This window comes from Vibrio sp. 10N.286.52.C3, from assembly GCF_041468865.1.
Taxonomy (GTDB): domain Bacteria; phylum Pseudomonadota; class Gammaproteobacteria; order Enterobacterales; family Vibrionaceae; genus Vibrio; species Vibrio crassostreae_C.
On sequence record NZ_JBFRJM010000032.1, the window covers coordinates 1 to 57,671 of the forward strand.

A 57,671-nucleotide genomic window follows, 5' to 3' on the forward strand; every position below is an offset into this window, starting at 1 on the left:
TCCAATTAGGAAACAAAGCCATCTTGCTCTGACTTTATCGTTGAACTGTGATCGTCAAAATATCGATAGCTAAACCTTGATCAATATAGCGAGGAGATGAAAACGATAGAGTAGAGGGGAATAAAAAAGGAGTGTGAAATGGATATCTGGTTGTTGGTTGCGTTGGTACTAATGAGCCTGTTTTTGATTGTGATCGTTATTGCCGCAAACAACAATGGCAGCCATCTAAAAGGCAATGTGGTGATTTCTCTTACTGCAGTGGCTTTGAGCGTGCTGGTCTGGTCTCAACTGAAACAAGAGTTACCTCAACTTCCTTTGGATGATAGCAATAACTACACGGCAACAGATTTCGAAGATGAGCTTCAGCAAAGCCTCAAACAAGACCCGAATCAATCCGACTTGTGGTTTAAGCTTGGTGGTGTGTACATGCAGAAAGGGGAGTTTGATGCAGCGTTCACTTGCTACGATTATGCGATTCGCTTAGATCCTCAAGCGCCTTCTGGCCTCTATGCGGCCAAAGCAACGGCACTTTATTATCTTAGCTCTCAAGCGATGAGTGATGATGTTAATGCGCTGCTGGAGCACTCTATGCAGCTTGATCCCAATGATCGTACGGCATTGATGTTGATTGCGACCGATCACTTCATCAGCATGCGATATCAACAAGCGATTGATGCGTGGACTCAAATTCTCGATTCCAATCAAAAGGGCATTGATCGTGTCTCTATTATTCATTCGATCAATCAAGCTAAGCAAATGATCCGTTAAACGGGCACTATCTGTAATTTCGAGATTATTTGCTTTCTTGCATCTCAATTAAACCGCCAGCGTTGTGGATCTGTGTAAACCCTTGAGCTTTCAAATACTGGTAAGCTTGTCCTGAGCGGTTACCACTGCGGCAATACAAAACGATAGGTTGAGCTTTGTCTATGCTGGCAAAGTGCGTAGCGACTTCAGAAAGAGGGTAGTTAATCGCATTGTCCAGATGACCTTGCTTGAACTCTCCTGGTGTCCTGACATCAACGACCAGCGCACCTTCCTCAATCATTTCCCACCCAGTTTCTGCTCGTTCTGAGGCGTGAAGTCCTGAACTTGTTAATGCGATGCATAATGCCGAAAGCGAAAGTAAGTGCTTCATTCTTTGTTCCTTGAATTAGCTAAAAGGTAATGTGAAATTGGGACGGTTGAGTGCGCCCAAATCTAAAAAACCAGCCACACCTTTACAGTGTGACTGGTTTTATCTTATTGGTCTATTTGAAGGAACTAGTATTCGTAGTTAGCTTCACGCTTTTCAGCTTGCTCTTCCCACTTAGGAACCACGGTGTCTAAGAAGTGTTGCTTCTCAGCATTCATCTTATCCATGTCCATTCCAAGCGCTTTTTGAGCCGCTTCTTTGGTCGAAATATCTGGAATCTCGATTGGATCAGTGATGCCTTTCTTCGCCAGTAGACGAACAATCTTAGTTCGAGCATCGGCTGCGCGGTCAACGGCAGTACCTAGTACTTCTAGAGCGATTTCAGGGGCGTGCATATGAACACCATGAGATGCAATAGCGTAGTCCCAGCGCCATTGAGCATGACGAATATCCAGTAGGATAGGTTCCATCTCTTGCTCGGTCGCACCCGCTTCCCATGCTGCGCCAGCTTCAAAGTGAGCGGCTACGATTTGTTTCTCAGCAGTCAGCTTCATGTTCAGCACTTGCGCTTTACGGCTTGAAACGATGTTACGCATGGTCTCTTTAGATTGAGTGTGACAGTTTGCACAGGTATCTTCGAAGCGGTCGAATGGGTTACCCACTTTATGGTCGGTATAAACGGTGCCATCTTCTTTGGTCACTTTCGGCATATGACAGTCAGCACAAACGACTTTGTTCTTACCGTGGATGCCTTCGCGCCATGTTTCGAAGCCTGGGTGCTGTGCTTTCAGCATTGGCGCTTTAGATACTTTGTGCGTCCAATCTTTAAAGCCGATTCCATCGTAATACTCTTCCATTTGCTCAACACGAGTCCCTTTGTCCCAAGGGAACTTCACGCCTTTAGTTGGCCCTGTGAAGTAGTATTCCACGTGGCACTGAGCACAAACAGAAGCTTGTTGGTCTAAACGGCTTTGCTCATCAAACTTTTTACCAATCGCTTCAAATGCACGTTCAACATAAGGGCGTGTCACCTTCAGTGCTGGCTCACCATTTTTAAAGCCTTCGCTTTGGGTATCGTGACAATCTGCACAGCCAATAGGATTCACAATCTCGTTGCCAAGACGTGCCCATTTACCTTCAAAATAACCGTCTTCACCACGCTCTTCGATAACACGTGCTACGTCTGGGCTTTTACAACTCCAACACGCCATTGGCATAGGGCCTGAGCTTTCGTCGGTCGGACCGCCAGTACGCAAGGTTTGTCTTACATCGTCAATCGCATAGAAGTGGCCGCGCGCTTTGTTGTAGTCTTTTGCGAACCCGTAGCCAGCCCACATGATCACCATATTTGGATCTTCTTTTAGCGCATCTTCAATAGTTTCACTTTCTGACGTTTGTCTCCATGAGTGGTATTGATCAGGGTGGTTTTGCTCGAACTGGTCGTTACGAGGATCACCAATTTCTTTTTGTTCAGACGCAGCAAAACTGGTCGCGCTTGCTAGTGATGCGCTAACCATTAATAATGCTGTGACGGAATTACGTATCCAGTGCTTTTTCACAGTGATATCTCCAATATACTGATTTTTATACCAAGCGTTGTGAGTTTGCTATTCAAATTAAGAACTGGAGAATTGCTGTTTATATTAATTCATAAATAAACACATTTTGTTACGTGTCGGATGTTTGCTTGTTTTAGATCAATTAATGACAGTGACTTCAATCACGTTGAAGTTTATATAGCCCTAAAGGGGTATGTGGACATCAAGTTAGACTGGTCTTATTGAGAATTATTATCATATATAACAAATAATTACCCGACATGCCCTCACTATAAATAGGGTGATTGTGTTCACATATTACCCTTTGTATATTTCGCTTTACCTAATTAGGGGTATATTCTAAATATAGAAAGCGTTGTGGCTTATCCAAAATAAGAATTGATATCATTTAAGCGGTAATAATATCGTTTAAGGGTACTTTTGTTTAACCGGAATATTATTTAGTTGAGAGTTAAATAATGCCGGTATAAGGAAAGGATAAAATGGGCAATATTAAATTGGCCATAGTCATAATGCTTAAATCCCTTCTAGCATTCTGCCTCTATGGTTATTCCATTCATGCTGTTGCAGAGCCTGCTGTTACGCCAGTAGGAGAGTCAACAAGACATGAAGTCGAATTAATACGTGACAAAGATTACAAGTGTGTCCAATGCCATAAAGATTCTAAAGAAACGGTATTTGGTTCACATGGTGAGAGTGCGCACGCTTTGCTTGGCCGTGAAGTGAATTGCACAGATTGTCATAGTTCTATTGGCCCCGATCACCGTGATGGTGCACCTGAGGTGGTGAAGTATCGCGCGGCTCAATCACAACCCGGAACCGAAAAGGTTTTCCTCGATCCTAGCTTAATCCTAGATGCCAACAGCCAATGTATAGATTGTCATAAGCCTGATGATCTGCGCGAAGCGAGTTGGACTCATGACGTACACGCACAAAACTTAACGTGTTCAAACTGTCACGATGTGCATGCGAGTGAAGCGAAGGTGCTTGGCTTAGATAAAAAGCAAACCATCAAGCTGTGTGTGGATTGCCATTCAGACTTCAACCAGAAGAAAGAAGGGGAGTAATCTATGAGCTGCTCAAGAAGAAACTTTTTAGCTGGCGCGGGTGCCGTTATTTTCACAACTGGTGTTGCAGGTACTGCAGCGGTTACAAGCCGCAAAACGCTGGCTAATGTTCAGGAAGATGGCACCAAGCGTTACGGAATGGTTCATGACGAAACCGCTTGTATTGGCTGTACTGCTTGTACTGAGGCGTGTCGTGAAGTAAACAAAGTGCCTGAAGGCGTATCGCGCTTAGAAATCATAAAGAGCGAACCTCAAGGCGAATATCCAAATGTTGATTACCGTTTTACTCGTAACTCTTGCCAACATTGTGATAACGCGCCCTGCGTGATGGTTTGCCCAACAGGGGCGGCCTACAAAGATGAAAAAACCGGCATTGTTGATGTTCATCAAGAGAAGTGTGTCGGTTGCGGTTACTGCTTATTAGCTTGCCCGTATCAAGTGCGCTTTTTCCACCCAGAGAATAAATCCGCTGATAAATGTAACTTCTGCCGTGATACTAACTTGGCTCAAGGGAAGTTACCTGCTTGTGTTGAATCTTGCCCAACTAACGCGCTGATATTTGGCGACCTGAACGACCCTAAGAGCGAGATAAACCAAGTGCTTCAGTCGGAAGTGGTTTACAGAGATAAGGCTTATCTAGGTACTCAGCCAAAACTCTATAAAGTGCCACACCAAAAAGGGGAGATTTGATTATGAGTGCATGGGATACAGCGTTTCAATCAGGTACCGTGGTTTGGGACTGGATCATTGCTATCTATCTGTTTTTGGCGGGTATGTCAGCGGGTGCAGTGATGATCTCGATTTACCTTAAGAGAAAGGTGATTGAGGACGATCCAGCGAATAATGGTGTATTAAAGGCAACGGCTTTTCTAGCACCATTCGGGATCATCTCAGGTTTATTGATCTTGGTTTTCCACCTGACGAAACCACTATCATTTTGGAAGATCATGATCTTTTATAATCCGACGTCAGTGATGTCGATGGGTGTGATCTTATTCCAAGTGTATATGGTGATCCTATTTGTTTGGATCGGCATTATATTCCGAAATCAGATTGCCGTATTCTTGAGTGATCAAGCATGGTTAAAAGGGCGACTCGATTTTGTCAGTAACTGGATTGGCAAATTAGAATCTTTTGAGAATGTTTTTGAAATATTCTTAGCTGTGCTTGCGCTATTACTTGCGGCTTACACTGGCTTCTTACTCTCTGCGCTAAATACCTTCCCAATGCTGAATAACCCAGTGTTGCCGATATTGTTCTTATTCTCGAGTTTATCCTCGGGAGCGGCGGCATGTATTTTATTTGGTGTGTTGGTCTTTAAGGAGTCTCCGCATAGTGCGAGTATTTCTTGGATCCACGGCTTCGAACGTCCTGTTGTTATGTTTGAACTGTTTGTCCTTGTTACTTTCTTCACTGGGTTGATATTTGCTGGTGGTCAAAGTGAGCAGGCAGTATGGAACGCGATTGGCGGTGGTTTCTGGGCAAGTTGGTTCTGGTATGGCGTAATTGGTGTGGGTATGGTTTTACCCTTGTTGCTTAACGCCGTGACACCAGCATCGGTTCGCCATAGTACTGTGTATATTTTCTCTGTTACTTCATTGAGTCTGATGGGCGTATTAATGCTAAGAACGTTTGTCCTTTATGCAGGACAATTAACGATAGCTTAATTTTGCTCAAGTTTATTAGTGAGCAGATGTCGGATACTAGACATCTGCTTATTAATGGACATGCTTTTAGTAAACATGAGATGCGTGTTCAGATCGGCTCTGCTCAAGTGGAGCCTTATTGAGGTGATATGGTCGGTTCTTTGGGGCTGTTTAGTTTAGTGTTGGTTGCTGTACTCAGTAGCATTATTGGTGTGCATTCGTTTTATCAAATGCTAAACAAACGGACGCAAAATATAGGTTTAATCCGCAGTTTCTCTCTTTCAAGTGCGCTGTTTTCTCTCACTTCTGTTGCATTGCTTGGCTACGCCTTTGTCAGTGATGACTTCTCTATCCTCTATGTCGCTGAACATTCAAATACTCAATTACCCTCATTTTTTAAGCTTGCAGCCGTATGGGCTGGCCATGAAGGTTCCTTGCTATTTTGGGTGCTGACGATCAGCGTCTGGTCTGGCGTTATTGCCTTACAAAAACACTATTCGAATGAATACCAAAGCCGTGTGTTGTGGGTAATGAATCTACTGCTCGCGATATTTGCTTGGTTCACGTTATTCGCATCAAATCCGTTTGAAATGAACTCGATCTTGCCGCTAGAAGGGCGTGACCTTAACCCAATGTTGCAAGACGTTGGTTTGATATTCCATCCGCCTCTGTTGTATTTGGGTTATGTTGGTTTCTCTGTGGTCTTGGCATTTGCTGTGGCCGCTTTGCTGGTGGATCCGATTGAGTTCGATTGGGTCGCTCATTGTCGCAGTTGTTGTTTGGTCGCTTGGATCTTTTTAACCGCAGGGATCATTCTTGGTTCTTGGTGGGCATACTACGAGTTAGGGTGGGGTGGTTGGTGGTTCTGGGACCCGGTAGAAAATGCTAGCCTATTACCTTGGCTAACATCAACCGCTCTATTGCACAGTTTGGGTGTTGCTAAAGGCAAGCAACAGTTGCTGAAGTGGTCACTTAGCCTTGCTTTCATTACGTTTTGTTTAAGTATCCTCGGTACTTTTATTGTTCGATCTGGCGTCCTCACTTCCGTTCATGCTTTTGCTGTTGACCCAACCAAAGGTATCGCACTGCTACTTATATTAGTGTTGGTACTGGTGAGCTCATTTTCTCTGCTTATCATCAGAGGAGAGTCTTTTGAATCTAATCCGATTACCAGCTTCGCTAGCAAAAGCTTTTTGAGCTTAGTTGCGGTACTCATCTTTGTACTGGCAACAGCCGTGGTTGTTTTCGGCACTTTTTATCCAATGGTCTTTGAACTGCTTGGGTTGGGGAACATATCGGTAGGTGCGCCTTACTTTAATCTGTTGATTGCTCCTTTGGCTTTGCTTGCGTTAGCCGTCGTCGGTTTAGCCCCTTTACTGAGTATTAAACCTCAAGCGACTAAAGGTGTTATTACGCTGATCGCTCTAGTATCTATTGGTCTAGGGTTCGCCTGTTACGCTTTGCAAGTCGAGCAGACCCAAGTGATGGCACTGCTGACTTGGGGCCTCGCATTCTGGGTGTTACTGACGCATATTTACGGCTTAGTGGTTACCCGAAGTTCTAAGTTCCAACGCAAAGTCTGGGTGATGACCTTTGCTCATGTCGGGGTTGCAGTACTCGCTGTAGGTGCTGCAATGGATAGCTATCACTCATTTGAGCGCAGCTATAAACTAAGCCCAGGCGCACAAGTAGAGTTCATGGATTGGACGCTTTCTCATCGTGATACCGAGCTTTATGTCGCCTCAAATTTTACCGCAGAGAAGGCGATACTAAACTTAGATGCCGGCGATAAAAGCTTTACCATAGCGCCAGAAAGAAGACACTACCAAGTTCGAGTCATGAACATGAGTGAGCCTGCAATGAAGTGGTTCTGGCATGGCGATGTTTATATCACCATGGGCGAGAAAGTAGATTCCACCGCTTATGCGTTTCGAGTGCAATATAAGGCGTATGCGCGCTGGATCTGGTTTGGTGGGTTGTTTTCCATTCTTGGCGCTTTACTCTCATTGACTCATCGTAAAAAGAAAACCGTTAAGGCGTCACAGTATGCATACCAGCGTTCGTAACAAGCTCATCACGTTAATTATCTTGGCATTAATGGTGGTGTTGGGTTTTGCCTTTGCGCTCAATAATAAGCAGCAATCGACGATTGTGTCGGAGCAAAAAAGGGCATTCCCAGAATTCATATCTACTGCGTTAGCGAATAGTGAAGGCATCAGTAGTAAACAGGAAATTACGTTGGCTGATGTCACTCAGCATCCTTATCAACTGGTTAATGTATGGGCTTCGTGGTGCGGTATATGTAAAACTGAGCACGCTTTTTTGCTCAAACTTCATGATAAAGGTATTCCAATTGTTGGGCTAAATTATCGAGATAACTCCGGGGCAGCGATCAATGTGTTATCGAGCGATGGCAATCCGTACTCAACGGTGATCAGTGATCCTCAAGGTAAGCTAGCGTTAGAACTCGGCGTAATCGGTACTCCTGAAACGTATCTGGTCGACGCTGACGGCCAAATCATTAAGAAGTTACTGGGCGTGATCAACGAATCAGTGTGGCAAGAAGAACTTGCGATGTATTTTGATGGTGCGAATGGATGATGAAGCCTTTAATACAAGCACTCGTTGTGCTGTCTACGCTTATGGTTATTAGTTTTCCGACTTTGGCAGAAGATCTGTTTACACCCAGCGATAAGAGCACCAGCATTCAAGTAGAACTTTTTGAATTTGAAAGTCCTGACCAACAACAGCGTGCCATTGCTTTAGCAAAGACACTGCGCTGCCCTCAATGTCAAAACCAAAACCTGATTGAATCAAACTCTCCAATTGCAAAGGACTTACGTCTAGTTGTATTTAATATGGTGAAAGCAGGGAAGAGTAATCATGAAATTACTCAATATATGACGGAGAGGTTTGGAGAATTTGTGCTTTATAAACCGTCATTGAGCACGGCAAACTTATTACTTTGGTTGATACCGAGCCTATTATTTCTGTTATTTATATATTTATCAGTAAAAAGTGTTAGAAAGCGCTCATAAAAATTGTGTATTACTGTTTACCAATTGACCTGTATTTTGTAACATTAACCGATTATAAAGGCTAAGCACTGCTATATAAGGATGTATCTGTGGATAACGTAATCTCAAATTTAAAGAAAGAGTTCCATACTCATGTCCAGTCAGATAAATGGGCAGAGAGATACAGTGCTAAGTCGAGCATTTCTACGCTTACGCAAGAAGAGCTAACCGAATTAGAGAATGCTTGGGTGCAACTTGTCATCTGGAAGCAAACTCAAGTAAGTTGAGCGTTCTGTAAAAAGTGTAGTTTTAGCCGCAACTGTTTAATTTATAACCCCATGTTGGTCATCCCAATGTGGGGTTTTTTCTTACTTGAAAAATAATTGTTATATTATAACAATTTGTACAAGGTCGACCTTGAAAAAAATTGTTAACAGCCTCATAGTGTCTATCATTAGATAGTTAGCTACAAAATATTGCCTAGACATATAATGTAGCGTCGTTAAATACATCGAATTTTCAAGTGAGTATAGCTATGGCGGAAGTGCGTGCCAGAATAGATTTCAAAGTAGGGGTAACAAGCAGTATAGATGCTGAACTTCTGTCTTTTCATGGATTGAAAACAGATAAAGAGCATGTTGCTGTGATATTTAAATCAGCAGACAAGACACAAGACATACCTCTTGTTCGTATGCACTCTGAGTGCCTGACTGGTGATGTTTTCCATTCTTCTCGCTGTGACTGTGGCGAGCAGTTAGACGAAACCATTAGAATTATGGGTGAGACGGGTGGGGTGATTCTTTACTTACGCCAAGAAGGTCGTGGTATTGGCTTGTACAACAAAATCGATGCGTACCGTCTGCAAAGCGAAGGCATGAACACCTATGAAGCCAACAACCACCTAGGTTTTGGCGATGACCTACGCGATTTTACTGAAGCTGCTGAAATGCTACGCGCCTTAGGTACTACAAAAATCCGCTTAGTCACCAACAACCCTAAGAAGATCAATGAGCTAAAATCTTTTGGTATTGAGATTGAAGAAGTGGTGAATACCTCTGCTCATATCAAATCGGGTAATGAAAGCTACCTGAAGGCAAAAGTCTCACACGGTAAGCATAATCTGGATATCTGATTAGCCTCTTTGTTACGCTTAACATAAAAATGTTTAAAGACCTCACATATGTGAGGTTTTTTTGTATTTATCTTGCAATAAAATTGTAAGTTTGTATTATTTCAATCCGTAGTGCAAATGATAATGGTTTGCACTATTACTACGAATAATAATTTAAAGCTCAACAAGGATGCTTCATGACCATTAAATCTTTAGTGACAAAAGCCGTAACTTCGTCACTCATTTTTGCCTCTGCTTCTTCTTTCGCAGCAGTAACTCAAGATCAAGTTGTAGAACATTACGCAGATATTGCGCATGCAGTGTTTGCAGATTCAGTAATTACAGCAAAAGCGTTGAACTCTTCTATTGATACCTTCTTAGCTTCTCCTTCTGCTGGCAACTTCGAACAAGTAAAACAAGCTTGGCTTGAGTCTCGCGTACCATACCAACAGTCAGAAGTTTTCCGCTTCGGCAACGCTGTTGTTGATGATTGGGAAGGCCAACTGAACGCATGGCCACTAGATGAAGGCCTGATTGATTATGTTTCGACTGATTACCAATATGAACTTGGTAACGAAGGCGCTAGCGCAAACATCGTGGCTAACAAGACTTTCCAAATTGGTCAGACTACCGTTGATGCAACCAACATCACCCCTGAGCTAATCGCAGACTTGAACGAGATCGGTGGTTCTGAAGCGAACGTAGCGTCTGGCTACCACGCAATTGAATTCCTACTTTGGGGCCAAGATTTAAACGGTACAAACAGCGGTGCAGGTGAGCGTGCTTACACTGATTTCGTTGTTGGCGCTGAGTGTACTAACGGCAACTGTGACCGTCGTGGCGCATACCTAAAAGCATCTGCTGAGCTACTTATCCAAGACCTAGAATGGATGGAAAAGCAGTGGGCTGAAGGCGAGAAAGGCAACTACCGTCAAGAGCTTCTTTCAGAATCTAGCGAGAATGGTCTTCGTAAAATGCTGTTTGGCATGGGTTCACTGTCTCTAGGTGAGCTAGCGGGTGAGCGTATGAAGGTTGCACTAGAAGCAAACTCTACTGAAGACGAGCACGATTGTTTCTCTGATAACACGCACAACTCTCACTACTACAACGAGCAAGGCATCTACAACGTTTACACGGGTCTATACAAGCGTGAAGACGGTACTCTGCTTTCCGGCCCAAGCTTGTTCGACCTAGTAGAGCAAAAAGATGAGCAAGCTGCGAAAGAGATTCAAAAGCAGTTTGACCTAGCACGTGCACAAGTAGGCGAATTAGTAACGTCTGCAGAGAAAAACAACCAGCACTTCGATCAGCTAATCGCTGCTGACAACGCTGCGGGTAATGCACTAGTAAACAAAACAATTGTTGCGCTAGTGTCTCAAACAGCGGCTATTGAGCGTGCTGCGGGTGTGATTGGCATTGATAGCCTAAACCCAGACACAGCGGATCACGAGTTCTAAGAACCCGAGCCGACACAAATGTAAGGGCTCTGATTGAGCCCTTAATTGTTTGATCCTCAAGAAAGCCACACCCACATAAAAACTAAAATCAAAAACACAGCAAGGCAATGTATGAAGTCGTATCTCTCAGCCTCACTATTAACCGCACTGTTTTTCGTATCTCCATTACACGCTCATGAAACCTACTCTGGCGGCAAAACGACCGTGAAGAAAGAAGGAGCGAACGCTTTTTCCCTTCCCGCAGCCAATCTACCAATGAGTAAGCGCTTGGATTTCAGCGTAGGTAATAGCTTCTTTAGAAACCCTTGGGTTCCTGCACCGTCATCAACCGATGCTCGTGATGGGTTAGGACCACTATTTAATACTAACGGCTGTCAAAACTGCCACATCAAAGATGGTCGTGGTCACGCGCCAGAAGAAGGAGATGAGAACGCAGTATCCATGTTGGTTCGTTTAAGCATTCCGGCTGAAACGCCTGAGCAGCGACAAGCCTTCATTCGAGATGGTGGAATTCCAGAGCCGACGTACGGCGGTCAGCTACAAGATTTTGCGCTTCAAGGTGTAAAACCAGAGGGCAAAGTGAACATTAGCTACACGGATGTTCCTGTTGAATTCAAAGACGGCACCGTCGTTACTCTGCGTAAACCCACTTTAAATATTACTGAACTTGCTTTCGGCGAGATGCATCCTAAGACCGAGTTTTCAGCTCGAGTGGCGCCGCCAATGATTGGTCTTGGTCTGCTTGAAAGTATCCCACAAGAAACGATTCTAGGATTTGCAGAGCAGCAATTTGCTGACAAGCAAGGTGTGTCGGGTAAAGCTAACTATGTTCTTGATGTTCAAACCAATGAAATGGCGCTAGGTCGTTTTGGTTGGAAAGCCGGGCAGCCAAACTTAATGCAGCAAAACGCGGCGGCATTTAACGGTGACTTAGGCCTGACAAGCCGCTTATTTCCGAATGAAAACTGCACATCAGCGCAATCAACCTGTGATGATTTTCCAAATGGTGGCGAGCCAGAAGTCAGTGACAATATCTTAGATTTTGTTGAGTTCTATTCGCAGCATCTCGCAGTACCTATTCGTCGTAATGTCGATAGCCCAGCTGTCGTACAAGGTAAAAAGCTGTTTAAAGACGCTGGTTGTCAAAGTTGTCACCAAGCTGAATTCCGCACGGCTGAGCGTGAAGGCTTGCCTGCATTGTCTAATCAGTTAATTAGCCCATATACCGACATGTTGCTACACGACATGGGTGAAGGTTTAGCAGATCACCGTCCTGAGTATCTTGCGAATGGCCAAGAATGGCGTACAACACCTTTATGGGGATTAGGCTATACCAAAGAAGTGAATGGTCACACCTTCTTACTTCATGATGGTCGTGCGAGAAATGTTATGGAAGCTGTGCTTTGGCATGGTGGTGAAGCAGAAATGGCGAAACAAAACGTTTTAGCTCTTAGTAGCAGCGAGCGTGAAGCGCTATTGGCGTTCTTAAACTCGTTATAGGCTGAGTTGAATTCAGTTTAGTTAACGGCTAGTGACTTAAGAAAGCCGCTATCAAACCACTTAGCACCGCTGAACTTGTAGGAATACGAGGCCAGCGGTCGTTTCGTATTTAATGAACTCATATAATTAAAAGAAAAATTAGGAAGTAAGGTAACAGCATGACACATAAATTTTTGTTAATGCCTTTGTCGGTATTAATCATGGCAGGCTGCCAGTCATCGGGTGAGCAAACGGCTTCATCTGAGGTTAACGGTGTCTCTTATCAAGCAGACACGACTGCTCATATCAGCCGTAGCGTGTATCAACAAGAGTTTGATTCAGCCGTGCTATTCGCTAAGCAAGCCGGTGAGCTGGAAGTCTTGATGCAGGGTTACTGTGAAACCAACAATATTGAGCTGGATGCGTTGGAAAATCAGTGGCAGCTCACCATGAACAGCTGGATGGCACTGCAAGGACAAGAAAGAGGCCCAACAGCGGCATTGGAACAGAGCTGGAATGTTCAGTTTTGGCCAGACAAAAAGAACACCACAGGTCTAAAAATGCGTCAACTGACTCAGCAAGATAAAGCTTGGTCACAAGATGAAATCGCACAGCAGAGTGTGACTGTTCAAGGGCTAGGTGCGTTGGAGTGGTCTCTGTACGACGAGCAATCTCCATTACTGCAAGACAAAGCGTCTGGTTGTCTATCTTCACAAGCGATCGCACAAAACTTGGCAATGAAATCGGCCTCTATTGCTGAGGCATGGCAGGTTAACCCTTGGTTAGCGCTAGACGAGACTCGTTGGGAGTCTGAATACATCGCTTTATTGACCAACCAACTTGATTACAGCATGAAAAAACTGAGTCGTCCGATGGCTAAAATTGGTCATCCACGCCCTTACTTCTCGGAATCATGGCGCGCTCAAACCTCAATGACTCAGCTGAAATCGAACGTAGCGGCGCTAGAGAAATTGTACTTAGCAGATGGTAATGGTCTTGATGGTTTATTGAGAGAAAAGGGCTTAAATGACCTTGCCGATCGTGTAGCTGCCCAGTTCACGCTAACCTTAGATACTTGGCCTACAGACTCTAGCTTGTTTACTCTATTACAGAGCAAAGAGGGCTACCGAGAGGTGCTGACTCAATACAACAAACTAGAACGTTTGAAGTACCTGATTCATGAAGAAGTAGCGATAGAGCTTGGCGTGGTAATAGGATTTAATGCTACCGATGGTGACTGATAATACGCGAAGATCGTTACTCAAGGCTGCACTGGGTTGTGCAGCTGTTCCATTGCTTCCGTTTGGGTGTGCGACTCGAAAGGATGGGGTGAGTGCGTCGAACGATCCCCAACTGATTGGCTGTGCGCTTAATGGTCGTGGTCAATATTCTGCAGTTGTGGCTGACGAATTTGGCATGCCACTGAGCCAGCTACCTATCCCTGAGCGTGGCCATGGCGTCGCAATCTGCCCAACCTCATCACATGCGGTGGTTTTTGCCCGTCGTCCTGGTGACTATTTTATGGTGTTTGACTACAAAAACGGTCAGCAGATCAAAATGGTGGTGAAAGGTAACAACCGCCACTTCTATGGTCATGGCGTTTACTCATTAGACGGCACACTATTGTATGCCACTGAAGGGAAAACCGACACCAGCCAAGGCGTGATTGGCGTTTACGATGTCGCGCAAGGCTATCGTAAGGTCGAAGAGTTCACTGGTTTCGGTATCGGCCCACATGAAGTGATCATCATGCCGGATGGTAATCTCGCGATCGGCGTTGGTGGCGTTCATACTGATGGTAGAACACCGAAAAACCTCGATTCGATGCTGCCGAGCTTGAGTTATGTTTCTCCTGAAGGTGTGTTACTTGATCAGGTTGAATTGTTGGATAAGAAGCTGAGCATTCGACATTTAGCCCATGATGGTGCTGAAACGGTACTTTGTGGCCAGCAATATCGTGGTGAACCAGATGAGTATCCTTCGCTATTGGCGATGCATACTAAAGGCAGCCAGTTTGAATCACTGAACGCAGAGCCTGAGCAATGGGCAAGGTTCAATCACTATATCGCCAGTATTGCGGCGTCAGACGATTGGATTATTGCGACTTCGCCAAGAGGCAATTGCTACGGTATTTGGTCGAAAGAGACCAAAGAATTAGTAGAACTGTCTGCATTATCTGACGCTTCTGGTGCTGTGCTGTTTGATGGTGAGTTTCGATTAAGCTCTGGGGCGGGCAGTGTGGTTAGCCAGCGCAAGCCTTATGAGAAATCAACTCAGCAATCATCGGTCCAGTGGGATAATCACTGGAGTGCAATTTGATTCATAAATCCCTTAAAAAATAACATGCTTACTCCCGTTTCTTTGCCATACTTATGGAATTGTTGGTGACGGAGTTAAGCATGTTAGCAAAATACTTCTGTGGATTATTGGTGTTAGTTTCCGTGCATGCATGGAGCTATGCGAGTTCTGACGAGAGCCGTTTCATTCCGGCGGAATCAGAACTCTCTTTCATGCTTATATATCCAGAGCTCACACAGAGTATCTATCAAGACACTTCTCTGCCTATCCTTTGGGATTCTCCTGAGCTGGTTAAAGCGTTTGAGTTCCAATTGTCGCTTCTTGAACAAGCGCAAATGGCACCACTCTTCGAGCGACAACTCAAGCAAATCCGTCACTATCAATCCCATGCTCAATGGCAAGAGTTGGACATATTACTTACCGATACTTTTATCTACTACCTGAGCTACGTTGAAAATGCGCCGCTTGCCGGTAAAGATTGGTACTTCTCGGGCAAGCTGCATTCCAAATTACCTGCGCCTTCTCCGCATATTCTGATGAGATTAAAAAGCAGCGTTGCCAATGATTACTTATTGGAGATGGTGTTGTCTTACGCGCCGCCTGTTGGGGATTTTGACCAATTCAAAGCAACCTATTCGGTGTTAGAAACCGCCTCTGAACTCAATATTGAACGATATAGACAGAAAGGTTTGAAGCGCTTGGGTGACGAGCTTTCAGACAAAACGGTTCTTGTTGAGCGCATTGCCTTGGTTGGTGTTGATACCTCGATGATCGCGGTCGATTTTCCCGAGTTCGATCGAGATCTGCAAACGGCGATTAAATCTTTTCAGCGCATGCACGGCCTTACAGACGATGGGATCGTCGGGCCAGATACGATCAAATGGATCAATATGGGCTTTGATGATCGACTTACTTCCCTAGCATTGAACGCCGAGCGTGCCCGCTTATGGCCAAGAAATAGAGACTCACTGATTGTGGTGAATGTACCTAGTTTTGATATGAAGTATTGGGAAGATGGGGAAGAGGTTTTTGAATCTAAAGTTGTGGTTGGGAGAAAATCGAGAAAAACACCACTCTTAGAGATAAAGCTTGATTCGGTTATCTTAAATCCGACTTGGAACGTGCCATGGAAAATCATGGTTAAAGATATCTTGCCTAAAGTAAAAGCCGACGAGAGTTATCTTGAAACACACAATTTTCAAGTGATCGATGGTTGGCGTTCGATGGAAACTGTCGATACTACCGAGATAGATTGGCAAACGATTAACTTTAACTCTTTTCCTTATCGAATGCGCCAGCAAGCAGGCTCTAGTAACGCATTGGGTTTGTATAAGTTCAATACGCCCAACAAGCGAGCCATCTATCTCCATGACACCCCAAGTAAAAGCTTGTTTAACGATGACTTCCGCGCCTATAGCTCTGGTTGTATTCGTGTTGAGCATGCCGAGGAACTCGCGGAGTTGTTATTTGCGACTAAGGTAAAGAAAGTGCCGAATCAGGATGATGAACTTGCGCCCAATACTAAGGTTCGTCTCAAGAAGCGAATTCCAGTGCATATCATTTATCAAACCGTGTTGTTTGAAGAAGGAGGCATACAATACCGCGGTGATATCTACCAATATGATAAAGAGGGCGGTTGATTGAAATATGGTCAAGAAAGGTGATCTTGACTGAAAAATGACAACCAAGCTTCTATTGATAAAATTATAATGAGTATCAATAACTAACCGTGCAAAGGTTACAAATACTAACGTTTTGCACGGTTTTTGTACGTTGACGCAGCAAATTCCATTATGTATCGTGCATTTTTCGTTCGATCTAATTGGTTTTTTTGCTGTATGTCTCAAAGTTTATTTTCACGCCGTCAGTTTCTGACTTACGCTGGTGGTACCGCTGTTGTCGCCTCAATTACTCCTTCTATCGCTTTTGCTTCATACCCTGATCAACCAAGAACGATTAGCATGAACAATCTTCACACTGGTGAACGATTAGAGACCTGTTATTTCGATGGCACTAACTATGTTGGTGATGAGATGGCACGCCTCAGCAAACTATGTCGCGATTTCCGCCGTAATGAAATTCACCCAATGGATAAGAACCTGTTTGATCAGATCACTCAGATTCAAAATGTACTGGGTATTCAAAAAGAAGTTCAAATCATCTCTGGCTACCGCTCTCCAGCAACCAACGAAGCGTTGCGCTCTAAGTCGAGTGGTGTCGCTAAAAAGAGCTATCACATGCTTGGTAAAGCGATCGATTTTCGTATCGATGGTGTTGATTTAAAGGAACTGAGAGACGTAGCTAAAAGTCTGCAAGCAGGTGGTGTTGGTTATTACGCTCGTAGTAACTTCATCCACATTGATACTGGTCCAGTTCGCAGCTGGTAGAGCTAAGCTGAGTTATTGAGTGATACGGTAGGCACTTGTCAAAGTAGACATCCAATGTCATAGTTTGCCCAAATTTCAGTTTGTTCTAATAATTCGGTTTATTGCTGCTCAGTTTGTTGCTGTTTAGTTTGTTATTGTTGGGTTTGTTGCCAATAACATAGCGATATTCGAGTTGTTCACCAGATTCGCTCTTTAAGGTTTGTATATGTCTCTTAAGTATCAAGTTGTCCCTGTTACCTCTTTTTCTCAGAACTGCTCGATTGTGTGGTGTGATGAAACCATGGAAGGCATCGTTGTCGATCCGGGCGGTGATGTTCAACAACTCGCGGCTATCATTGAAGAACTCGGTGTTAAGGTTGTGAACTTGGTACTGACGCACGGTCACTTAGATCATGTTGGCGGTACGGTACCACTTGCTGAGATCTTGAAGGTTGAAATTGTGGGCCCGCATAAGGCAGACAACTTCTGGCTACAAGGTCTAGAGAATCAAAGTCAGATGTTTGGTTTCCCACTGTGTAAAGCTTTTGAACCAAACACTTGGTTAGAAGAGGGCGACAAAGTCACTTTTGGTAATCAAGTGATTGATGTGATTCACACGCCGGGCCACACGCCAGGTCACGTTGTATTGTTCAGTGAGCAAGCTCGTTTAGCGTTTGTGGGTGATGTGTTGTTTAACGGCGCAATTGGCCGTACTGACTTCCCACAAGGTGACTTCAATACGCTTATCGCTTCAATCAAGACTAAGCTTTGGCCACTAGGCAGTGACGTAACATTCGTTCCGGGCCATGGTCCTGAATCGACATTCGGTCGCGAGCGTGCATCAAACCCGTTCGTCGCAGATGAAATGCCTCTGTACTAATTAAATCTTTGATTTTCCAACCGATTATTTGTGTCGATTGATTGAAAATGAAGCTTAGCTTTTGTCCTGAAAGCTAAGCTTTTTTATTGTGTGTGAACTTACTGGTAAACCTTAATCAGAAATACGTTCAGCGGCAGCCAAGTAGCGTCGAGCCAGCCCCACAAACTCTTCTCCACTCATATTCAAATCATGGGTTGATATGAAAATGTCATAACCGTGGAAGCCCCTTTGATATTTCATTCTGTTGGCAAGCATCGCCTGCAATCCAGAATAGTTTTTAATCACCGCGTTTGGACTGTTTGTCTCATTCGGTGAATCAAGGTTGTCCTGTGATTGGTTATCGTTGAAATTTACGTTGTCGGTATTCTGCGACTCTTTGTATTGGCTTAGTTCGACACAGCCACTTTCAGTACAACGCGCATGGTAATGCGATGAGTCGAGAACCATATCCTCAAAGTTGGACTCTTTGCCTGCTTGTTTGGCTCCTAAGTACAAAAGTGCTCGTTGGCTGAGCAATAATTCACAAGTTATTTTAGGGCAAATCGAATCGAGGTAGGGCGAGTAATCTTTTACTTTAATTCCGACCCAGGGCAGAGGTTGATGCCAACCATCTTGTTCATAAGTGCAAAGACCAATTTTTTGGATGTTACTCCATTTTAAAACCCAACCCCCTTTGTAAAAGTGCTGCTGAAAATGAGTCGGGGTAAGTGTGAACATCACTCGGCTGCGCAGCATCAAATAGTAGCCAGTTCCCAGAAGCGCAATACTGCAAAAAGCACCCACGATCAGTAACTTTGGATTGTCACTGTAGAGCGAAACGATCAAGCAAATGAAGCCTAAAATAATGGCGAGGATACGGTACGAGCGAGTGAATGAAGGCAAAGAGAAATTACTAAGGTGACGAGTGTCCATAGGTAACACCAAGTTTTCATATTTTTGTCTGGATGGATAACCAGTGTATATGACCCTGAATTGATAAGTCGATGTTTAAATAATAGACGCTAGTAGACAATATCGGTATTTTTCGTCGACTTTCGACGCTTCACTCTACAAATAGCTCCTGTTTTTTGGTATAAATCGCGCTTCAAATTTTCACCACTGCGAAAAGAGCAGTGAACTGGAGAAATATTCAATGAGACTTGCTCATAAGCGTAAGGTGCAGGCTAAACTGCAGAAACGCACTAAAGCGGCTGTAGTTAAAGCAGTGGCAACGCCGAAAAAAGCGAAGCCTGTCGCAGAGAAAGTTGTAGCAGAAAAAACTGTAGCAGCAAAACCAGCGGTAGAGAAAGCAGTAGCAGCAACTAAAGAAGTTGCAGTAGCACTGACTCCTAAGCAACAACAAGTTCTAGACATCGTTGTTAGCAATGCTGAAGGCATTAACCCTAAAGGTATCGGCCTAGAAGCTGGTCAAGAAGACGCGAAAGCAGCTTCATGGGCAACAGGCGCATTGAAAAAACTTCTTGAAGAAAACCTAGTAGCGAAAGAGCAGCTAGCAGGTAACAAGGTTATCTACAAAGCTATCTAATCCTGTGGGATTACATTCGCTTCGTTAAGTTTTTAAGCCTCGATTTTCGAGGCTTTTTTGTATCTGGCACATTATGCCAAGTCCGAGCCCAAATCCAAGCCTAAACCTAGGCTCTATAATCTCAATTCCAATTCGATATACGGCTTAACTGATTAGTGTTGTCTCGTGTCAGAGCTTCGAATCAGCAAGCACTAAATTAGGGCGTTAGCTAGGTAGATCAAGAGAGCAAAGCCTTGATTTTTTCCCCTAAAATACAGCAATGAATAGAGCTTCATCACGAAATGGCAATCAATTGTTAAGAGTATTTAATTATTAATACTTAGGTATTTATCAATACGCATTGCCTTGGTGAATATCCAAACTCCTTTGAAATCGACACTATTCAATCATCTCCTACGTAGTTCTACTTAATCCTTTGGTCTAATACGTAACTTTGTTAACGCCATGCGTGCGTGCTCTCCCTGATATCTTGTTGCCTCATCACGGTGCACTCTTATGTTGAATCATAAAAAATGCTCATAGAAAGAGTGTTAACCCAACAAAGGACGTGAACATGAGTCTCATTTCTAACTCCCTCACACGAGTTTTTAAAAACGTTGCAGTAACTGCTGCGGCTTGTTTAGCTTTGGTCGCTACTGGTGCTACAGCCGCTGATAAGGTTTACCGTTTAAAACTTGCGGAAACTTGGGGACCAAACTTCCCAGTTTTCGGTGATGCAACCAAAAACATGGCGGCGATGGCTGAGAAGATGTCGAATGGTCGACTGCAAATCAGAATCGATTCAGCAAACAAACACAAAGCACCTCTTGGCGTTTTTGACATGGTTAAGTCTGGTCAATACGACATGGGTCACTCAGGCTCTTACTACTGGAAAGGTAAAGTTCCAAACACTCTTTACTTCACTTCTATGCCTTTCGGTATGACGCCAGCAGAACAATACGCGTGGTTCTATCACGGTGGTGGTATGGAGTTAATGGAGCAGGTTTACTCTCCACATAACTTGATGTCTTTCCCTGGTGGTAACACGGATATCCAGATGGGGGGGTGGTTTCAAAAAGAGATCAACAGCGTTGAAGATCTACAAGGTCTGAAAATGCGAATCCCGGGCTTTGCAGGCGAGATTCTTGCTGAGCTAGGTGCTAAACCGACGAACATTGCCCCAGGTGAACTTTACACGTCTCTAGAGCGTCGCACGATTGATGCACTAGAGTGGGTAGGTCCATCGCTGGATTTACGAATGGGCTTCCACAAAATCGCGCCTTACTACTACACAGGTTGGCACGAGCCGGGTTCAGAGCTTCAATTCCTAGTGAACAAGCGTACATGGAACAAGCTGCCTGAAGACCTACAAGAAATCTTACGTGTTGCAATGCGTACTGCGGCTTACGACATGTACACACAAGCAACGCACGAAAGTGGTAAGAACTGGGTTTCAATGAAGACAGAATACCCAGATGTACAAGTGAAAGATTTCCCACCAGAGGTTATGTCTGCTCTGAAAGAAGCGAACGATCGCCTACTGGCTGCACATGCTGAGAAAGATGAGCTAGCAAAAGAGATTCAAGCTTCACAAGCAAGCTACCTAGAGCAAGTACGTTCATGGACGGATATTTCACATAGAGCTTATCTAAATAGCCAAGCGAAATAATCGACAGTTGTTGAACTGAATCTAAATGAACCCGAAGCTTTTCTTATTGAGTATTTAAGAGTGAATAAGCCGAGGGTTCATTTAAAACATAATAACTAAGCAGGATAAATCCTGTATTACGCTCAAGAACCTTTTCTACGTCCTACAGCTCGTTACCTCAGCTGCGCGATGTCTTTTCAAATTCCATGGAGTCGGGAATGCGAAGTCTAATTTATATTGAACGCCTGTTTAATCGTATCGGTGACGCACTGGGATGGCTTTCCAGTATGTTGTTTATTTTACTTATCGCCAACGTCGTGTATGACGTTGTCATGAGATATGCCTTCAACGATGTCTCTATCGCCTTCCAAGAGATGGAGTGGCACCTCTTCTCAGCCGTTTTCCTATTAGGTGTTCCTTATGCCATCAAGGCTGGTGGTCATGTGCGAGTGGATGTGTTCTACGAGCAACTGAGCTTTAAAGCACAAGCGATTATTGACCTGCTTGGCACGCTTATCTTTCTACTTCCGTTTTGCCTGCTGGTGGCTTGGTTTGGTATCGATGTTGCCAAAGAGAGTTATGAACTGGGTGAAACCTCAGGCGATCCCGGTGGCCTGCCGTATCGCTGGATCATCAAAGCTATGATCCCGCTGTCATTCTTTTTGATGGCACTCAGTGGCGTAGGTTTGATCCTGCATTCACTGAATAAGATTTTTAATCCGCATCTTATCCATGCAAACAATATTCATACAAAAAACAAGTAGAGGCTGAACATGATTGGAATAGTAATGTTTTTCGTAGCCTTGTTTGCGCTTTTACTTGGCTTCCCAGTGGCGTTTACCTTTGGTGGTATCGCGTTAATCTTTGGTGTTTGGGCTGAGGGCATTGAAATGTTTGCCTTCATGCCATATCGAATTCAATCCATTATGGAAAACACGGTTCTGATGGCCGTTCCATTGTTTGTTTTTATGGGGCTCGTTCTACAAAAGACCAAGCTTGCTGAGCAGTTGCTTGAGTCTATGGGGCGACTGTTTGGCGGCGTTCGTGGTGGTATCGCGATTTCAACCGTATTAGTAGGTTCACTACTTGCGGCTTCTACTGGCGTGGTTGGTGCTTCTGTTGTTGCTATGGGACTTATCTCCCTACCTGTAATGCTCAAGTACAATTACGACAAAGGCTTAGCCTGCGGCACTATTTGTGCGTCTGGTACGCTAGGGCAGATCATTCCACCCTCCATCGTATTGATTCTATTGGGTGATGTTCTAGGTGTTCCTGTAGGCGACTTGTTCCAAGCGGCGATTTGGCCAGGCGTGATGCTGGTCGGCGCGTACATCGTTTATATCTTGATATACGCAAAGCTACACCCTGAAGCGGCTCAACCTATTGAACGTGATGACTCCATCAGCCGTAAGCAGGAAGTGTTTAATGCACTGAAAGCGATTCTTCCGCCTCTAGCGTTAATCATTGTTGTACTGGGCTCTATCTTCGCAGGTGTTGCTACGCCAACAGAGTCAGCCGCATTAGGTGGCGCGGGTGCGATGATACTTGCACTGCTTTACGGTCAATTTAGTTGGTCGATGGTGTACGAGGCGTCGAAAGAGACGGTGAAAGTAACGGCGATGGTATTTGCTATCTTGTTGGGTGCAACGGCATTCTCAATGGCGTTTACCTACACTGGTGGCGACTATCTGGTTGAAGAGTGGATGCTACAACTGCCAGGTGAAAAATGGGGCTTCCTGATCATTACCATGCTGGTGATTCTGATTCTGGGTTTCTTCATCGACTTCGTAGAGATCTGTTTCATCATCGTGCCGATCATTGCGCCAGTTGCTGAACTGATGGGCATCAACATGACATGGTTCGCTATCCTTATTGCGATGAACCTACAAACTTCCTTCTTAACGCCGCCATTTGGTTTTAGTTTGTTCTATTTAAAAGGCGTAGCACCTAAAGGCGTGACGACTAAGGACATCTACCGAGGTGTGATGCCGTTCATTCTGATTCAAATCCTCGTACTTGGATCACTTCTCGCTTTCCCATCTTTCTATGGAATGTGAGTGAAGCCAAGAATGTGAATGATATGTTTCAACGGCTATCTATAAATTGCTAAAGTAAAACGGCTTATTGATGTTCAGTAAGCCGTTTTTTGTGAGGGAAAGGAATGCCTCTAAAAGCCAAGCTGATTTTGCTGACGTTGCTCCCGTTGCTGCTGGTAACGGCGAGTATTAGTTGGATCTCGCTGCACCAGACTAAGACGTTAGGCGCTAAAGAAGTCGAGATCTTTAGAGACAGCCTAATCAAGTCGCGTGAAAACGCCCTCAAAGACACGGTTGATCTCGCGTTCGACGCCATAGAACACGTCTATAACGATCCAAATATCCAAGAAGCCCAAGCCAAAAAAAAAGTTCGAACCATATTGTCTAAACTTAGATATGGCTCTGATGGGTACTTCTTCACATACGATCGCCACGGGACCAACTTGGTTCATCCAATTCAGCCAGAATTGATAGGCCAAAACCTACTCCAACTGCAAGATGAAGATGGCGATTTTCTGATAGAGGCTCTGTTAAGAGAAGCGCAAACCGGAGGCGGGTTTCACCAGTATTTGTGGCAAAAGCCTTCGACGGGTGAGGTGGTGTCTAAGCTGAGCTACGCCGCTTGGTTAGAGCGTTGGGACTGGATGATTGGCACCGGCTTGTATATTGAAGACGTACACCAAGAAGTGGCTTCGATGCAGGCTGCGATTAACAACAATATTGAAACCACGTTCTTTTCGATTGTGGTGATTCTGAGTGTGACGGTTGCGGTCATTATCGTGCTGACCTTGGCCATTAACATGCATGAACATCGGATTGCGGATAACAACCTAAAGGAACTGGCGCACAAGACGGTGATGTTCCAAGAAGACGAGAAGAAGCATTTAGCGCGTGAGCTACATGATGGTATTAACCAATTATTAGTGTCGAGTCGTTGCCACTTAGAACTGCTCGGTAATAAGCTACAAAATGAAGACCTCAAAGCACATTTGAATAAGTCGCAGCATTCACTGATGCGAGCAATCGAAGAAGTGAGGCACATCTCGCATCAACTTCGTCCAAGTTCGTTGGATGATATTGGTTTAGAGGCGGCATTGTCTTCATTGTTGTTAGATTTTCAGGCGCACTCGGGCATAGAAGTCGAGACCATGTTTGCTACTCAACCTGGTAAGTTAAAATCAGAGGCGGCGACGACCCTATATCGAGTCGTGCAAGAGTCGCTGAATAATATAGAAAAACATGCACAAGCGACCAAAGTAACGGTTATCGCTCAGCAAATTGGTAATGTGTTGCAACTACTGATTCAAGATAACGGTGTCGGTTTCAACACCTATAAAGCGATGGAAAAACGAGGGATCGGGCTGCGTAACATGAGAGAGCGAGTGGAGTTCATCGGTGGTGACTTTGAATTGATGAGTGAGATTGGCCTCGGAACGGAAATTACAGTGTTACTGACACTAGAGGGATTAATGAATGAGTGAAGTTATTCGAGTTGTGATTGCTGATGATCACCAAGTGGTACTGGATGGCTTTATGGCGAGATTGGAACTCGAGCCAGATATTAGCGTGATAGGTACGGCCAGCAATGGACTAGAAGCGGTAGAGGTCGTTAAGTCTCTGCGCCCTGATGTGGTGTTGATGGATATCAGCATGCCTATCATGAATGGCATTGATGCCACCCATCTGATTAAAGAAGAAGACCCAGAAGCCAAGGTCCTGATGCTGACCATGCATAACAACCGTGAATACATCATGAAGGTGATGCAGTCGGGGGCTGTCGGCTACATGTTGAAAGAGATTTCGGCTGAAAAAATGGTGCAGGCAATCAAAACGGTCAATCAAGGCTCGACCTATTTCTGTGAAAAAGTCACGCAGAATTTGTTTACTCAGCCGATTACTCCGACGCCATCGGTCAAGAATCCATTGAGTAGACGTGAAGAGGCTGTGCTGAAATTAGTCGCAAAAGGGGAGAGCAGTAAAGAGGTCGCGAAGGCGCTGAATATCAGCTATCGAACGGTAGAAACCCATAGGCAAAATATTAAGCATAAGCTCGATATTCACTCTACAGCAGAGCTTGCCAAGTACGCTGTCAATTGTGGGCTTGTGGACTGATCTTACGCTAAATAACGTTAAATGTGTAATTTACGCCTCCTTTATGGAGGTTTTTTTAGTATTTTTGCGACAGGTTGATATTCTTCTTTTCGAAATTTAAGCGCCGAATGCAATGTTGCAAACTGTGCGCTGCAAATTAGAGAGGAAGCATGGAGCCTGTAAAAGATAGGTATAGTATTGAAAATACCGATTATACAGTAGGACAAGATAACGTTCAGAAATGGGGTTTTGATGTTCATAACCCAGTATTTGGAATCAGTGCAGGGGCGATCATTATCTTCCTGTTGGCACTTCTAGTCGCAGACCCTGAAACCGCAAAAGTGGCGCTTGATGGAATCAAATGGAAAGTCATTGGTAACTTCGATGGTTTCTTCATGTGGGCAGCAAACATCTTCGTAATTTTCTGTTTTGCCCTCATTGTCTCCCCGTATGGCAAGATACGTATTGGTGGCAATGATGCCAAAGCAGAGCACTCAAACCTATCTTGGATGTCGATGTTATTCGCCGCAGGAATGGGTATTGGCTTAATGTTCTGGGGGGTTGCTGAGCCAGTAGCTTATTTCACTGGCTGGTATGAAACACCACTAGGTGTTGAAGCTTACTCTCCTGAAGCGGCGAAGTTGGCTCTTGGTGCAACCATCTACAACTGGGGTCTGCACGGTTGGGCGATTTACGCGGTTGTTGCTCTAGCGCTTGCCTTCTTCACCTTCAATAAAGGTTTACCTCTATCAATCCGCTCTATTTTCTACCCTATCTTGGGTGATAGAACTTGGGGTTGGTTTGGTCATATTGTTGATATCGTCGCTGTGCTTGCAACGCTATTTGGCCTTGCAACTTCATTGGGCTTAGGTGCTCAACAAGCGACCAGTGGTATTAACCATGTATTTGGTACCGATGGCGGTATTGGCATGCAGCTGATTGTTATCGCAGTGGTTACTTTCTTAGCGACAATGTCCGTGGTTCGTGGCATCAACGGTGGTGTAAAGCTTCTGAGTAATGTGAACATGCTGGTTGCTTTGGGCTTACTTATCTTCGTTACCATCGCTGGTGGCATGGCGGGTATTAAAGCAATCCCAACCGCGCTAATGGGCTACATTGAAAACTTCATTCCCTTAAGCAATCCTCACGGTCGTGATGACGAAACGTGGATGCAAGGTTGGACGGTATTCTACTGGGCGTGGTGGATGTCTTGGTCACCATTCGTAGGCATGTTCATCGCTCGTATCTCTAAAGGTCGAACGATTCGTGAATTCATCGTTGCTGTATTGTTCATCCCAACGACAGTAATCATCATCTGGATGGCTATTTTCGGTGGCATCGCGATTGATCAAGTGGCGAACAAGGTGGGCGAGATTGGTGTGAATGGTCTGCAAGATATTACACTTTCTCTTTTCCATACTTACGATGCTCTGCCAATGAGCTCTGTGCTTTCAGTGGTATCGATTGGTTTGATTATGGTGTTCTTTATCACCTCTTCTGATTCAGGCTCATTGGTTATCGATAGCATTACCTCTGGCGGTAAAGTGGATGCACCGGTTCCACAACGTGTATTTTGGGCGTTGATGGGCGGCGCGATTGCAGCGGTTCTACTATGGGTTGGTGGTACGGAATCTATTCAAGCACTGCAAGCTGGAACGGTATCGATGGCGCTACCATTTGCCTTCATATTATTGCTTATGTGCCTAAGCTTATTGCTAGGTTTACGAACTGAAAATCAATTGGTTAAGCACCAAAATGCTTTGAGTTAAAAGTGTTTTTGATAAAAAGGTCGATAGGGTCGACCTTTTTTTCGTCATAAACTTGAGTAATTACGTGAATATTGTTTGAAATTCCATCGAACCGATTCTAGTTTACTGAAAACAACAAGTTAACCTGCTAAACTTCAGACATCCAAGTATTTGAATTATTGTGACAACAGCTTGTACTACTTGGATCGTAGGTTCGAGTTTGTAATTAAGTCGCAGGTAAGTAAGGAATACGAGGTCAATAGACCCTAATAGAATTCCGTAGAGAGGGATGATGACTAAAGGTATAGATAAATACAGTATCGACAGTACGGATTACACTGTCGGTCAAGATAACGTCCAAAAATGGGGTTTTGATGTTCATAACCCAGTATTTGGTATTAGTGCGGGACTTATCGCTTTGTTCCTGATCGGTGTTCTTATTACAGATACCGCTTCAGCAAAGGCTGCGCTAGATGGCGTTAAAGGCCAGATTATCAATTCGTTTGATTGGCTTTTCATCTGGTCGGGTAATATTTTCGTAATTTTCTGCTTAGGTTTGATTGTTTCTCCGTACGGCAAAATCCGCCTTGGTGGTGTTGATGCGACGGCAGATTACTCATTCTTCTCTTGGCTATCGATGCTGTTTGCTGCAGGTATGGGTATCGGCTTGATGTTCTGGAGTGTGGCAGAGCCAGCGGCTTACTTCACGGGTTGGTTTGAAACTCCGTTAGGTGTTGAACCAAACACACCAGAAGCTGCAAAACTGGCATTGGGCGCAACCATGTATCACTGGGGTCTACACCCTTGGGCGATTTATGGCGTAGTAGCACTGTCACTTGCGTTTTTCTCTTACAACAAGGGATTGCCTCTTTCTATCCGTTCTATCTTTTACCCAATTTTAGGTGATAGAGCTTGGGGCTGGGCAGGTCACATTGTTGATATTCTTGCTGTACTTGCAACGCTATTTGGTCTGGCGACATCGTTAGGTCTTGGTGCACAACAAGCGGCAAGTGGTATTCAGCATGTATTCGGCATTGAAGCGGGCTTAGGTCTGCAAGTTATTGTGATTACAGCGGTGACTTTATTGGCGGTAGTATCAGTACTTCGTGGTATTGATGGTGGCGTTAAAGTTATCAGTAACATCAACATGTTGGTGGCTTTCCTACTGCTTATCTTAGTGGCTCTAATCGGCTACGCGGTGACTTTAGGTTCTATCCCAACGACATTGATGGCATACATTGAAAACATCATTCCGTTGAGTAACCCTCACGGTCGTGAAGATGAAACGTGGATGCACGGTTGGACTGTATTCTACTGGGCTTGGTGGATCTCATGGTCTCCATTCGTAGGTATGTTTATCGCACGTGTTTCTAAAGGTCGTACCGTTCGTGAGTTCATCACAGCAGTACTGATTGTACCGACTACAGTGACTATCATTTGGATGTCAGTATTCGGTGGCATGGCGATTGACCAAATCGTGAATAACGTTGGTATTCTTGGTCAAGACGGCCTAACAGATGTATCACTAGCAATGTTCCAAATGTTTGATGCACTGCCGTTCGGGACTCTGCTTTCAATCATTGCGGTTGTATTGGTTCTAGTATTCTTCATTACATCGTCTGACTCAGGCTCTCTAGTAATCGACAGCATCACCGCGGGTGGTAAAGTTGATACGCCTGTGCCTCAACGTGTGTTCTGGGCGTTCCTTGAAGGTGCGATTGCTGTGGCTCTATTGTGGGTTGGTGGTACTGAAGCAGTACAAGCTCTACAAGCGGGTGCAATCTCGACGGCATTACCATTTACCATCATTCTATTACTGATGTGTGTGAGCTTGCTAATGGGTATGCGTACAGAAAAACGCTAGGCTTTTTAAGCTGAAATCTACTGCAATTTATACGCAGTAGAACGGTAAACAATATGAAGGCAGAAGAGGAAACTCTTCTGCCTTTTTTGTTTCTTCTTTACCGTGTTTTCTTGTCTCTTTTTAACATGTGAAGTGCGATAAAAATACTAATAACCGTAGAGATAATGCCGCCTTAAATTTGGCGACAAGCCAAGGAATTGACATTAGGTAAGCTTATGGTTTGCTTAAAATTATATTCCGATATTAAATTATAAAATTGCTCGAATTTAATACTGATATTGGGTAGTATGCGCGGGATTTCCCACCACTCGTGAAACTTTGACATGAAACTAACACTAAAGCAGAAGTTGATAGGTGCTAGCCTATCTGCTGTTGTCGTTATGGCTACAGCGTTGACTTGGTTATCAGCAAACCAATTATTTGAACAGACTCGTAATGGCGTATACCTACGAGCTGAAAGCGTATCTGAAGCAGCATCTGAAGGTATTAAAAACTGGATTGATATCCGTACTGATATCGCATCAGCATTTAATGACTTTTCACGAGAGGATGATGTTGTTCCTTTCCTTAGACAAGCTCGTGTAGCGGGTGGCTTTGACGATATCTTTTTAGGTACTCCAGAAGGTGGAATGTACCGTTCACATCCTGAACGTAATCGTGCAGATTACGATCCTCGTCAACGTCCTTGGTACCAAGAAGCAAACGCTGCAGGTAAGCAAATCATTACTACGGCTTACCAAGATGCAATCACCAAAGCACTTCTAGTAACGATCGCAGAACCTGTTCGCCACAACGGCCAACTTGTTGGTGTTGTTGGTGCAGACGTACTGATCGACCAGTTGGTTAACGATGTAATCAGCCTTGATGTTGGTGACAACGCTTACGCAATGCTAATTGATGCCTCTGACGGCACATTCCTAGCACACCCAGATTCAGCACTAAGCTTGAAGCCGGTAAGCCAACTTTCAAACGATATCTCTATGCCTATCATCGAAAACGCAGTGCGTACGGGTAGCATCGAGATCATCAAAGAGCGCGGCGCAGACAAGCTGCTTTACTTCACGAAGGTGCCTAACACTAACTGGATCTTCGCGGTTCAGATGGACAAAGCAACAGAAGAAGCGAACCACTCAACGCTACTTACTCAGCTGATCATCACTGCTGTCATTATTACGCTCATCGTAATCGTACTTGTGTCTTGGTTAGTAAGCTTCCTATTCCGCGACCTAAACCGCGTTTCAGCAGCACTTGAAGAAATTGCTTCAGGTGAGGGCGATCTTACTCAACGCCTTGAGCCTAAGAGCGACGACGAAATTGGTCAGCTTGCAGCAAACTTCAACCGTTTTGTGGGCAACATGCACACCATGGTGATCAAGCTAAGCGAAGTATCTGCTGCGCTGGGCAACCAAGCGCGTCAAACGGCTTCTCAAGCTGAAGAACGTAGTGCTCGTATCCAAATGCAACAAGACGAGATCAACATGGTAGCAACAGCCGTTAACGAAATGGCTGCAGCAACACAAGAGATCGCAGGTAACGCAGACCATACTGCACAGAACTCATCTGAAGCGGTTGGCGCGTGTGAGCACGGTACTGGTCAAGTGACACAGACTCAAAGCTCTATCCAAAATCTTGCTCAAGAAGTTCAAATCGCAACTAACGTGATCCTAGAACTTGAAGAGCACGGTAATAGCATCAACGCTATCTTGTCTAACATTCAAGGTATTGCAGAACAAACGAACCTACTTGCACTTAACGCCGCTATTGAAGCAGCACGTGCGGGTGAACAAGGTCGTGGTTTCGCGGTTGTAGCTGATGAAGTTCGAGTTCTGAGCCAACGTACACACGGTTCAACGCAAGAGATTCAGCAAACTATTGAGTTGCTACAAGGTACAACAGGCAAAGCGGTTAGCATCATGAACGATAGCCGTAGTCTTGCTGAAACCAGTGTTGATGACGCGAACTCAGCGGCTGCAAGCCTAACGCAAATCCATGCTGCTGTTGAACGCATCAGCGACATGGCAACACAGATTGCTTCTGCTGCAGAAGAGCAAGCGTCAGTAACGTCTGAGATTACTCGTAACACTGAAGGAATCCGTGACGTATCTAACGAGCTAGCAGACGAAGCGCACCAAGCTGCAGAACAAGCAGCTCAGCTGTCTGAACTGTCTCACGAGCTAGAAAGCGAAATCAGCCGCTTCAAGCTGTAAGCGCTAATAGGTAATTTGAAAGCCGAATGTGATTATCACATTCGGCTTTTTTGTGCGTGCTAGTTAGAGTTATGAACTCAAATTAGTTGTTCGGGTAACCTGGGAACTTAGCTTTAAGCGCAGCACGAGTAGGGAAGTATTTTTCCATAAACTTCACCATCGCAGGGTCGTTAGCTTGTCGTTTTTAAGCTGTTTGGGTACTGGCATCAAGGTCAGTACTTATTGTAAGTGACTGGCCAAGTTTGATTGGAGAAGGGTGTAGTTCAGGAGAATTAAAGACACAAAAAAGCCCGAGTATAAACTCGGGCTTTGAATGGTTTTCTTTATAACTTATGAGGAGCTAGATTGCCTGACGAAGTTGGAAATAACGTCCTGCTTCGTTTAACAGTTTCTCATGAGAGCCGTTTTCAACAATCTCGCCTTGTTCAATCAGAACGATAGAATCCATCGACTCTAGACCAATCAAACGGTGTGTAATGAAGATAACCGTCTTCCCTTCAAAGTGCTTCTCGAACAGTGTCATGATGCTGTGTTCTGTTTGCTTATCTAAGCCTTCTGTTGGCTCATCTAGAAGCAGGATAGGGGCATCATGAAGAATCGCACGTGCGATGCCAATACGGCGCTTCTCACCACCAGACAGTTGACGACCACCATCACCTAACCAGCTATCAAGTGCGTTATTCTCAAGCAGCTTTTCTAGACCAACGTCTTTTAGGATATTCGCTAAGTGATCATCGGTAGCTTCTGGTCTTGCAATCAACAAGTTGTCACGCAAAGTACCATTTAGAATGTCGACACGTTGGCTTACTACACTGATTGATTCACGAAGCTGAGATTCATTCCACTGCGTCAGTTCAATGCCCGCGATTGATATGTAGCCCTTTTTAGGATCCCAGTAGCGAGTCAGAAGTTGGATCAGAGTCGACTTACCAGAACCCGTTTGGCCCACAATCGCAACCTTGTGCGTGGCAGGAATCGTTAGGTCTACAGCGTTCAGAACACTGCGCTCAGAATCAGGGTAGTTGAACGTCACGTTTGAGAACGTAATATCAAGCGGCTTGTTGATGTCGAGTTTCTCTTCAGCAAACTGAACTTCAGGCTCTGACAGAATAACTTCATTCAAGCGACGAGCTGAAGACAGAGTTTGACCTAAATGCTGGAACGCGCCCGCAATAGGCATCAGCAGTTCAAAACTTGCCATAGTTGCGAATGCCATTAGCGCGATGAACGGATCTGGTGCATTGCCACCCACACCGTCAGCCGCAAGCCAAAGCATAAGAACAAGCGTCAGACCGTTGAACAGCATTAGCGCAGCTGAAGCCATACCGGTTAGGTTAGCATTCACAAACTGATTCGCCATCAGCTTTCGTTGCGTTTCTAGAATCGCATTACGGTAACGCTCTTCAGCACCGAACAGAGTCAGTTCGCTGTAGCCTTCAATCCAATCTAGCGTAGTCACACGAAGATCCGCTTTGTTCTGTGTCAGTTCACCACCGTTACGTTTACCCAATTTGTAGAACAAGATTGGCCAAACCAACAGCATGATCAGAAGGATAGAACCTAAGATTAAACCTAGTGAGCTATCGAACCACATTAAGAACAGAGTCAGGAAGAAGATTCCGAACACACCCACCGTCACAGGGCTTACTAAGCGCAGGTACACGTGGTCCATGGCGTCTACATCAGCAACCAAGCGGTTGAGTAGGTCTGCGTCACGAAGGTTTGAGATACGACCTGGGATCAGCGGAGCCAGCTTCTTGAAGAAGAAGATACGTAAATCAGTTAACAGTTTGAATGTTGCATTGTGGCTGACAACACGTTCACCCCAACGACCCGCAGTACGGCTCATTGCCAAACCACGTACACCACCGCCCGGTAGCATGTAGTTGAAGGTTTCACGCGCAATCGTAAGGCCTGCAACCGCAGAAGCTGAAATGAACCAGCCTGATAGCGTTAGCAAGCCGATAGAAGCCGACAGAGTTGCAAAAGCCAATAGCATGCCTAGCGATAGGCCAAACCAATGCTTTTTATAGAGTTTCAGGTAAGGCAGTAAATCACGCATCTAAATTACCCTTATTATCTTGTTGAGCTAAGTTCGCGTTCAGCATCTCTTCAAACAAACCACCCGCAGTTGAAAGCTGAGAGTAATGACCTTGTTCAACCAGACCACCATCGCGCATAACCAGAATATTATCGACTGATTTAAGAGGAGCGAGTTGGTGCGTCACAAGTAGGGCAGTACGGCTTTCAATATTGCTATTGATGCCTTTCATTACTAACTGTTCGCTACGAGTATCTAGGCTGGCTGTTGGTTCATCTAACAACCAGAACTGACCGTCTTGAATCATTGCGCGAGCCAGAGCCAAACGCTGAGATTGACCAACAGACAGGCCACCAGAGCGATCAGAAATCATATAATCCAAGCCGTGCTCGTTTACAAATTCGCTAGCAAATGATTGCTCAAGTGCATTCTCGACAATTTGGTCAGCGATATCGCGCTTACCTAGGGTGACGTTGTCACGAATGCTGCCGTGCAGTAGCAATGGGTTTTGACCAACCCAGCTAATGGTTTTACGCCAAGAGGCTAAGTCTAAGTCACGCAATTCAATATCATTGATTTTCAAGCTTCCTTCATAAGGCATGAAACCAAGGATGGCATTGATCAAACTTGTTTTACCCGCACCACTTGGGCCAACTAACGCAGTCGATTGGCGAGTGTTCAGTGCGAACGAGATAGGACCAACTAATTGAACACCTTCAGGGCTTAACACTTTTAGGTCGGTAGCTTCAATATTGATGCCTTGAGCTGAATCGAGTTGAGTGTTGCCTGATTTAACCTTAGTGATGTCGGTTTCTAGGAACTCGACAATACTTTCGGCTGCGCCAACCGCTTGTTGCTTCGCATGGTAGAAAGTACCTAAGTCACGTAGAGGTTGGTAAAACTCTGGCGCTAAGATAAGGATAAACAAACCAGCGAATAGCGTAATGCCTGCACCGTAGTGGCCGAAGTTCAGCTCACCAATGTAGGTGAAACCAAAGTAAACCGCGGTCATCGCGATAGAGATCGACGTGAAGAACTCAAGAACCGCAGAAGACAAGAAAGCGATTTTCAACACATCCATGGTACGCGTTCTGAACACTTCAGATGCACCTTTAAGTACCTCTGTTTCAGCGTTGGTGCGGTCAAATAGACGGATAGTCGTCATTGACTGCAAACGGTCGTAAAAGTGACCAGAAAGACGTTGCAGTGCTTTGAAGTTTTTACGGTTTGCATCGGCCGCTTTCATGCCCACAAGTGCCATGAACATCGGTACCAGTGGAGCAGTAATCAAGAAGATCAGTCCTGCTGCCCAGTTTACTGGGAACACCACAACTAAAATAATGAATGGAATCATTACCGATAAAGACATCTGAGGTAAGTAACGAGAGAAGAAGTCTTGCATGTCTTCTACTTGTTCTAGCAACAGCGTTGCCCACGTACCGGCAGGTTTACCTTTAATGTAAGCAGGGCCTAACTCACGCAACTTATCAAGGATGAGTTGCCTTATATAGACACGGATCTGTTCACCACAGCGATAACCTGCGATTTCACGTCCCCATGTACAGCCAGCACGGCCAACGACCGATAATGCCAAGCCTGCGAAATGACCAACCAGTTCAGATTTATCGACATTCTCGATGATCAGCTGGTGAAGAATAGAGGCGAGAAGAGCTGCTTGAGCAATTAAGAACACGCTTGAAAGTACGCCAAGGCTAATCGCAATCATAAGCCAGCGTTTCGCTAACTTACTCTGTTGCTTAAGCCACTTGTTCAAGCTGCGTTGTTTTTTCTTATCCATTATGAAGGCTTAATGATAATTATTATTTGTTGAGGGCGGCTAGTATACAAAAGAAAGCCCAGTGGATATACCACTGGGCTCTAGGGATTTACAACAAAATGTGATGACGCCCTGCATCTACTGAGGCGAGAGCACCGATAATCAAATCTGCAATCTCAGATTTACTTATCGTTAAGGCCATCTAGGAAGCGTTCAGCATCCAGTGCAGCCATACAACCTGTACCAGCAGAAGTGATTGCTTGGCGGTAGTTGTGGTCCATTACATCACCAGCAGCGAACACGCCTGGGATGCTGGTTTGCGTTGCGTTACCTTCAAGACCAGACTGAACAATGATGTAGTCATCTTTCATGTCGACTTGGCCTTTGAAGATTTCAGTGTTTGGTTGGTGACCGATAGCAATGAATGCGCCCATTACTTCGATGTCTTCTGTCTTATCAGACTGAGTATCTTTAATACGAACGCCCGTTACACCCATGTCGTCGCCTAGAACTTCGTCTAGCGTGCGATCAGTGTGAAGAACAATGTTGCCGTTCTCTACTTTGTCCATTAAACGCTTCACTAGGATCTTTTCAGCGCGGAACGTGTCACGGCGGTGAACTAGGTGAACTTCAGACGCGATGTTAGATAGGTAAAGTGCTTCTTCAACAGCCGTGTTACCACCACCGACAACCGCTACTTTCTGGTTGCGGTAGAAGAAACCGTCACACGTTGCACAAGCAGAAACGCCGCGGCCTTTGAATGCTTCTTCAGAATCTAAACCTAAGTACTTAGCTGATGCGCCCGTTGAGATGATCAACGCATCACACGTGTACTCGCCTGAATCGCCTTTAAGACGGAAAGGGCGGTTTGAAAGGTCTACTTCGTTAATGTGGTCGAACAGGATCTCTGTTTCAAAGCGCTCTGCGTGCTCTTTCATGCGATCCATTAGAGCTGGGCCCGTTAAACCTTCAGGATCACCCGGCCAGTTTTCCACTTCTGTCGTGGTTGTAAGCTGACCACCTTGCTGCATACCGGTAACAAGTACTGGGTTTAGGTTTGCACGAGCAGCGTAAACTGCAGCTGTATAGCCAGCAGGGCCAGAACCAAGAATCAATAAATTACAGTGCTTTACGTCGCTCATGAGGACTCCGAAATTGAATTTGTTTTAATTTATAATCGCTTAGGATTGTATGGAAAATATGGAGGCAATAAAAGGTTAAACAAGGGCAGAAGTGTAATTAATCGTTATACGTTAGAACTTAATGGAGACAAACGTTTTCGTGGCTGGAAGAACAGTGGAAGCACGTAGAGGCTTTGGGGTTTTGGACTAGGAGTATTGAAAGCCATTGTATCGATTGTATAAGCGCGGTCAAATAACCACGTATTGAAATGAGGCGCAGAACAGTTCTAGCTTAGAGTGGGGGCAGAACTGTACTAACTGAAATAACTAGTTAGAAGATGGGAAATAAATTTGGGCTTAAAAATCTAACCCAGATTAAATCTGACAGGCACCGAGTCAAAAATGGGTAACTGTCAGATCAGATCTGAATTAGTACACTTTAAATGCTCTCAGCAAATTCAGGTTGCTTCGTCTGAGTTAAATCGGTGGTAGCACCAAGCTCGATTGCTTCTTTCAACTGAGCTTGTTTTCGCATTGCTTTAGTTTCATTGAAGTCTTGTGCTGCAGCAGTTTCGATGAACTCAGCATCATCAATATCGAAGTTTTTAACAGCCTTCTTGATGTCAGATAGCTCCACTTGGAAAAACTCTTTACGTCTATTCACCATGTTCAAACGGTCATTATCGAATACGCGATGTAGCTCTTTCTCAAGAGAAGGTGCGTCAGTGGTGTGAATCATGGCGTGAACATCAAAACTGAATGGTACTGAAGCGTCACCCAACTCCTTGACCCGATCCATTGGTTCGAGTCGGCGGGTCATACCAATCTTATAAACGTTTTCTCCAAACGAGCCAATATTACTAATAACATAAACGTGACCTTGCTTGGTTTGCTCCGCCATACTCTGTGCACGTTGATGCTTTTGCTCTGCGGCTTCAAGGTCAGACTGTAGTCGTGCGATCTGTTCTTCCAGCTTACTACGGGCTTCGTCATTCGCTGACTCAAGCTGTTTTCTAGCAGTCACAAGGGCTTTAGAAAAGCGTGCTTCTTCTTTGATGGCTTCTTGTTCCGCTTTCTTGATCTCAGCTTCGATCTTCGCTTCTTCACGCATTTGAGCCTTAATTTCAGCCTGTTCTTCTTTCTCTGTTTGTTTCTTCTCTTTGTGCTCGTGAGTCAGGCGAAGTTCCTCGATTTTCAATTGCAAATACTTATTTGAAATGACAATCGTGTTGGACTCATTCAGCTTATTAATTGCTTCAAAGGCTTTATTAATTCGCGCTTCCATCTTGACGACATTTTTCCATGTACAGTTGGCGATGGCTGCTTCACATTCGTTGTTGAATGCGCGAGCTGTGAGCCTGATGCCTCGGTCAGTCATTTTCTTACCTTCGACTTTTGAGTTCCCTACCGTCCATTCAGTGGTGCAGTATATCGCTCCAGAAGTGTCCTTCAGGCGAAGAAGATTTTTTTGACGCTCTTTGCATTCGCGGATTTTCTCTTTAAATTGCTCCGCAGTGTCAAAGTCAAAGTGTGGTTCGTAGAAGCCTAGCTCTAGCAACTCAACGTCATCGTCATAAATGCCTATTTTATGGATGAGTGAGTCATATATGCCTTTCTTTTCCTTGTAACTCGACTTGAGTTGCTCAATATCATTCGTGACCTCAAGAAAAACGGCATTGGCTTCGTCTTGGCGCAATTTGGATGCTTGATCTCGAACCTCAATCTCTTTATCCACGTTGATGATGCCAGAATATTGCATCTCATAGTCAGCAAGTGCTTGAGAAGCCTTTTCGGTTTCCTGTTTGGAATCTTCCAGTTCTCGTTTTGTAGATTTAAGTCGAGCAATAAAGATAAAAAGCACTATAGCTAGTAGTGCAGAAACCACTAGAAATGGTAGCGGGGGTAAATTTGCGAATGCTGATTGAGGCATTATCACTCCTGATTAAAAATTGCAGTGTAGCTTAACAGAATAATTCGGAGGAATTTTGCCACTTTACACCATTGTATTTTTTAAGGTTACTGAAGTAAAAGGAAGGCCATAGGGTCACATCTTGCGTTTTGCTCCGCATTACTTTTAGTATGTCAAAGTTAGCTGTCGAGCTGGAACGTATCTAGAAGCTACATCCATTTCCGTAGTGGATTTCCAATGCTTTGTACTTCTGTTTCCAAATTATCCCTGTAACGTCCCACTTCAAACACTCTCTAGACTAAAAGAGTGATCAACTTGGTTCTTTAAAAGAAGTAAACCATTTGGGGCGGTCGAGTTCCCCCCGAACTCGACCTGTTCCAGACGCGCAAGCAAAGGCGTTTGGTTTCTGGCGTACTCATAAATTAACCAATTTCAGTTTGTTGTGTAAATAATCAATAGCTTGGCAATTGATAGGTAGGTCGTATTTCGTTGTGCAAAAGCATAGAAATGAATGATGGCGAGCGTGGTACTTGAGTTCATGCAAGGAGGCTGGCGTATTGAAGCGAAAGGGCTGACACAATATGAAACATGGCTTGCTAGTTAATAATATCGTTAAATTTAAATTTGTAGGGATTTATAACTAGCTAGTGGAGTGTGCTAGTTTTAAGAGTTGGTCATCTTTTATTCTGGTGTTATACACTGCTTTTGAATTTCAAGTTGGATTTACTGTCTGAATTATTAAATCTGACGGGATAAATGATTGTTTAATGTTGATTTGACAAGATCTTCAAGTATCCTTTATGTAAACAAAACGTTAAATATCGAAAGTAAATTAACAATCATTAAGGAGTCGATGATGTTACATGCTCACGAAAATACCCTACATATTACCCACCTCAGTAACCACGCGGTTGAGGAGTTGTCACCATCATTCTCTAAGCTACCAAGCACAGAGCATGCGGATGGTCAGTTTCGATTGAGAAGGTACTCGGTGGTTCAATTCAGTAATGGACAAGTCGTAGAGCTAGACAAACATAACTTTGTTCAGTCTGAAAACATTAATCACTTTCAAGGTGACGTTGTTCGTCAGTTCGAGCCGATTGAAGCGAATATTCTAAGCAGTGAAGGCATGCAAGAAATGTGTGAACTGTTTATTGAAACCAACGGACTTGAAGACGGGCAAGAAATCGAAATCCATCAAATTCGTATTGCCGCTATTTTTGAAGAGACACAAGTTGCTCCTGAAGGGGTTCACCAAGATGGTTTTGACCACATCGCTTTAATCGGTGTGAACCGACATAACATTGTGGGTGGTGAAATCATGCTGTACCAAGACTCACATGAAGCACCATTCTTTAGAAAGGTGTTAGGCGATGGCGAGGTTGCGATGCTGGCAGACAGTAAGCTTTGGCACAATGCACAACCGATTCGCACCATAGACCACGATGAGATGGGCTATATGGATGTGTTTGTTCTAACAGCTAAGGATGCGCGCAATGTCCTTCACTCTTAATGATGTGCGCCAGCAGTTTAGCGCGCTAGGCCAATACCATAACGGTAAGCCGGTGACCTTTTTTGATGGGCCGGGTGGCTCTCAGGTTCCTGAAAATGTTTTAGCATCCATGACGGAATACCTTGGGCACTTTAATTCAAACCTAGGCGGTCATTACTTTTCTAGCCAGAAGACCACAGGTTTAATGCAGCAAGCGAGAGAAGCGGCACAAGCGCTACTCAATGCTGAGTCTTCTGGCAACGTTGTGTTCGGTGCGAACATGACCTCGCTGACCTTCCAACTTAGCCGAGCGATCAGCCGCGATTGGAAAGAGGGCGATGAAGTTATCGTCACTGCGTTAGACCATTACTCGAATGTATCAAGCTGGCAGCAAGCCGCAGACGACAAAGGCGCGATTGTTCGCCAAGTTCGTGTCGACGAGTCGGATTGCAGCCTAGACATGGCGCACTTTGAGTCGCTGTTAAATGAGAAGACTAAGCTTGTTGCTGTGACGTTTGCTTCGAATACGACAGGCTCGATTGTCGACATGGCGAAAGTTATCGAGCTTGCACATCAGCACGGTGCTCAGGTTTATGTTGATGCGGTTCACTACGCTCCTCATCACTTGATCGATGTTCAACAACTGAATTGTGATTTCTTAGCGTGTTCAGCTTATAAGTTCTTCGGCCCGCATGTGGGTATTGCTTACATTGCACCTCAATGGCTGCATACGTTAAAGCCATACAAGGTAGAGCCTGCCACTAATATTGGTCCAGGCCGTTTTGAAACCGGAACACAAAGTTTCGAAGGACTTGCAGGTGTGATTGCAGCAGTAGATTACTTGGCGCAGTTTGGTGAGCCAACCGACTCATTGCGTTCTCGTTTAGAGCAAAGCTACGCGCTTTATAATAAGCATGAGAGCCAACTGAGTGAGTACTTCCTTAAACGCTTGTCTGATCTTGAAGGGGCAAAACTTTATGGTAAAACGGAGTTTGATTCGAACCTGAGAACGCCAACGTTCGCCATCACCTTTGATAACCACTCTCCAGAGTTCATCGCTAAGAAGCTGGGTGAGCATAATATCTGTGTGTGGAACGGACACTTCTACGCGCTAGGTTTGGTGAAGCAGTTGGGTATCGAAGAGCAGGGCGTGGTGCGTATTGGTTGTATGCATTATAACTCGATTGAAGAAATCGACTTGCTGTTCAATGTGCTTGAAGGGATCTTGCGAAGCCATTAGCAGAAGTAATTAGCAAGAAGTCACTAGCACTATAATCGCTACAGAATTAGAAAAGAGCATACTTCTCTCAAGAATATTGAGTAGGAAGTATGCTCTTTTTCGTTTCACCGTGCTTATTTAGTTAGCGCCAGTGACCTAGTCAAGACAGCGATTCGATTAAGAAAGCTGCTCAACAATGGCTACACCCACTGCGTGTGCGCTAGTCGGGTTCTGGCCTGTAATGACTCGCTCATCAACAATCACAAGTTCTTGCCACGGTTGAACCTTGTTGAAACGCGCTGCGCCACGAGCAAGCGACTCTTCCAGTAGGAATGGAATGTCGTTGATGGTACCAAAGTCGATCTCTTCTTCACGTGTAAAGCCCGTCACCGATTTAGAGCTCAGAAGTGTTTCGCCATTGCTCAGTACGATAGGTAGCAGGGCTGCTGGGCCATGACATACTGCCGCAATCACACCACCATCTTCGTAATGCTTAGCCGCAATAGCAGCGAATTGCTCGTTGGTTGCTAGGTCTGAAAGCAAACCGAAACCACCTGGGTAGAAGATAGCATCGTAGCTTTCTGCATTAATTTGGTTTACAGGAATCGTATTGTTGATGCGGTTTTGGAAGTCATCATCAGCCAAGATCTCAGCGTTTACTGAATCCCCTTCAATATCGGTTCCGTACAATGGGCCTTTACCACCCTTGATAGAAGCGATGTCGTACTCAAAACCCGCAGCAATGATCTCTTTGAGAGCATGAGTCAGTTCAGGCGCATAAGTACCATTCGCTTGATCTGTATCGCCTAGTGTTGCGTGGTTAGTCACTGGAATTAGTATTTTTTTCATGGTTCGTCCCTTTGAGCTGCTGTTTTTTTATTTAGGTGCTGACGCTTTTCGTTAAGCACTGATGCTGTTCGTTAGGCGCTAGCGCTTAGAGCTTGGTATCGCGTTGTTACTTAGCTATCGCCGTCTTGTTGTTTCTAATACTAGTTCTAAACCAATTAGGTGATAATATGCTAAACAGGCAAAACATTGTTGCTATATAGCAAAGATAAAATACGAGTAGATTAAGTATGGATAGCTTTGAAGGGATTAACGAATTTGTTGCAGTTGCTGAGTGCCACGGCTTTTCAGCGGCCGCCAAACAGTTAGGTTGCAGTACCAGCCATGTGAGTCGGCAGGTTTCAAGGTTGGAAGAGAGAGTGGGAGTGGCTCTGCTTGCGCGTTCAACACGGATGGTTAGCCTGACTGAATCTGGCCACACCTATTACCAACAGTGCAAAGACTTGGTGATTGGGCTGCAACAGGCCAATGAACAAGTCACGTCTCAACAAACTCAGTTGAGTGGTACTTTACGTGTTAGTGCGGCGGGCGCATTTGCAGAGAACCATGTTGCCGCGGCGCTGATGGAATTTGCTAAAGATCATCCTGAGCTCACCATAGAAATGAATTTCAATACCAAGATGGTTAACTTCATCGAAGATGGCATCGATTTCGCGATTCGTTATGGCCGATTGGACGATTCAGGATTGGTGGCAAGAAAGCTGGTTGATCGCCCGATGGCAGCGGCAGCAAGCAAAGATTACATTGCTGAGTTTGGTGCTCCAGCGAATCCAGAACAACTCAAGCTGCACAGCTGTATTATCGCCAACAGTGACCAGTGGTTGTTCGAGAACGATGGAAATCCGCTAACCGCAGTCAGAGTTCATGGCCGTTGGAAAAGCAACAATTCAAGCGCTGTACTGAAAGCTTGCGAAGAGGGGCTTGGCATCGTTTATCTTCCTAAAAGCAGTTTCAATGGCAGTCTTAGCAATGGAAAACTCGTCCCTGTGTTAGAAGAGTATTGGGGAGCGGGCACAAGCAGTTGGATTGTTTATCAGAACCGTCGTTTTCTTCCACAGAGAGCACGGTTAGCTATCGACTTCTTAGTCTCATATTTCTCTGATTGGAATGAATAGTTCGTAGGTTTAAAGAATAGTGCGCAGGTTTAAAAGAATAGCGAACAGGATTTGAAGTGGTTGGGAGCGGATTCTTTCATCAGTTCAAGGCCAAAAGTAGAAAAAGATAATGGTTACATTGGTATAGGTTATCTATTTCTGTTTTTTGACGCGAATAATGGGATTGAGATGCTTGTCTACTTTTACTAACTCGTGTTGGCAATTGAGTTGTAGAGAAGGCCGCAACAGTACGATATACTAGATGGCATATTAATGTCCCTAGCGCGTGATAGATTGTGTGGAAGCGTTGGCAGGATGTGTTGTTATGCTCCAGTTCGTGAAGTATAGCTATAATGCGGAGTTGGCAATGTCTTCAATAAATTTCGAATCCACGTACGGTGTAATAACTATTCAAGATATGAATGTAGTTAGTGTTGACGCTAATTATGCTCGCATCTATGGATACCAATCACCCGAAGAACTACTTTCTAATATCGATAGCTTTCTAGATCTAATCTCAGAAGATTATCATGTTCTCGCCTATCAAAATTACCTTGAAACGGTCAGTGGTCAACGCGACCCTCAGGTTCACACCTATACCAATGTTGATCGCAATGGCAGAGAGTTCACCGTGTTTTCTATCGACCATGTGACGGAGTGGCAGGGAAGACCTGCACTGCAAGTCACAGTGATCGATCTTTCCCCTGCGATTCAGCTGCAAAATGCGGTGCGTGAGCAAGATAAGATGTATCACGACATGATCATGCAATCTGGGCAGGGCATCTTGGTTCACCGAGATTTCAAGCCGCTGATGGTTAATCAATCTTGGGTCAACATGCAAGGCGCGGCTTCCATCGAGCAAGTATTAGAGCTGGACTCTATCCTTGAACTGGTACCAAAACAGAATGCCGATGGCATCAGCAAGCACTATCACGCGATCGTATCAGGGGAGTTGTCAGGTACTAGTACCGTGGTTGAAAACATTGGCTTTGACGGCGTTCATCGCTTCTTCAATATTTACGACAATGCGATTACTTGGAAAGGTCAGCCAGCCGTTCAGGTTGTGCTCGAAGATGTGACTCAAAAGGTGATGCTGGAAAAGCAGTTGGTACACCAAGCGAATTACGATGAAATGACGGATTTGCTTAACCGTAGGGCGATTTATGAGTGGCTGAGAGAGCACCTTGTCTCTGAGACTCACTTAGTGTGTATGCTGCTTGATATCGATGACTTCAAATCGATTAATGACACTTACGGTCATATGGTCGGTGATGAGGTCATTTGTGCTTTGGCTAATATTACCAAGCGCAGTGCCGAGAAAGCCGGCGGAGTCGCAGGCCGTTGGGGTGGCGAAGAGTTCATTATATTTATCCCAAACACGTCTCTTGAAACAGCACACGAAGTGTCAGAAGAGATTCGCCAACAGTTCAATCAAGTTGAATTCAGAATCGATGAACAGTTACGATTTAATTCGAGTGTCAGTATCGGAATCAGTGATAGCCAAGCCTGTGAAGACGGTGTCACGATTGATGCACTCGTGAATTTAACCGATCAATCTCTCTATCGCGCGAAAGCCAACGGCAAGAATTGTGTAGACGGAGATGTGGTTACGCTTTAACGCCTAAAAGCGTCATCGAAAGCCAATAGAATCGACAACGAAAAATGCCCTCAAGTCATCACTTGAGGGCATTTTAGTTTTTGGCTATTCACTAAGCGCTTCTAACTATAAGAAACGCCTCTAACTATAAGAAACGTTTAAGTTCTACAAGTTATGCCGACACTTCCACTTCGTAAGAACCAAATTTACGGATGTTAATCACACCAGTATCTAGGATTAGGTATTGGCCTTTAATGCCTTGAAGTACGCCTGTCACTTCAGGGTTCTTATCAAAGTTATGCGACACAATCTTCACTGGGTGCTGCTCAACTGGGTAGCTCAGTGAAGTGATGTTTTCGCTCAGAATCTCGATAGCATCGTCGCCAAACTTCGCTCTGATCTCTTGGATTTTATCTTCAACCAATGGCAAGAGTTCTTTGGCTTTTTCTACCAACTCCATATCGTCACCGTCGCCTTTTAGCAACGTGCGCCAGTTGGTTTTGTCGGCAATGTGTTTTGCTAACTCAACTTCAATCAGGCCAGAAATCTGACGTGTTTTTACCTTCAAGATCGGTAGGCCTTGAGTGGCACCTTGGTCAATCCAGCGAGTAGGGATTTGAGTGTGACGAGTGATACCTACTTTTAGGCTTGATGTGTTCGATAGGTAAACGAAGTGATCAACCATGCAGTTCTCTTCACCCCATTGAGGCTCGCGACACGTGCCTTCATCGTAGTGACAAGTCTCTGGCTTCATGATGCACATGTCGCAGCTTGCTAGCTTTTTCATGCACACAAAACAGTGGCCTTGAGAGTAGCTCTTCTTAGTTTTCTTACCACATGAGCAGCAAAAAATATTGCCGGTGTGAGTGAGGTTGATGGTTTTACCAATCAGAGGGTTTAGCTCTACAAACTCTTCGCCTACAGGCAAACGGTAGGTAACCGCGCCATCAAGGGAAGCACTCATCTTTTTGAGTGTTCCTTTTGCTAATAAAGACATGACATTACTCGTTGTATTTTGATTATTATTTCGTCCACTCGCTCGCCTTGTGAACAGGCGATACGGTTAACGATGATTATGCGATGAGTATAACAAATAGGGCCTGTTTTTATACGCAATATTACTTGATTCTCGGTGTGAATAATCAACAGCATACACATGCATAAAAATATAGTATGACATTTTGTTCAGGCGTGATATAACGCTTTTTAGTGGATTATTGGTATTAAGATCACTAATTTATCTAACTTGTTTTTTATCGTGAAATCCCAACTATAGGGACCTTAAGCCGGAAGCTTAGACGTGAAGTGGATCCATAAAATAGTCATCTTTTTAGTTATCACGACACTGGCGATTGTCCAGTATTACCGTGTGAGCGGAAATCGTGTGATAACGGCAATTACGCCGGATAAATATGAGTTTATCGCGACCAGCGATCAAGTGGATAGGGGTGTCAGTACGTCCCAATTATCTTATCAAAATGGCCAGTATATTCTCCACTGCGAGCTTAAAAAGTCTGAGTATCCGTGGCCTTATTGCGGCCTATCGATTCGTATCAACCCAGACATTACCACTGGCCTTGACCTTTCGCAGTACCACACCTTTAGAGTCAATATTGATTACCATGCGGAGGCCGATTCTAGCGGTCGTTTGCGAACTTACCTGCGTAATTACAATCCTGCTTATTCGGTTCCTGATGACGAGTACACGCATAAGTACAACGGAATGGAGTTTTCTCCTGGCGTGGATGGTGGTGTGATTGAAATCCCAATCGCCAATCTACAGGTGATGACATGGTGGTTAGCCGACAATGATGTGGCATTAGAGCACTCTGCACCTGAATATTCGAATGTGAATATGGTCGAGTTTGCTACCGCGTCTGGTGCGAAACTCGGTCACCACAGAATCGTCATCCGCAGTATTGAGTTCGAAGGTTCGTATATCACCGCAGAAAGCTTGTTCTTGATCTTGCTGTTTACCTGGGTCGGAACAGGTACTGTGTTCTTACTTTCAGAATTGCATCGTTCAAGAAAACGCATGGTGATCGCAGAGAAAAGACATCACCACTTAAAGAACGTCAATCGCGCACTGAGAGAACAGAATTTTGAATTTTCAGAGATGGCCCATCGTGATGAGTTAACCGGAATACTAAACCGACACGCAATTCGTGATTGGCTGAAGATGCAGTCGCAGCACGTAAAGCAAGGCCACGGTAAGCTAAGTATACTCTATCTCGATATCGACTACTTCAAGAGTGTAAATGACAAGTACGGACATCAAATGGGTGACCATATTTTACGCGAGTTCAGCATGGTGGTGGGCAGTTCGATCAGCGCTACCGACAAGTTGGTGAGATGGGGTGGTGAAGAGTTCATTGTTTTTTGCCCTGAGACCGAAGCCGGAGAGGCGCAGATAAAAGCTGAACGCATTCGATTATTGGTTAGCCAGCACCTTTGGGTTCATGGCGATCCGCTGACATGCAGTATCGGTGTTGCCGAGATGAAGCAAGAGCGAGTGACAGAGACCATTGCTCGCGCTGATGAAGCTTTATATCAAGCAAAGCATTCAGGTCGAAACCAGGTGATCTTGAGTCACTAATCTGAAAATTGTTTTGATGAGTTTATAAGCCACACGTGCATATGTGACGTGTGGCGTTTTTATGGTTCTTCTCCCAAAAGCCAAAACAAAAAAGGTGGCGCGGGGCCACCAAAAGGGAAAGCGTTTCTTGTTTTTATATGCCCGTTCAGTGCTTGCTTACGCTGAACGGGCATTTTGTCTTGGTTGAACCGGGGGAAGTTCAACCAGTTTAGGGGAGCATTCCTGTAAGCATGCGCTTATAGAACGTTAGTGTTTACCAGAAGATCCAAGCGAACAGAGTCAGAACTAGGATACAAACTAGGTTCAACACCATACCGATTCGCATCATCTCTTTCTGCTTGATGTGACCCGAGCCAAACACGATTGCGTTTGGTGGTGTTGCAACAGGAAGCATGAAGGCACAAGACGCAGCAACAGCGATCAGTGCAGACAAAATAACTGGCGACATACCAAGTGCTTCAGCGATGGTTGCGAATACTGGCACCAGAAGTGCTGCACTCGCTGTGTTACTCGCAAATTCCGTTAGAAATACCACGAACGCTACCACGGCTAGAATCGTAAGCAGTACGCCAGCTGTTTCTAAAAATCCGCTTAGTGAGTGTGCTAAGAATACGCTGGTTCCTGTCGCTTTTAGAATGTTACTTAAGCAGATACCACCACCGAATAGGATAAGAACACCCCAGTCCGTTGTCTTCTCAACGTCTTTCCATTCCACCGCTCTAGAAGCGCCAAGCAGTACAATTGCGCCAATCGCTACCAAGCTATCAAATTTAGAGAATCCGCCAATCATTGCGTTGATTGGTTTACCGAATATCCAAAGCGTTACGGTTAGAAGGAAGATAGACAGTGTGATTTTCTTGCTGTTTGTCCATTCAACTGGGGCATGGTCTAGCTCGAATTTGTGGTCAAGCTTCGGCTTAGTCATCACGTAAAGAATAATCATCGCGATTGGCAGTAAGATCATTGAGATTGGTAGGCCAAGTGCCATCCACTCTGTGAAGCTCAAGCCAACTTCTGCAGCCGCAATTGCGTTTGGTGGGCTACCAACCAAGGTTGCGATACCACCAATCGATGCACAGTAAGCGATACCCAGTAGTACGAACACGTAGGTGTTGCGGTCTTCACTTTGGTCAACCTTGTTCATGATGCCAAGAACAAGAGGAAGCATCATTGCTGTGGTGGCTGTGTTTGAGATCCACATTGATAGACCTGCACTCACACCGAACAGCATGAACACAGCGACCGACATTCTGCCTTTTGCAATCAACAGTACTTTGTCAGCAATCGCTTTATCTAGCTCTTGCTTGTTCAGTGCGGCTGCCAATGCGAAGCCACCCATGAATAAGAAGATGATTGGGTTTGAAAAGTTAGCCAGCGCTGCGGGCGTGTTGAATACACCAAACAAGACAGCCAATAGGGGAACGAGCAAAGCGGTGATGCTGACGTGAATAGCTTCTGTTAACCATAGAATGGCAACGAACACGAGAATACTTAAACCTGTATTCACTTGCGCTTCGAATGGCAGGGTATTGAGCAAAACTGCAAATAGCGTGAAATTACCAATTAATATCATGCTGTTGCGGGTAAACAACCAGTGTTTCAGTGTAGTAACAAGTGCCGTCATAAGACGCTCCTTTTGTTTATCCTCGTTGTATTGGCGCGTGACTTCATTGAGTCATGCTTATTATTGTCGAGGTATATAGCTTGATGTAGGGTCAGACTTTGTTGGAAGAATGTTACTCAAGTTAATAAAGGAGTGTTGGTGTGTTTTTGCTTAACAATGGGGAAGTGTGAGGCAACAAATTCAAAATGTGTAGTTTTCTACACATCGGTCTCTGCTGGGTCTGCAATAGGGTTTGTTGTAGGATCTACAACAGGGTTTACAGAGGGGTCAGTCATAGGGTTTGGAATCGGAAATGATTCCGGTTTTGGACTCGATTGAATGGGCTCTTTAGGTCCAAGGAACTTTGGCGTTGTCCCCATAATATACAAATCTAAGAAGGCTTTGGTACGCGCAAAAACTTCACGCAAACGGATAGAGGTGCCTGAATGATGAGTAGGACCTGAAACCGCTAAACATTGTGCATGAATATCGTAAGAATTAGCGATAAATAGTGCTCTTTCACAGTGGAATTTCTGAGTAATGATCAGGAAGTTGTCGGTGTCGAAGATCTTTTTAGCGCGAACAATCGAGTCTAAGGTTCTAAAGCCTGCGTAATCGAGGTTAATGCGTTCATCGGGTACACCCGCTTTCAGCAAGTCGCGTTTCATCGTCCACGGCTCATTGTAAGAGCGATGAGCGTTATCACCACTTAACAGAAACTGGTCGACTTTTTCACGGTCGAACAGCTCAATCGCGGCTTCGATTCGGTGCTTATAATAGTCGTTGAGTGTTCGACCCAAATATTTGCTCGTGCCAAGCACAACGGCGACCTCAAGCTCGGGCACTTCATCTATATCGTAGATGATGCGATCTTCCGCTTGCCATGAAACCCAATAATCGATCGCAATAACCGCAGCGCTGCCTACTAAGAACACGAGGAAAGCGCCAAACAGAAAACCTTGCAGTTTTTTGTAAGCTTTTTTTATGTAGCTACGGATAATGTGAGAATCAAATTTCACTCTCGGTATGGTCCTTTCACTGAGCATTAATTTTTGAGTGCTCGATAATACCAAATAAAAATGAGAAAAATCAGTTAAAAAGACAAGACAGTTTAAAGAAAAAAGCCCCTGCAATTGCAGAGGCTCATATAAGAGTCGTTAACGCTCTTTATTCCAAGCGCAGTACGCTTTATTAGAATGCCGTGCGCTTGTAGCGACGGTAAACTGGCTGCCAGAAGTGCTGGTCAATCGCTTGTTGCAGTGCTTCTTCAGTGATCTCTAGAGCAACGCCCTGTTCAATCGCCTTTTTACCTACCGCAAGAGCAATTTTCTTAGATACCGTGTGGATCTCTTCCAATGGTGGAAGTAGAGCACCTGTGCCATTGATTGCTAGTGGAGAACACGTAGCAAGCGCACGGCTTGATTCCATCAACATTTCATCAGTGATACGTGACGCATTCACAGCCAATACACCAAGGCCAATGCCTGGGAAGATGTAGCTGTTGTTACACTGAGCGATTGGGTAAGTGGTGCCGTTATGAGTTACTGGCTCAAATGGGCTACCTGTCGCAACCAGTGCTTGGCCATCAGTCCAACGAATAATGTCGTTTGGAGTTGCTTCAACACGGCTTGTTGGGTTAGACAGTGGGAACACGATAGGGCGTTCACAGTGTAGGTTCATCTCTTTGATGACTTCTTTGCTGAATAGACCCGGCGCCCCAGATACCCCAACCAATACGGTTGGTTTAGCGTGACGAACAACGTCTAGTAGTGAGAAGCCAGTGCCATCGCTTTCCCAGTCTTTAGTATTTGCGTTGGTTTGAACTAGGCGCTGTTGGAAATCAAGCAAGTTCTGCATGCCTTCCTGTAGCAGACCCCAACGGTCAACCATGTAAACTTGAGAGCGTGCCTGTGCATCGCTGATACCTTCAGACACCATTTGAGCAATGATAGCTTCAGCAATACCACAACCCGCAGAACCCGCACCCAAGAAGGTGATACGTTGGTCTGAAAGTTTGCTGTTTGCTGCTTTACATGCTGCAAGTAGAGAACCTACTGTTACTGCAGCTGTACCTTGGATATCATCGTTGAAACAACAGATGCGATCTTTGTAGCGCTCAAGCAGTGGCATTGCGTTCTTTTGTGCGAAATCTTCGAACTGAACTAATGCATCAGGCCAACGGCGTTGAACCGCTTGGATGAACTCTTCAACGAATGCATCGTAGTCAGCACCCGTAATACGAGGATGACGCCAGCCCATGTACATTGGGTCAGCAAGACGTTGAGGGTTGTTAGTACCCACATCGAGCACGATTGGTAGCATGTAAGCTGGGCTGATACCGCCACAAGCTGTATAAAGTGCTAGCTTACCAATTGGAATACCCATACCACCGATGCCTTGGTCTCCCAAACCAAGAATACGCTCACCATCCGTAACCACGATAACTTTAACGTTGTGGTTTGTCGCATTATTCAGTAGGTCATCGATACGATCGCGGTTCGGGTATGAGATAAACAGACCACGGCCACGACGGTAAATATTTGAGAAGTTCTCACATGCTGCGCCAACTGTTGGCGTATAAATGATAGGCATCATTTCAGAGATGTGGTTTTGAACTAAACGATAAAAAAGCGTTTCATTAGTGTCTTGGATGTTACGAAGGTAGATATGCTTATCCATATCACTTTCGAAGTTACAATATTGTTTGTATGCACGTCCTACTTGCTCTTGGATTGTTTCGGTTGTTTCCGGTAACAAACCTTCAAGGTTGAAAGAACTGCGCTCTTCAGCAGAGAATGCGCTGCCTTTGTTTAGAAGAGGTGTACTTAGTAGAGCAGGACCAGCATAAGGGATATATAGAGGGCGTTTATCGTTGTTCATTGGATGCCTAATATGGGAGAAAGGGTAACTAAAAAATGATAACGGTTTAGTTATTCAATTGTAAATAGTTTCTCCGCGATCTGAGCAAACAAAATGATATTCTTACCTCTGTCCCACACTTATCGAATTTCAACACGATAATTCGTTATACTTTGCTCACACTTTTTCGCTACTCGCCATTTTATGTCATTACTTCCCATCGATGCTTATCAAAACGTATTCCACGAACAAATCGCTAATTCTCACCTTGTCGTAGAGGCGGAAACCGGATCAGGTAAATCAACGCGCCTGCCACTTTGGGCCTCTCAACATGGACGAGTGTTAGTGGTGGAGCCAAGACGCATCGCGTGTACATCACTGGCTAAATATCTCGCGCAGCGATCAGGCGAGAAGTTGGGTAGCAAAGTGGGCTATGCGATTAAGCTTGAGTCGGAATACAACGAGCAAACTAACGTTGTTTTTGTGACGCCCGGTATCGCGCTGCGTTGGTTATCAGAAGATGGATTAGCTAGTTTTGATGTGATCGTGGTGGATGAGTTTCACGAGAGGCGCTGGGACATTGATCTGCTGGTGGCGATTCTGAAACAAAAAGAGAGCCATCGCTTGGTGATCACTTCAGCAACCATTGAAGGGGAGCGTCTTGCTGATTACTTGGATGCGAATCGAATTAGCTGCGAGGGGCGAACTTATCAAGTTGAGATTGAACACAGAGCGAATGAATCCAGAACACTGCCTGATAGTCGACATCTAGGGCAGCGCATCGTGGAAGAAGTTAATCATCAGTTGATCGCTTCTTCTGGCGATATGTTGGTTTTTCTACCGGGTAAAAAAGAGATCGTGCAATGCGAACAAGCCTTAGCGAAAAATCCAGATATCCAAGTTGTTAAATTGCATGCGTCGGTCAGTGATAAAGAGCGAGATTCAGCGTTATCGGGTCGTAATATCAATACTGAAGGTAATGGTTTGAGAAAGGTCATCCTTGCGACCAACGTTGCAGAAACCTCATTAACCATTCCTGACATTGGCGTGGTGATAGATTCAGGATTAGAGAGACGCACCGTTCAGCGTAATGGCAGAACCACACTGATGCTTAAATCCATATCACGAGCGAGTGCCAAACAGCGAGCTGGCCGCGCGGGTAGGGTAATGGATGGCGTTTGCGTGCGTCTATATGGTGAACATGCGGCGTTAGAGTTAGTCACACCGCCTGAATTGCAGCGTGAAGAGCTGACTGAACCTATGTTGGCCGCAGCATGTTGTGGATCTCCGCTTGAGAGCTTGTCCTTCCTTGACCCTATTCCAGAGAAATCACTCAACAGTGCAACTCAAACCTTGCTGACGATGGAAGCGATTAACGCCGACCATCAAGTTACCGAGCATGGTAAAAAGCTGTATCCGTTGCCGATTGATGCTTTGTATGCCGATATCGTTACTCGAATCAAAACCAAAGCATTAAAAGAGGCGATGGTTGATCTCACTGCGGCGCTGTCCGTTCCTGCTCGCTTGTATCAGTTACCAAACAATGCAGAACATCTTGAAGCGCTCGCGCAACAAGAGAAGGAAGGGTGTGATTTAAGCCTGTTGATTCAGATTGTGCGCGGTCGAGAATATCCGCATTTAGACATCGACCAACAGGCTCTGAATGAAGCTCAAGGATTGGCGAAGCAAATGCGGGAGGTATTTGAACTTCCTCAGCTAGAAGTCGCGTCACGTTTCCAACGCATTGAATTGCTCAAGACCATTGTGAATCTGCATCCTGAACTGGTGTTTGTGCGCCGACTGAAAAGGAAAGAAGCCTTTGCCAATGGTGTTTTAGAAGTGGTGCTCGGTCGTCAGAACCGTTTCCCTGATAATGCACAAGCGATGTTGGTGTTGGATACTCACAGCTTGCCGGGAAGAGGCGTTAAGCAAACACTGACCTTAGCGACGGTCACGACACCCATTCCTCTTGAGCTTCTCATTGATGCTGAACTAGGAGAGTGGGAGCAAGGTGAAACCGTTGTGAATGATGATGGTGTTTTTACCGAGATGGCATTGGTGTACGCAGGCCGCACGATTACAACCAAACTCGTCGCCGCTGAAGGGCAACTATCGTTAAAACCTATCGTCGACCTTGTGTTAAATGGAGAGCAGCTTCCCGGTTTTGCAAAGGCTCGCACTCAAGAAATCAAACACTGGCAGTTGTATGTGAAACTTGGTCTCGATGAACAAACTAAATACACACCAGAAATTGAGAACATTAACTTTGAGCTATGGTTTATAGAGCAGCTTGAAGTACTAGGTGTTACTGATGTCAGCGAATTGGAAATGTTCGATCATGCAGACATACCGTTCGATGGCATTCCAACTTGGCTCTACTCAGAATTTTCGGAAAAATACCCGTTTGCATTGAGCCTTGCCGACTTGCAACTCGATGTCGAATACTTGCCCGCAAGAAAGCTGATTTACGTCCATTATCAGTCGGGTAGCCGAAAGTTATCGCCAAAACGTTGGGAGCTACCGACATGGTCTGGCTGGCGTATTCAGTACAAAAAAGCGAGCCGAATAATTGATATCAAATAGATGGATAAGTTTTATCTCTAAAATATTAATCAAATAGATGCATATATGATTTTTCAGTGCTTATTTTGTTACAAGTTTGATTTTTATATGCCTTTTTAACCAATCAAAAGGTCATAAAAGACTATTCTTCTATATCCTATTGCTATAAAGAAAGAGTTGATAGATATTGAGTATATTGTGTTGCCAAAGTGTCGGGGGACATCATGGATAAACAGGAAGAGACGCGTGTAGAGTTCGATTACACAACATTTCTTGGCGCCTCATGCAGTAAAAAATGGACTTTTCTGGAAGCACTCACCACAATTGCGCCAGTGTTCAGTACCGTCTGGCGAGATAGCATTAAAGAGCTAGCAAGCCCTGAAGATCGTTTATGGCAGATGGCATTGAAATCAATGTCGACGCGTAAAAGTGATGAGTCGAACATTGTTACCTTACTCAAGCTTGCTAAGCTGGAAGGGATCAATGAGCTTAAAGTAGTGATGCCATATTCACTTGAAAAAGATCAGATCGAGTATATTGAATCGCGCAGTCATTTAGTGATTGCGGGTAATTCTGGAGAAGAGTTCACGATTAAGCTGTAACTTCAGCTCGCCTATAATCTCTCTCGAGGAATAGTAAAAACGTACACGTAAAAAGGGCCTCAAATATTGAGGCCCTTTTAGTATCTAAAACTTGAGTCTACGAGCTTATTAGCTTTCGAGCTTTTTATTTTGAGATTAAGCGATTAAGCAATTAGCAATTAAGCGACTAGTCGATTAGACCATAGTCAGCGCGCAGTACATCGATGATCTCTTGCTTAGGATTTTCGCTCAGTACGATCTCCGCACCTGTGATTTTCGCTGCGATATCAAGGTAAGTGCGAGACAGAGACATTAGAGAATCCAGTGGAAGTTCATTGTCACGAGCCAATGCTTCACGTTCTGGCATACGCTCTTTATTCAAAAGAATGTCGGCATCAGGGAAGTAGTTAAGCAAGAACTGACGGAAGCCTTCTTTTGAATTCTCAACGATGTTGCCGTTGTCATATTCCTGAGTATCCCAAATGCGAGATGAATCTGGAGTACCGACTTCGTCCATGTAGATAAGCTTTTCTTTGCCTTGAGCATCGTTGACGTAGCCAAACTCAAATTTGGTATCAACAAAGGTTTGGTCTACTTTTGCTAGCGCTTGGCTGATTACGTTGAAGCCTTCTTTAAGAAGTTTTTCGTAATGCGCGATGTCGCTTGCTTGAGTAAAGTTGAATGCTGCGAAGTTATCTTCGATGTTGTTGCGTGTGATGTTCACATCGTCAGCTTCTGGAACGCCAGGAATACCTTTCAGAATCCCTTTTGTTGAAGGCGTGATCAGTAGCTCAGGCAACTTCTTGTCTTTCTCAAGGCCTTCAGGCATCTCGATACCACAGAATTCACGTTCGCCGTTTGCGTATGCACGCCACATTGAACCAGTGATGTATTGACGACAAATCGCTTCGATCATAACTGGGCGAGCTTTTTGTACAATCCATACGAACGGGTGAGGGATATCAAGAATATGACTGTCAGCAAGTCCGTTGTCTTTAAACAATTTGAACCAGTGGTTAGAGATAGCATTCAGAGCCGCTCCCTTACCTGGAACACCTTTAAGATTCCCTTCACCACGCCAGATACAATCAAATGCAGAGATACGGTCACTGATCACCATGATTGCTAAAGGCGCATCTGGTGCTACATCGTAGCCTTTCTCTTTAATTAGTCGTTGGCTATCTTCTTCAGTTAACCAGTAGACCGAACGAACCTTGCCACTGTGGACAGGTTTATCAGTACGGATTGGTAGGTCATCATTTACGGCAAGAACTTGATCAGCAAGGCTCATTTAGACATTCCTATCTTTTATCAAACGTCATACAGAGAAGTGCGGTGTGCACATGATTAGACGGGCATTATACCCAATCTACTATTTGCTTCCAGAGAAAAAGCAAACGTTTGCTAAATCTGTTGTTTAAATAAAAACCCCCGCCTAACAATCCGCTAAAAAATGGGCGAATTGTAGGGCAGGGGAAGGCAGTATGTTTGGACTGTGTTTTGGCGAATTGTTTCTTAAGTTAAATTAAGTTTGTTAGCTAAAAGATTAAGCTATGTTTGTGGACCATGTTTTTGAGCCAACATGTTATTAAGCCAACATGTTATTAAGCAAGGTGGCTTAGTGAATACGCTCTGAATTTGCATCCATAAAGAAGACTTCACATTGAAAGCGTAACCCTAATGTTCTTAGGTACTGTTGGCTGAACTGATCAATCGATGCACTTGCAACAATCGCGCTCGCATTCTTAGAGCGGATTGCTTTCTCGACAGTCTCTACCTCAGTCATTTGATGAGAGGCTTTCATATGAATAACGCGGTCGCAGCAAACATTATGTTGCTTAAGCTGCTTAGCCGATGGTCTTGGTGTTTGAGCCGTAAACAGTAACCACTGATGTTGATTGGACAGCAACGCCATTCTTGCAAACAACGCTTCCTCGTTTGAATTTTTGCTTTTACGAGAAATTGATGTAAATGCGCAGTGAACTAGCGGGCTAGAGTGTTGTGCTTTAACGTGTGCTTGAATCATTTTGCTGTCCTTATATACATGCTGTATGTGTATACAGTAGTTTTAGTTGCTTATAAGATCAAGCGTTTTTTGCGGGATTATTGGACGATTTCGTCTGAGGTTATGGATGGTAAATGATTAAATCATTGAAAGTATTCGATAAATTAAATTTGAATGAATTTGCTGTTTTGTCTCATAAGTTGAAAAAATGTGAGCTTTATACAGTTGTATACAGTGGTTTGACAGAAAAGTACTGTATACACCTGTATAGAGATAGAGATAGAGATAGAGATAGAGATAGAGATAGAGATAGAGATAGAGATAGAAGATCTAAAACCACAGGCACAAAAAAAGCGCCTTAGGCGCTTTCTTATATTTCACGGTGTTACTTATCTCAATGTCGCTTGGGAGAGTTTTGCTCTCATTTCCATTTCACCAATATTGAACTGGCGAACATCAATGGTTGCAATATCATTGCACTCGTTACATGCATGATGACACTTACCATCTAGGTAGTCGTGCTTTTTAACTAGGCTTGGCTTTTTGCACCAATCACAAACGCCTTCTATTGTGAACATATTCTCTCCTCACCTGTTTAAGTCAGGTGTATTTTCGGCGCAAATTATGACACAAGTAAGACCCATTAGTTAATAGTTTGTTACCCGTTTTTGAGAGGGGGATCGATTGCAACACCAATAAAATCGATATCTTTGAGATCTAGGAAAATGAAGATGTGTGTTTGTTTACGGTTTTGTAACATTTTGTAAAATGGTTTTTAGCGCATTGTTCAAACGTTTCATTTCTTCGTCACATCCGTGACCATCTGGATGGTAGATCTTTGATAGCTGTTTGTATCGGATCTTGATGCTTTTCTGGTCGGGGATTGAGCTAGGTGTGTAGCCAAATAGCGCGCAGGCCACCTGCAAATTACTCAGACCTTTGCTGTTTTTCTGCTTCTTCAATTCGTGGAACATAGTGTGCAGCTGGCGTTTTTGCTGCTTAATCGTAAGGTCCTTCGAGCTAAGCTGCGCTTCAAGTGATTGTTGTTGCTGTCGCGAATCACCCGACTTTAGAGCTTGTCTTTTTCTTGAGATAACGAGCGTCGCAATAATGCTGATGATTGAAATCAACACGGCCAACGCAGCACCAATCATATAGTCAGAGCTAGTTAGGTTAGAACTGGAGAGGTTAGAGCGTGATGCTTGGTTAGATTGAACGTGCTTAGATACCCCCTGACTGGTGTCTATTTCAGAGTC

The 57,671-nt window shown here is 44.6% G+C and carries 48 protein-coding genes and 1 pseudogene; 33 read left to right on the forward strand and 16 right to left on the reverse strand.

Going from position 1 to position 57,671, the window contains the following annotated elements; all coding sequences use genetic code 11:
• The first annotated feature begins 138 nt into the window (after positions 1 to 138).
• Positions 139 to 768, forward strand: coding sequence for a tetratricopeptide repeat protein (locus AB4138_RS13625; protein ID WP_102456681.1), 630 nt, complete (start codon positions 139 to 141; stop codon positions 766 to 768).
• A 25-nt stretch (positions 769 to 793) separates the two neighbouring features.
• Here the strand turns inward: AB4138_RS13625 and AB4138_RS13630 are convergent, their stop codons facing one another.
• Positions 794 to 1,138, reverse strand: coding sequence for a rhodanese-like domain-containing protein (locus AB4138_RS13630; RefSeq protein ID WP_017063559.1), 345 nt, complete (start codon positions 1,136 to 1,138; stop codon positions 794 to 796).
• A 125-nt stretch (positions 1,139 to 1,263) separates the two neighbouring features.
• A complete protein-coding gene (gene nrfA, locus AB4138_RS13635; protein WP_372306374.1) occupies positions 1,264 to 2,694 on the reverse strand; it encodes an ammonia-forming nitrite reductase cytochrome c552 subunit in 1,431 nt (476 codons plus the stop codon).
• 482 nt (positions 2,695 to 3,176) lie between these two features.
• Between nrfA and nrfB the strand changes: the two genes are divergently transcribed.
• The 15 genes from nrfB to AB4138_RS13710 all read left to right on the forward strand — a co-directional run bounded on the left by nrfB (position 3,177) and on the right by AB4138_RS13710 (position 18,015).
• The gene (gene nrfB / locus AB4138_RS13640) at positions 3,177 to 3,761 is read left to right on the forward strand and encodes a cytochrome c nitrite reductase pentaheme subunit (protein ID WP_008222036.1); all 585 of its coding nucleotides are present in this window, start codon (positions 3,177 to 3,179) and stop codon (positions 3,759 to 3,761) included.
• Between the two features lie 3 nt (positions 3,762 to 3,764).
• On the forward strand, positions 3,765 to 4,451 hold the full coding sequence (nrfC, locus tag AB4138_RS13645; RefSeq protein WP_372306376.1) for a cytochrome c nitrite reductase Fe-S protein: 687 nt from the start codon (positions 3,765 to 3,767) through the stop codon (positions 4,449 to 4,451).
• A 2-nt stretch (positions 4,452 to 4,453) separates the two neighbouring features.
• Positions 4,454 to 5,428 carry a cytochrome c nitrite reductase subunit NrfD gene (gene nrfD, locus AB4138_RS13650; protein ID WP_372224487.1) on the forward strand — a complete coding sequence of 325 codons (975 nt, stop codon included), beginning with the start codon at positions 4,454 to 4,456 and terminating at the stop codon, positions 5,426 to 5,428.
• A 128-nt stretch (positions 5,429 to 5,556) separates the two neighbouring features.
• On the forward strand, positions 5,557 to 7,473 hold the full coding sequence (locus tag AB4138_RS13655) for a heme lyase CcmF/NrfE family subunit (RefSeq protein ID WP_372306379.1): 1,917 nt from the start codon (positions 5,557 to 5,559) through the stop codon (positions 7,471 to 7,473).
• Positions 7,454 to 8,008, forward strand: coding sequence for a DsbE family thiol:disulfide interchange protein (locus AB4138_RS13660; protein ID WP_004733376.1), 555 nt, complete (start codon positions 7,454 to 7,456; stop codon positions 8,006 to 8,008). Before AB4138_RS13655 ends, AB4138_RS13660 begins: the two co-directional genes overlap by 20 nt.
• Positions 8,005 to 8,445, forward strand: coding sequence for a heme lyase NrfEFG subunit NrfF (nrfF, locus tag AB4138_RS13665; RefSeq protein WP_372306382.1), 441 nt, complete (start codon positions 8,005 to 8,007; stop codon positions 8,443 to 8,445). Before AB4138_RS13660 ends, nrfF begins: the two co-directional genes overlap by 4 nt.
• An 89-nt stretch (positions 8,446 to 8,534) precedes the next feature.
• Complete coding sequence (locus tag AB4138_RS13670) at positions 8,535 to 8,711, forward strand: hypothetical protein (protein WP_017060980.1); 177 nt, start codon at positions 8,535 to 8,537, stop codon at positions 8,709 to 8,711.
• A gap of 248 nt (positions 8,712 to 8,959) precedes the next feature.
• Positions 8,960 to 9,556, forward strand: coding sequence for a GTP cyclohydrolase II (ribA, locus tag AB4138_RS13675; RefSeq protein ID WP_009848836.1), 597 nt, complete (start codon positions 8,960 to 8,962; stop codon positions 9,554 to 9,556).
• A 176-nt stretch (positions 9,557 to 9,732) separates the two neighbouring features.
• A complete protein-coding gene (locus AB4138_RS13680; RefSeq protein ID WP_017063566.1) occupies positions 9,733 to 10,992 on the forward strand; it encodes an imelysin family protein in 1,260 nt (419 codons plus the stop codon).
• A gap of 111 nt (positions 10,993 to 11,103) precedes the next feature.
• Positions 11,104 to 12,492, forward strand: a complete 1,389-nt coding sequence (locus AB4138_RS13685; RefSeq protein WP_372306384.1) for a di-heme oxidoredictase family protein — start codon at positions 11,104 to 11,106, stop codon at positions 12,490 to 12,492.
• A 158-nt stretch (positions 12,493 to 12,650) separates the two neighbouring features.
• Positions 12,651 to 13,712 (forward strand): imelysin family protein, encoded by a 1,062-nt coding sequence (locus AB4138_RS13690; protein WP_372306387.1) that lies wholly within the window; start codon positions 12,651 to 12,653, stop codon positions 13,710 to 13,712.
• On the forward strand, positions 13,702 to 14,790 hold the full coding sequence (locus tag AB4138_RS13695; protein ID WP_372306389.1) for a DUF1513 domain-containing protein: 1,089 nt from the start codon (positions 13,702 to 13,704) through the stop codon (positions 14,788 to 14,790). Before AB4138_RS13690 ends, AB4138_RS13695 begins: the two co-directional genes overlap by 11 nt.
• 80 nt (positions 14,791 to 14,870) lie before the next feature.
• Positions 14,871 to 16,409 carry a murein L,D-transpeptidase gene (locus AB4138_RS13700; protein ID WP_372306392.1) on the forward strand — a complete coding sequence of 513 codons (1,539 nt, stop codon included), beginning with the start codon at positions 14,871 to 14,873 and terminating at the stop codon, positions 16,407 to 16,409.
• Between the two features lie 198 nt (positions 16,410 to 16,607).
• Positions 16,608 to 17,156, forward strand: a complete 549-nt coding sequence (locus AB4138_RS13705; protein ID WP_372306395.1) for a DUF882 domain-containing protein — start codon at positions 16,608 to 16,610, stop codon at positions 17,154 to 17,156.
• A gap of 205 nt (positions 17,157 to 17,361) precedes the next feature.
• The gene (locus tag AB4138_RS13710; protein WP_017060954.1) at positions 17,362 to 18,015 is read left to right on the forward strand and encodes an MBL fold metallo-hydrolase; all 654 of its coding nucleotides are present in this window, start codon (positions 17,362 to 17,364) and stop codon (positions 18,013 to 18,015) included.
• 111 nt (positions 18,016 to 18,126) lie between these two features.
• Here AB4138_RS13710 and AB4138_RS13715 read toward each other — a convergent pair whose 3' ends face one another.
• Complete coding sequence (locus AB4138_RS13715) at positions 18,127 to 18,927, reverse strand: DUF2982 domain-containing protein (RefSeq protein WP_017072489.1); 801 nt, start codon at positions 18,925 to 18,927, stop codon at positions 18,127 to 18,129.
• Between the two features lie 220 nt (positions 18,928 to 19,147).
• On the opposite strand from AB4138_RS13715, the gene AB4138_RS13720 reads away from it, so the two are divergent.
• The 9 genes from AB4138_RS13720 (at position 19,148) to AB4138_RS13760 (ending at position 31,113) form a co-directional block, all read left to right on the forward strand.
• Positions 19,148 to 19,540 carry a hypothetical protein gene (locus AB4138_RS13720; protein ID WP_017060956.1) on the forward strand — a complete coding sequence of 131 codons (393 nt, stop codon included), beginning with the start codon at positions 19,148 to 19,150 and terminating at the stop codon, positions 19,538 to 19,540.
• Between the two features lie 553 nt (positions 19,541 to 20,093).
• A complete protein-coding gene (locus AB4138_RS13725; RefSeq protein WP_017060957.1) occupies positions 20,094 to 21,188 on the forward strand; it encodes a TRAP transporter substrate-binding protein in 1,095 nt (364 codons plus the stop codon).
• A gap of 197 nt (positions 21,189 to 21,385) precedes the next feature.
• Positions 21,386 to 21,931, forward strand: coding sequence for a TRAP transporter small permease subunit (locus AB4138_RS13730; protein WP_017060958.1), 546 nt, complete (start codon positions 21,386 to 21,388; stop codon positions 21,929 to 21,931).
• Between the two features lie 9 nt (positions 21,932 to 21,940).
• Positions 21,941 to 23,224: a TRAP transporter large permease subunit gene (locus AB4138_RS13735; RefSeq protein WP_029235146.1), complete on the forward strand. Its 1,284-nt coding sequence runs from the start codon at positions 21,941 to 21,943 to the stop codon at positions 23,222 to 23,224.
• A 104-nt stretch (positions 23,225 to 23,328) separates the two neighbouring features.
• Positions 23,329 to 24,684, forward strand: a complete 1,356-nt coding sequence (locus AB4138_RS13740; RefSeq protein ID WP_372306398.1) for a cache domain-containing protein — start codon at positions 23,329 to 23,331, stop codon at positions 24,682 to 24,684.
• Positions 24,677 to 25,315 (forward strand): response regulator transcription factor, encoded by a 639-nt coding sequence (locus AB4138_RS13745; RefSeq protein WP_136973607.1) that lies wholly within the window; start codon positions 24,677 to 24,679, stop codon positions 25,313 to 25,315. Before AB4138_RS13740 ends, AB4138_RS13745 begins: the two co-directional genes overlap by 8 nt.
• A 149-nt stretch (positions 25,316 to 25,464) precedes the next feature.
• Positions 25,465 to 27,063 carry a BCCT family transporter gene (locus tag AB4138_RS13750; RefSeq protein WP_017060962.1) on the forward strand — a complete coding sequence of 533 codons (1,599 nt, stop codon included), beginning with the start codon at positions 25,465 to 25,467 and terminating at the stop codon, positions 27,061 to 27,063.
• Between the two features lie 271 nt (positions 27,064 to 27,334).
• Complete coding sequence (locus tag AB4138_RS13755) at positions 27,335 to 28,906, forward strand: BCCT family transporter (RefSeq protein ID WP_017060963.1); 1,572 nt, start codon at positions 27,335 to 27,337, stop codon at positions 28,904 to 28,906.
• A 323-nt stretch (positions 28,907 to 29,229) separates the two neighbouring features.
• On the forward strand, positions 29,230 to 31,113 hold the full coding sequence (locus AB4138_RS13760; RefSeq protein WP_372306401.1) for a methyl-accepting chemotaxis protein: 1,884 nt from the start codon (positions 29,230 to 29,232) through the stop codon (positions 31,111 to 31,113).
• Positions 31,114 to 31,453: 340 nt separating this feature from the next.
• On the opposite strand, the gene cydC is transcribed toward AB4138_RS13760, so the two are convergent.
• The 4 genes from cydC to AB4138_RS13780 form a co-directional block, all read right to left on the reverse strand.
• The gene (gene cydC / locus AB4138_RS13765) at positions 31,454 to 33,175 is read right to left on the reverse strand and encodes a heme ABC transporter ATP-binding protein/permease CydC (protein WP_004733398.1); all 1,722 of its coding nucleotides are present in this window, start codon (positions 33,173 to 33,175) and stop codon (positions 31,454 to 31,456) included.
• The gene (gene cydD / locus AB4138_RS13770; protein ID WP_372306403.1) at positions 33,168 to 34,952 is read right to left on the reverse strand and encodes a heme ABC transporter permease/ATP-binding protein CydD; all 1,785 of its coding nucleotides are present in this window, start codon (positions 34,950 to 34,952) and stop codon (positions 33,168 to 33,170) included. Before cydD ends, cydC begins: the two co-directional genes overlap by 8 nt.
• Positions 34,953 to 35,113: 161 nt before the next feature.
• Positions 35,114 to 36,073, reverse strand: coding sequence for a thioredoxin-disulfide reductase (gene trxB / locus AB4138_RS13775; protein WP_012603688.1), 960 nt, complete (start codon positions 36,071 to 36,073; stop codon positions 35,114 to 35,116).
• A gap of 418 nt (positions 36,074 to 36,491) precedes the next feature.
• Positions 36,492 to 37,982, reverse strand: a complete 1,491-nt coding sequence (locus AB4138_RS13780) for a DUF4041 domain-containing protein (RefSeq protein ID WP_137001098.1) — start codon at positions 37,980 to 37,982, stop codon at positions 36,492 to 36,494.
• A gap of 835 nt (positions 37,983 to 38,817) precedes the next feature.
• On the opposite strand from AB4138_RS13780, the gene AB4138_RS13785 reads away from it, so the two are divergent.
• On the forward strand, positions 38,818 to 39,474 hold the full coding sequence (locus tag AB4138_RS13785; RefSeq protein WP_372306406.1) for a 2OG-Fe dioxygenase family protein: 657 nt from the start codon (positions 38,818 to 38,820) through the stop codon (positions 39,472 to 39,474).
• The gene (locus AB4138_RS13790) at positions 39,458 to 40,693 is read left to right on the forward strand and encodes a cysteine desulfurase-like protein (RefSeq protein WP_372306408.1); all 1,236 of its coding nucleotides are present in this window, start codon (positions 39,458 to 39,460) and stop codon (positions 40,691 to 40,693) included. The genes AB4138_RS13785 and AB4138_RS13790 overlap by 17 nt, the downstream gene beginning before the upstream one ends.
• A 156-nt stretch (positions 40,694 to 40,849) precedes the next feature.
• On the opposite strand, the gene AB4138_RS13795 is transcribed toward AB4138_RS13790, so the two are convergent.
• Positions 40,850 to 41,521 carry a type 1 glutamine amidotransferase domain-containing protein gene (locus AB4138_RS13795; protein ID WP_102320495.1) on the reverse strand — a complete coding sequence of 224 codons (672 nt, stop codon included), beginning with the start codon at positions 41,519 to 41,521 and terminating at the stop codon, positions 40,850 to 40,852.
• 227 nt (positions 41,522 to 41,748) lie between these two features.
• Here AB4138_RS13795 and AB4138_RS13800 point away from each other — a divergent pair, with 227 nt between their 5' ends.
• Together AB4138_RS13800 and AB4138_RS13805 are read left to right on the forward strand one after the other, a co-directional pair.
• The gene (locus AB4138_RS13800; RefSeq protein ID WP_372102888.1) at positions 41,749 to 42,633 is read left to right on the forward strand and encodes a LysR family transcriptional regulator; all 885 of its coding nucleotides are present in this window, start codon (positions 41,749 to 41,751) and stop codon (positions 42,631 to 42,633) included.
• Positions 42,634 to 42,937: 304 nt separating this feature from the next.
• Entirely contained in the window at positions 42,938 to 44,230 is a 1,293-nt protein-coding gene (locus AB4138_RS13805) for a diguanylate cyclase (RefSeq protein ID WP_372306410.1), read from the forward strand.
• Between the two features lie 151 nt (positions 44,231 to 44,381).
• On the opposite strand, the gene AB4138_RS13810 is transcribed toward AB4138_RS13805, so the two are convergent.
• Positions 44,382 to 45,206, reverse strand: a complete 825-nt coding sequence (locus tag AB4138_RS13810; RefSeq protein WP_017063586.1) for a DUF2797 domain-containing protein — start codon at positions 45,204 to 45,206, stop codon at positions 44,382 to 44,384.
• A 303-nt stretch (positions 45,207 to 45,509) separates the two neighbouring features.
• On the opposite strand from AB4138_RS13810, the gene AB4138_RS13815 reads away from it, so the two are divergent.
• Positions 45,510 to 46,805 carry a GGDEF domain-containing protein gene (locus tag AB4138_RS13815; RefSeq protein WP_372306413.1) on the forward strand — a complete coding sequence of 432 codons (1,296 nt, stop codon included), beginning with the start codon at positions 45,510 to 45,512 and terminating at the stop codon, positions 46,803 to 46,805.
• A gap of 253 nt (positions 46,806 to 47,058) precedes the next feature.
• Here AB4138_RS13815 and AB4138_RS13820 read toward each other — a convergent pair whose 3' ends face one another.
• The 3 genes from AB4138_RS13820 to AB4138_RS13830 form a co-directional block, all read right to left on the reverse strand.
• A complete protein-coding gene (locus AB4138_RS13820; RefSeq protein ID WP_048607137.1) occupies positions 47,059 to 48,429 on the reverse strand; it encodes a DASS family sodium-coupled anion symporter in 1,371 nt (456 codons plus the stop codon).
• 197 nt (positions 48,430 to 48,626) lie between these two features.
• Entirely contained in the window at positions 48,627 to 49,427 is an 801-nt protein-coding gene (locus AB4138_RS13825; protein WP_017063589.1) for a vancomycin high temperature exclusion protein, read from the reverse strand.
• A gap of 172 nt (positions 49,428 to 49,599) precedes the next feature.
• Positions 49,600 to 51,288, reverse strand: a complete 1,689-nt coding sequence (locus AB4138_RS13830) for an NAD-dependent malic enzyme (RefSeq protein ID WP_372306416.1) — start codon at positions 51,286 to 51,288, stop codon at positions 49,600 to 49,602.
• A gap of 183 nt (positions 51,289 to 51,471) precedes the next feature.
• Between AB4138_RS13830 and AB4138_RS13835 the strand changes: the two genes are divergently transcribed.
• Positions 51,472 to 53,850 (forward strand): helicase-related protein, encoded by a 2,379-nt coding sequence (locus AB4138_RS13835; protein ID WP_372306418.1) that lies wholly within the window; start codon positions 51,472 to 51,474, stop codon positions 53,848 to 53,850.
• A 203-nt stretch (positions 53,851 to 54,053) separates the two neighbouring features.
• Positions 54,054 to 54,431 carry a transporter gene (locus AB4138_RS13840; RefSeq protein WP_372306421.1) on the forward strand — a complete coding sequence of 126 codons (378 nt, stop codon included), beginning with the start codon at positions 54,054 to 54,056 and terminating at the stop codon, positions 54,429 to 54,431.
• A 166-nt stretch (positions 54,432 to 54,597) separates the two neighbouring features.
• Here AB4138_RS13840 and AB4138_RS13845 read toward each other — a convergent pair whose 3' ends face one another.
• Entirely contained in the window at positions 54,598 to 55,701 is a 1,104-nt protein-coding gene (locus AB4138_RS13845) for a phosphoribosylaminoimidazolesuccinocarboxamide synthase (protein ID WP_372306424.1), read from the reverse strand.
• 327 nt (positions 55,702 to 56,028) lie between these two features.
• Positions 56,029 to 56,436: a SulA-like leucine-rich domain-containing protein gene (locus tag AB4138_RS13850; RefSeq protein ID WP_372073740.1), complete on the reverse strand. Its 408-nt coding sequence runs from the start codon at positions 56,434 to 56,436 to the stop codon at positions 56,029 to 56,031.
• A 113-nt stretch (positions 56,437 to 56,549) separates the two neighbouring features.
• Here AB4138_RS13850 and AB4138_RS13855 point away from each other — a divergent pair, with 113 nt between their 5' ends.
• Positions 56,550 to 56,777 (forward strand): hypothetical protein, encoded by a 228-nt coding sequence (locus AB4138_RS13855; RefSeq protein WP_372306427.1) that lies wholly within the window; start codon positions 56,550 to 56,552, stop codon positions 56,775 to 56,777.
• A gap of 27 nt (positions 56,778 to 56,804) precedes the next feature.
• Here the strand turns inward: AB4138_RS13855 and AB4138_RS13860 are convergent, their stop codons facing one another.
• Together AB4138_RS13860 and AB4138_RS13865 are read right to left on the reverse strand one after the other, a co-directional pair.
• Complete coding sequence (locus AB4138_RS13860) at positions 56,805 to 56,993, reverse strand: hypothetical protein (protein WP_017059767.1); 189 nt, start codon at positions 56,991 to 56,993, stop codon at positions 56,805 to 56,807.
• A gap of 165 nt (positions 56,994 to 57,158) precedes the next feature.
• A pseudogene (locus tag AB4138_RS13865) lies at positions 57,159 to 57,596 on the reverse strand (hypothetical protein); the annotation flags it as partial.
• Positions 57,597 to 57,671 lie beyond the last annotated feature (75 nt).

Coding starts and splice junctions, on each gene's coding strand:
- AB4138_RS13625 (WP_102456681.1), top strand. CDS start 139: ATGGATATCTGGTTGTTGGTTGCGTTGGTACTAATGAGCCTGTTTTTG.
- AB4138_RS13630 (WP_017063559.1), bottom strand. CDS start 1,138: ATGAAGCACTTACTTTCGCTTTCGGCATTATGCATCGCATTAACAAGT.
- nrfB (WP_008222036.1), top strand. CDS start 3,177: ATGGGCAATATTAAATTGGCCATAGTCATAATGCTTAAATCCCTTCTA.
- nrfC (WP_372306376.1), top strand. CDS start 3,765: ATGAGCTGCTCAAGAAGAAACTTTTTAGCTGGCGCGGGTGCCGTTATT.
- nrfD (WP_372224487.1), top strand. CDS start 4,454: ATGAGTGCATGGGATACAGCGTTTCAATCAGGTACCGTGGTTTGGGAC.
- AB4138_RS13655 (WP_372306379.1), top strand. CDS start 5,557: ATGGTCGGTTCTTTGGGGCTGTTTAGTTTAGTGTTGGTTGCTGTACTC.
- AB4138_RS13660 (WP_004733376.1), top strand. CDS start 7,454: ATGCATACCAGCGTTCGTAACAAGCTCATCACGTTAATTATCTTGGCA.
- nrfF (WP_372306382.1), top strand. CDS start 8,005: ATGATGAAGCCTTTAATACAAGCACTCGTTGTGCTGTCTACGCTTATG.
- ribA (WP_009848836.1), top strand. CDS start 8,960: ATGGCGGAAGTGCGTGCCAGAATAGATTTCAAAGTAGGGGTAACAAGC.
- AB4138_RS13680 (WP_017063566.1), top strand. CDS start 9,733: ATGACCATTAAATCTTTAGTGACAAAAGCCGTAACTTCGTCACTCATT.
- AB4138_RS13685 (WP_372306384.1), top strand. CDS start 11,104: ATGAAGTCGTATCTCTCAGCCTCACTATTAACCGCACTGTTTTTCGTA.
- AB4138_RS13690 (WP_372306387.1), top strand. CDS start 12,651: ATGACACATAAATTTTTGTTAATGCCTTTGTCGGTATTAATCATGGCA.
- AB4138_RS13695 (WP_372306389.1), top strand. CDS start 13,702: ATGGTGACTGATAATACGCGAAGATCGTTACTCAAGGCTGCACTGGGT.
- AB4138_RS13700 (WP_372306392.1), top strand. CDS start 14,871: ATGTTAGCAAAATACTTCTGTGGATTATTGGTGTTAGTTTCCGTGCAT.
- AB4138_RS13705 (WP_372306395.1), top strand. CDS start 16,608: ATGTCTCAAAGTTTATTTTCACGCCGTCAGTTTCTGACTTACGCTGGT.
- AB4138_RS13710 (WP_017060954.1), top strand. CDS start 17,362: ATGTCTCTTAAGTATCAAGTTGTCCCTGTTACCTCTTTTTCTCAGAAC.
- AB4138_RS13715 (WP_017072489.1), bottom strand. CDS start 18,927: ATGGACACTCGTCACCTTAGTAATTTCTCTTTGCCTTCATTCACTCGC.
- AB4138_RS13720 (WP_017060956.1), top strand. CDS start 19,148: ATGAGACTTGCTCATAAGCGTAAGGTGCAGGCTAAACTGCAGAAACGC.
- AB4138_RS13725 (WP_017060957.1), top strand. CDS start 20,094: ATGAGTCTCATTTCTAACTCCCTCACACGAGTTTTTAAAAACGTTGCA.
- AB4138_RS13730 (WP_017060958.1), top strand. CDS start 21,386: ATGCGAAGTCTAATTTATATTGAACGCCTGTTTAATCGTATCGGTGAC.
- AB4138_RS13735 (WP_029235146.1), top strand. CDS start 21,941: ATGATTGGAATAGTAATGTTTTTCGTAGCCTTGTTTGCGCTTTTACTT.
- AB4138_RS13740 (WP_372306398.1), top strand. CDS start 23,329: ATGCCTCTAAAAGCCAAGCTGATTTTGCTGACGTTGCTCCCGTTGCTG.
- AB4138_RS13745 (WP_136973607.1), top strand. CDS start 24,677: ATGAGTGAAGTTATTCGAGTTGTGATTGCTGATGATCACCAAGTGGTA.
- AB4138_RS13750 (WP_017060962.1), top strand. CDS start 25,465: ATGGAGCCTGTAAAAGATAGGTATAGTATTGAAAATACCGATTATACA.
- AB4138_RS13755 (WP_017060963.1), top strand. CDS start 27,335: ATGACTAAAGGTATAGATAAATACAGTATCGACAGTACGGATTACACT.
- AB4138_RS13760 (WP_372306401.1), top strand. CDS start 29,230: ATGAAACTAACACTAAAGCAGAAGTTGATAGGTGCTAGCCTATCTGCT.
- cydC (WP_004733398.1), bottom strand. CDS start 33,175: ATGCGTGATTTACTGCCTTACCTGAAACTCTATAAAAAGCATTGGTTT.
- cydD (WP_372306403.1), bottom strand. CDS start 34,952: ATGGATAAGAAAAAACAACGCAGCTTGAACAAGTGGCTTAAGCAACAG.
- trxB (WP_012603688.1), bottom strand. CDS start 36,073: ATGAGCGACGTAAAGCACTGTAATTTATTGATTCTTGGTTCTGGCCCT.
- AB4138_RS13780 (WP_137001098.1), bottom strand. CDS start 37,982: ATGCCTCAATCAGCATTCGCAAATTTACCCCCGCTACCATTTCTAGTG.
- AB4138_RS13785 (WP_372306406.1), top strand. CDS start 38,818: ATGTTACATGCTCACGAAAATACCCTACATATTACCCACCTCAGTAAC.
- AB4138_RS13790 (WP_372306408.1), top strand. CDS start 39,458: ATGTCCTTCACTCTTAATGATGTGCGCCAGCAGTTTAGCGCGCTAGGC.
- AB4138_RS13795 (WP_102320495.1), bottom strand. CDS start 41,521: ATGAAAAAAATACTAATTCCAGTGACTAACCACGCAACACTAGGCGAT.
- AB4138_RS13800 (WP_372102888.1), top strand. CDS start 41,749: ATGGATAGCTTTGAAGGGATTAACGAATTTGTTGCAGTTGCTGAGTGC.
- AB4138_RS13805 (WP_372306410.1), top strand. CDS start 42,938: ATGCTCCAGTTCGTGAAGTATAGCTATAATGCGGAGTTGGCAATGTCT.
- AB4138_RS13810 (WP_017063586.1), bottom strand. CDS start 45,206: ATGTCTTTATTAGCAAAAGGAACACTCAAAAAGATGAGTGCTTCCCTT.
- AB4138_RS13820 (WP_048607137.1), bottom strand. CDS start 48,429: ATGACGGCACTTGTTACTACACTGAAACACTGGTTGTTTACCCGCAAC.
- AB4138_RS13830 (WP_372306416.1), bottom strand. CDS start 51,288: ATGAACAACGATAAACGCCCTCTATATATCCCTTATGCTGGTCCTGCT.
- AB4138_RS13835 (WP_372306418.1), top strand. CDS start 51,472: ATGTCATTACTTCCCATCGATGCTTATCAAAACGTATTCCACGAACAA.
- AB4138_RS13840 (WP_372306421.1), top strand. CDS start 54,054: ATGGATAAACAGGAAGAGACGCGTGTAGAGTTCGATTACACAACATTT.
- AB4138_RS13845 (WP_372306424.1), bottom strand. CDS start 55,701: ATGAGCCTTGCTGATCAAGTTCTTGCCGTAAATGATGACCTACCAATC.
- AB4138_RS13850 (WP_372073740.1), bottom strand. CDS start 56,436: ATGATTCAAGCACACGTTAAAGCACAACACTCTAGCCCGCTAGTTCAC.
- AB4138_RS13855 (WP_372306427.1), top strand. CDS start 56,550: ATGATTAAATCATTGAAAGTATTCGATAAATTAAATTTGAATGAATTT.
- AB4138_RS13860 (WP_017059767.1), bottom strand. CDS start 56,993: ATGTTCACAATAGAAGGCGTTTGTGATTGGTGCAAAAAGCCAAGCCTA.